56 protein-coding genes and 3 tRNA genes (2 of these 59 cut by a window edge) are annotated in these 57,671 nt (G+C 46.4%); 25 read left to right on the top strand and 34 right to left on the bottom strand.

From position 1 onward, the window contains the following. The 8 genes from KFF03_RS06585 to KFF03_RS06550 form a co-directional block, all read right to left on the bottom strand. Window positions 1-392: the start of a cellulose synthase operon protein YhjQ/BcsQ gene (locus KFF03_RS06585; RefSeq protein ID WP_255859958.1), read on the bottom strand. 769 nt of this gene lie to the left of the window's left edge; the window shows 392 of its 1,161 coding nt (coding positions 1-392); it begins with the start codon at window positions 390-392; its stop codon lies beyond the left edge, outside the window. 14 nt (window positions 393-406) lie between these two features. Further along, on the bottom strand, window positions 407-1,099 hold the full coding sequence (locus tag KFF03_RS06580) for a CpaD family pilus assembly lipoprotein (RefSeq protein ID WP_255859956.1): 693 nt from the start codon (window positions 1,097-1,099) through the stop codon (window positions 407-409). A 33-nt stretch (window positions 1,100-1,132) separates the two neighbouring features. Further along, window positions 1,133-2,488, bottom strand: a complete 1,356-nt coding sequence (locus KFF03_RS06575) for a type II and III secretion system protein family protein (RefSeq protein ID WP_255859955.1) — start codon at window positions 2,486-2,488, stop codon at window positions 1,133-1,135. Between the two features lie 17 nt (window positions 2,489-2,505). Further along, the gene (gene cpaB, locus KFF03_RS06570) at window positions 2,506-3,429 is read right to left on the bottom strand and encodes a Flp pilus assembly protein CpaB (protein ID WP_255859954.1); all 924 of its coding nucleotides are present in this window, start codon (window positions 3,427-3,429) and stop codon (window positions 2,506-2,508) included. Further along, window positions 3,426-3,860: a prepilin peptidase gene (locus KFF03_RS06565; protein WP_370647474.1), complete on the bottom strand. Its 435-nt coding sequence runs from the start codon at window positions 3,858-3,860 to the stop codon at window positions 3,426-3,428. The genes cpaB and KFF03_RS06565 overlap by 4 nt, the downstream gene beginning before the upstream one ends. A 20-nt stretch (window positions 3,861-3,880) precedes the next feature. Continuing rightward, on the bottom strand, window positions 3,881-4,087 hold the full coding sequence (locus KFF03_RS06560; RefSeq protein ID WP_255859947.1) for a Flp family type IVb pilin: 207 nt from the start codon (window positions 4,085-4,087) through the stop codon (window positions 3,881-3,883). 170 nt (window positions 4,088-4,257) lie between these two features. Beyond that, window positions 4,258-9,120 carry a thrombospondin type 3 repeat-containing protein gene (locus KFF03_RS06555; RefSeq protein ID WP_255859942.1) on the bottom strand — a complete coding sequence of 1,621 codons (4,863 nt, stop codon included), beginning with the start codon at window positions 9,118-9,120 and terminating at the stop codon, window positions 4,258-4,260. 79 nt (window positions 9,121-9,199) lie between these two features. After that, on the bottom strand, window positions 9,200-11,233 hold the full coding sequence (locus KFF03_RS06550) for a hypothetical protein (protein ID WP_255859923.1): 2,034 nt from the start codon (window positions 11,231-11,233) through the stop codon (window positions 9,200-9,202). Between the two features lie 80 nt (window positions 11,234-11,313). On the opposite strand from KFF03_RS06550, the gene KFF03_RS17675 reads away from it, so the two are divergent. After that, window positions 11,314-12,756 carry a hypothetical protein gene (locus tag KFF03_RS17675; protein WP_304941524.1) on the top strand — a complete coding sequence of 481 codons (1,443 nt, stop codon included), beginning with the start codon at window positions 11,314-11,316 and terminating at the stop codon, window positions 12,754-12,756. A 94-nt stretch (window positions 12,757-12,850) separates the two neighbouring features. Here KFF03_RS17675 and KFF03_RS06540 read toward each other — a convergent pair whose 3' ends face one another. The 3 genes from KFF03_RS06540 to KFF03_RS06530 form a co-directional block, all read right to left on the bottom strand. Then, the gene (locus tag KFF03_RS06540) at window positions 12,851-14,023 is read right to left on the bottom strand and encodes a DUF3570 domain-containing protein (protein WP_255859922.1); all 1,173 of its coding nucleotides are present in this window, start codon (window positions 14,021-14,023) and stop codon (window positions 12,851-12,853) included. A 10-nt stretch (window positions 14,024-14,033) separates the two neighbouring features. Continuing rightward, entirely contained in the window at window positions 14,034-14,369 is a 336-nt protein-coding gene (locus tag KFF03_RS06535; protein ID WP_255859920.1) for a DUF4266 domain-containing protein, read from the bottom strand. Between the two features lie 140 nt (window positions 14,370-14,509). Further along, window positions 14,510-14,998, bottom strand: coding sequence for a TlpA disulfide reductase family protein (locus KFF03_RS06530; RefSeq protein WP_255859918.1), 489 nt, complete (start codon window positions 14,996-14,998; stop codon window positions 14,510-14,512). A 143-nt stretch (window positions 14,999-15,141) separates the two neighbouring features. Here KFF03_RS06530 and KFF03_RS06525 point away from each other — a divergent pair, with 143 nt between their 5' ends. The 4 genes from KFF03_RS06525 to KFF03_RS06510 all read left to right on the top strand — a co-directional run bounded on the left by KFF03_RS06525 (window position 15,142) and on the right by KFF03_RS06510 (window position 19,771). Further along, window positions 15,142-15,807, top strand: a complete 666-nt coding sequence (locus KFF03_RS06525; protein WP_255859917.1) for a glutathione S-transferase — start codon at window positions 15,142-15,144, stop codon at window positions 15,805-15,807. 27 nt (window positions 15,808-15,834) lie between these two features. Next, window positions 15,835-16,875, top strand: coding sequence for a ketopantoate reductase family protein (locus KFF03_RS06520; RefSeq protein WP_255859914.1), 1,041 nt, complete (start codon window positions 15,835-15,837; stop codon window positions 16,873-16,875). Window positions 16,876-16,962: 87 nt separating this feature from the next. Beyond that, window positions 16,963-19,347, top strand: a complete 2,385-nt coding sequence (locus tag KFF03_RS06515) for a fatty acid cis/trans isomerase (RefSeq protein ID WP_255859913.1) — start codon at window positions 16,963-16,965, stop codon at window positions 19,345-19,347. A gap of 43 nt (window positions 19,348-19,390) precedes the next feature. Beyond that, window positions 19,391-19,771: a hypothetical protein gene (locus KFF03_RS06510; protein ID WP_255859912.1), complete on the top strand. Its 381-nt coding sequence runs from the start codon at window positions 19,391-19,393 to the stop codon at window positions 19,769-19,771. Between the two features lie 566 nt (window positions 19,772-20,337). On the opposite strand, the gene KFF03_RS06505 is transcribed toward KFF03_RS06510, so the two are convergent. The 10 genes from KFF03_RS06505 to thrS form a co-directional block, all read right to left on the bottom strand. Beyond that, window positions 20,338-20,414: transfer RNA gene (locus KFF03_RS06505), tRNA-Arg, on the bottom strand. Between the two features lie 3 nt (window positions 20,415-20,417). Then, window positions 20,418-20,494 (bottom strand) — tRNA-Pro (locus tag KFF03_RS06500). 86 nt (window positions 20,495-20,580) lie between these two features. Beyond that, window positions 20,581-20,940: a MerR family transcriptional regulator gene (locus KFF03_RS06495; RefSeq protein WP_255859911.1), complete on the bottom strand. Its 360-nt coding sequence runs from the start codon at window positions 20,938-20,940 to the stop codon at window positions 20,581-20,583. Beyond that, window positions 20,918-21,223, bottom strand: a complete 306-nt coding sequence (gene ihfA, locus KFF03_RS06490) for an integration host factor subunit alpha (RefSeq protein ID WP_255859909.1) — start codon at window positions 21,221-21,223, stop codon at window positions 20,918-20,920. Before ihfA ends, KFF03_RS06495 begins: the two co-directional genes overlap by 23 nt. 1 nt (window position 21,224) lies before the next feature. Further along, window positions 21,225-23,651 (bottom strand): phenylalanine--tRNA ligase subunit beta, encoded by a 2,427-nt coding sequence (gene pheT, locus KFF03_RS06485; RefSeq protein ID WP_255859908.1) that lies wholly within the window; start codon window positions 23,649-23,651, stop codon window positions 21,225-21,227. Between the two features lie 24 nt (window positions 23,652-23,675). Next, window positions 23,676-24,680, bottom strand: coding sequence for a phenylalanine--tRNA ligase subunit alpha (gene pheS, locus KFF03_RS06480; protein ID WP_255859904.1), 1,005 nt, complete (start codon window positions 24,678-24,680; stop codon window positions 23,676-23,678). A 139-nt stretch (window positions 24,681-24,819) separates the two neighbouring features. Next, the gene (rplT, locus tag KFF03_RS06475; RefSeq protein ID WP_068435564.1) at window positions 24,820-25,173 is read right to left on the bottom strand and encodes a 50S ribosomal protein L20; all 354 of its coding nucleotides are present in this window, start codon (window positions 25,171-25,173) and stop codon (window positions 24,820-24,822) included. Between the two features lie 24 nt (window positions 25,174-25,197). Further along, a complete protein-coding gene (rpmI, locus tag KFF03_RS06470) occupies window positions 25,198-25,392 on the bottom strand; it encodes a 50S ribosomal protein L35 (protein WP_255859901.1) in 195 nt (64 codons plus the stop codon). Between the two features lie 192 nt (window positions 25,393-25,584). After that, window positions 25,585-26,124, bottom strand: coding sequence for a translation initiation factor IF-3 (infC, locus tag KFF03_RS06465; protein WP_304941531.1), 540 nt, complete (start codon window positions 26,122-26,124; stop codon window positions 25,585-25,587). Window positions 26,125-26,127: 3 nt separating this feature from the next. Further along, window positions 26,128-28,059: a threonine--tRNA ligase gene (thrS, locus tag KFF03_RS06460; RefSeq protein WP_255859900.1), complete on the bottom strand. Its 1,932-nt coding sequence runs from the start codon at window positions 28,057-28,059 to the stop codon at window positions 26,128-26,130. 521 nt (window positions 28,060-28,580) lie between these two features. Here thrS and KFF03_RS06455 point away from each other — a divergent pair. Continuing rightward, the gene (locus tag KFF03_RS06455) at window positions 28,581-29,705 is read left to right on the top strand and encodes a porin (protein ID WP_255859899.1); all 1,125 of its coding nucleotides are present in this window, start codon (window positions 28,581-28,583) and stop codon (window positions 29,703-29,705) included. Window positions 29,706-29,815: 110 nt separating this feature from the next. Here the strand turns inward: KFF03_RS06455 and tusA are convergent, their stop codons facing one another. From tusA to upp, 5 genes are all read right to left on the bottom strand, one after another. Further along, window positions 29,816-30,064 carry a sulfurtransferase TusA gene (gene tusA / locus KFF03_RS06450; protein WP_255859897.1) on the bottom strand — a complete coding sequence of 83 codons (249 nt, stop codon included), beginning with the start codon at window positions 30,062-30,064 and terminating at the stop codon, window positions 29,816-29,818. 40 nt (window positions 30,065-30,104) lie between these two features. Beyond that, a complete protein-coding gene (locus KFF03_RS06445; protein ID WP_255859896.1) occupies window positions 30,105-31,304 on the bottom strand; it encodes an MFS transporter in 1,200 nt (399 codons plus the stop codon). Between the two features lie 30 nt (window positions 31,305-31,334). After that, window positions 31,335-31,577 (bottom strand): GNAT family N-acetyltransferase, encoded by a 243-nt coding sequence (locus KFF03_RS06440; protein WP_255859895.1) that lies wholly within the window; start codon window positions 31,575-31,577, stop codon window positions 31,335-31,337. A gap of 289 nt (window positions 31,578-31,866) precedes the next feature. Then, a complete protein-coding gene (locus KFF03_RS06435; RefSeq protein ID WP_255859894.1) occupies window positions 31,867-33,141 on the bottom strand; it encodes a uracil-xanthine permease family protein in 1,275 nt (424 codons plus the stop codon). A gap of 177 nt (window positions 33,142-33,318) precedes the next feature. Next, window positions 33,319-33,945 (bottom strand): uracil phosphoribosyltransferase, encoded by a 627-nt coding sequence (upp, locus tag KFF03_RS06430; protein ID WP_255859893.1) that lies wholly within the window; start codon window positions 33,943-33,945, stop codon window positions 33,319-33,321. A gap of 281 nt (window positions 33,946-34,226) precedes the next feature. Between upp and KFF03_RS06425 the strand changes: the two genes are divergently transcribed. From KFF03_RS06425 to KFF03_RS06390, 8 genes are all read left to right on the top strand, one after another. Continuing rightward, window positions 34,227-35,132: a hypothetical protein gene (locus KFF03_RS06425; protein ID WP_255859891.1), complete on the top strand. Its 906-nt coding sequence runs from the start codon at window positions 34,227-34,229 to the stop codon at window positions 35,130-35,132. Window positions 35,133-35,157: 25 nt separating this feature from the next. After that, entirely contained in the window at window positions 35,158-35,436 is a 279-nt protein-coding gene (locus KFF03_RS06420; RefSeq protein WP_255859889.1) for a peptidylprolyl isomerase, read from the top strand. A 103-nt stretch (window positions 35,437-35,539) separates the two neighbouring features. Continuing rightward, on the top strand, window positions 35,540-36,559 hold the full coding sequence (locus tag KFF03_RS06415) for a S1 RNA-binding domain-containing protein (RefSeq protein WP_255859887.1): 1,020 nt from the start codon (window positions 35,540-35,542) through the stop codon (window positions 36,557-36,559). A 39-nt stretch (window positions 36,560-36,598) separates the two neighbouring features. Then, window positions 36,599-37,171: an elongation factor P-like protein YeiP gene (yeiP, locus tag KFF03_RS06410; RefSeq protein ID WP_255859885.1), complete on the top strand. Its 573-nt coding sequence runs from the start codon at window positions 36,599-36,601 to the stop codon at window positions 37,169-37,171. Window positions 37,172-37,255: 84 nt separating this feature from the next. After that, window positions 37,256-37,867: a rod shape-determining protein gene (locus tag KFF03_RS06405; RefSeq protein WP_255859882.1), complete on the top strand. Its 612-nt coding sequence runs from the start codon at window positions 37,256-37,258 to the stop codon at window positions 37,865-37,867. A 122-nt stretch (window positions 37,868-37,989) separates the two neighbouring features. After that, window positions 37,990-38,256, top strand: coding sequence for a type II toxin-antitoxin system ParD family antitoxin (locus tag KFF03_RS06400; protein ID WP_255859881.1), 267 nt, complete (start codon window positions 37,990-37,992; stop codon window positions 38,254-38,256). Beyond that, window positions 38,216-38,557: a type II toxin-antitoxin system RelE/ParE family toxin gene (locus tag KFF03_RS06395; RefSeq protein ID WP_255859880.1), complete on the top strand. Its 342-nt coding sequence runs from the start codon at window positions 38,216-38,218 to the stop codon at window positions 38,555-38,557. The genes KFF03_RS06400 and KFF03_RS06395 overlap by 41 nt, the downstream gene beginning before the upstream one ends. A gap of 108 nt (window positions 38,558-38,665) precedes the next feature. Continuing rightward, window positions 38,666-40,273 (top strand): ABC-F family ATPase, encoded by a 1,608-nt coding sequence (locus tag KFF03_RS06390; protein ID WP_255859879.1) that lies wholly within the window; start codon window positions 38,666-38,668, stop codon window positions 40,271-40,273. Between the two features lie 90 nt (window positions 40,274-40,363). On the opposite strand, the gene KFF03_RS06385 is transcribed toward KFF03_RS06390, so the two are convergent. Then, window positions 40,364-40,714 (bottom strand): DUF4870 domain-containing protein, encoded by a 351-nt coding sequence (locus KFF03_RS06385; RefSeq protein WP_255859878.1) that lies wholly within the window; start codon window positions 40,712-40,714, stop codon window positions 40,364-40,366. A 143-nt stretch (window positions 40,715-40,857) separates the two neighbouring features. On the opposite strand from KFF03_RS06385, the gene KFF03_RS06380 reads away from it, so the two are divergent. Next, window positions 40,858-41,187, top strand: coding sequence for a glutaredoxin domain-containing protein (locus KFF03_RS06380; RefSeq protein WP_255859877.1), 330 nt, complete (start codon window positions 40,858-40,860; stop codon window positions 41,185-41,187). 108 nt (window positions 41,188-41,295) lie between these two features. Here KFF03_RS06380 and KFF03_RS06375 read toward each other — a convergent pair. Then, a tRNA-Val gene (locus KFF03_RS06375) sits at window positions 41,296-41,372 on the bottom strand. Between the two features lie 117 nt (window positions 41,373-41,489). Then, complete coding sequence (uvrB, locus tag KFF03_RS06370) at window positions 41,490-43,520, bottom strand: excinuclease ABC subunit UvrB (protein ID WP_255859876.1); 2,031 nt, start codon at window positions 43,518-43,520, stop codon at window positions 41,490-41,492. A 125-nt stretch (window positions 43,521-43,645) separates the two neighbouring features. Here uvrB and KFF03_RS06365 point away from each other — a divergent pair, with 125 nt between their 5' ends. After that, complete coding sequence (locus KFF03_RS06365; RefSeq protein WP_304941523.1) at window positions 43,646-44,827, top strand: pyridoxal phosphate-dependent aminotransferase; 1,182 nt, start codon at window positions 43,646-43,648, stop codon at window positions 44,825-44,827. An 84-nt stretch (window positions 44,828-44,911) separates the two neighbouring features. Here the strand turns inward: KFF03_RS06365 and hda are convergent, their stop codons facing one another. Beyond that, the gene (hda, locus tag KFF03_RS06360; RefSeq protein WP_255859875.1) at window positions 44,912-45,646 is read right to left on the bottom strand and encodes a DnaA regulatory inactivator Hda; all 735 of its coding nucleotides are present in this window, start codon (window positions 45,644-45,646) and stop codon (window positions 44,912-44,914) included. 21 nt (window positions 45,647-45,667) lie between these two features. Next, complete coding sequence (locus tag KFF03_RS06355) at window positions 45,668-46,636, bottom strand: DUF2066 domain-containing protein (protein ID WP_255859874.1); 969 nt, start codon at window positions 46,634-46,636, stop codon at window positions 45,668-45,670. 235 nt (window positions 46,637-46,871) lie between these two features. Here KFF03_RS06355 and purM point away from each other — a divergent pair, with 235 nt between their 5' ends. The 5 genes from purM to KFF03_RS06330 all read left to right on the top strand — a co-directional run bounded on the left by purM (window position 46,872) and on the right by KFF03_RS06330 (window position 52,084). Further along, on the top strand, window positions 46,872-47,942 hold the full coding sequence (gene purM / locus KFF03_RS06350; protein WP_255859873.1) for a phosphoribosylformylglycinamidine cyclo-ligase: 1,071 nt from the start codon (window positions 46,872-46,874) through the stop codon (window positions 47,940-47,942). Beyond that, window positions 47,939-48,631, top strand: coding sequence for a phosphoribosylglycinamide formyltransferase (gene purN / locus KFF03_RS06345; RefSeq protein WP_255859872.1), 693 nt, complete (start codon window positions 47,939-47,941; stop codon window positions 48,629-48,631). The genes purM and purN overlap by 4 nt, the downstream gene beginning before the upstream one ends. Window positions 48,632-48,719: 88 nt before the next feature. Next, on the top strand, window positions 48,720-49,469 hold the full coding sequence (locus KFF03_RS06340) for a DUF3108 domain-containing protein (protein WP_255859861.1): 750 nt from the start codon (window positions 48,720-48,722) through the stop codon (window positions 49,467-49,469). 90 nt (window positions 49,470-49,559) lie between these two features. Then, window positions 49,560-50,141 carry a dCTP deaminase gene (gene dcd / locus KFF03_RS06335; RefSeq protein ID WP_255859859.1) on the top strand — a complete coding sequence of 194 codons (582 nt, stop codon included), beginning with the start codon at window positions 49,560-49,562 and terminating at the stop codon, window positions 50,139-50,141. Between the two features lie 50 nt (window positions 50,142-50,191). Next, on the top strand, window positions 50,192-52,084 hold the full coding sequence (locus KFF03_RS06330; protein WP_255859857.1) for a nucleoside-diphosphate sugar epimerase/dehydratase: 1,893 nt from the start codon (window positions 50,192-50,194) through the stop codon (window positions 52,082-52,084). 1 nt (window position 52,085) lies between these two features. Here KFF03_RS06330 and KFF03_RS06325 read toward each other — a convergent pair whose 3' ends face one another. Then, a complete protein-coding gene (locus KFF03_RS06325) occupies window positions 52,086-52,643 on the bottom strand; it encodes a sugar transferase (protein ID WP_255859855.1) in 558 nt (185 codons plus the stop codon). Window positions 52,644-52,658: 15 nt separating this feature from the next. Beyond that, window positions 52,659-53,585: an SDR family oxidoreductase gene (locus KFF03_RS06320; protein WP_255859853.1), complete on the bottom strand. Its 927-nt coding sequence runs from the start codon at window positions 53,583-53,585 to the stop codon at window positions 52,659-52,661. Window positions 53,586-53,721: 136 nt separating this feature from the next. On the opposite strand from KFF03_RS06320, the gene KFF03_RS06315 reads away from it, so the two are divergent. Genes KFF03_RS06315 through KFF03_RS06300 form a run of 4 tightly spaced genes read left to right on the top strand, consistent with a single transcriptional unit; the run spans window position 53,722 to window position 57,318 of the window. Further along, entirely contained in the window at window positions 53,722-54,111 is a 390-nt protein-coding gene (locus KFF03_RS06315; protein WP_255859844.1) for an SxtJ family membrane protein, read from the top strand. 10 nt (window positions 54,112-54,121) lie between these two features. Continuing rightward, entirely contained in the window at window positions 54,122-54,271 is a 150-nt protein-coding gene (locus KFF03_RS06310) for a DUF5989 family protein (RefSeq protein ID WP_255859842.1), read from the top strand. Window positions 54,272-54,278: 7 nt separating this feature from the next. Next, window positions 54,279-56,153 carry a carbamoyltransferase gene (locus tag KFF03_RS06305; protein ID WP_255859840.1) on the top strand — a complete coding sequence of 625 codons (1,875 nt, stop codon included), beginning with the start codon at window positions 54,279-54,281 and terminating at the stop codon, window positions 56,151-56,153. After that, window positions 56,146-57,318 (top strand): hypothetical protein, encoded by a 1,173-nt coding sequence (locus KFF03_RS06300; protein WP_255859831.1) that lies wholly within the window; start codon window positions 56,146-56,148, stop codon window positions 57,316-57,318. Before KFF03_RS06305 ends, KFF03_RS06300 begins: the two co-directional genes overlap by 8 nt. 55 nt (window positions 57,319-57,373) lie before the next feature. Here the strand turns inward: KFF03_RS06300 and KFF03_RS06295 are convergent, their stop codons facing one another. Then, window positions 57,374-57,671: the 3' portion of a serine acetyltransferase gene (locus KFF03_RS06295; RefSeq protein WP_255859829.1), read on the bottom strand. 200 nt of this gene lie beyond the right edge of the window; the window shows 298 of its 498 coding nt (coding positions 201-498); its start codon lies off the right edge, out of view — the gene reads right to left on this strand; its stop codon occupies window positions 57,374-57,376.

Here is a 57,671-nt window from a genome sequence, read left to right as displayed (position 1 = left end):
CCGCTGGCAACCGGACGCTCCACCATGCCCAGCGTATGTGCGCAGGTATGACGCAAGGCCTGCATATCCAGTGGTGTATCAAAATACTCAAGAATACCCAGCGCCATCAGATCACGATATTCACTGACGGATAACTCAGCCCCCAATAACACCACCTGACAATCCGGCTCAACCACATCCGCCAGATGCGATAACGACTCGGCTCGCCCGGCAATATCGGTTATTTCCAGAATTAACAAATCCGGCGATGGTTGAGCCGCAAGGTAGTCGACGGCCCGATGCTCGTCACTCTGAATTAATACGTCGGCGGGCAACTTTAAATCCGTTAACAATAACGCCAGCTGTTGACGAATTTCCGCGCTGGTAACAAACGCTAAAATGGATGATTTCATGTTAATTACCCTGACTAATTACCCTGGCTACCAAGGTTGCTGGTGACACCCGTACTTGGTGGATTTTGTTGGTCGCCAGTCTCATTAACCGTGTCGTCGGCGGCGCGACCATAATAATTTTCCAGCGCTAACACCAGCTTTTCGGCACTCGCCGGGGCCAGAGCTTTGCCGCGAATAAAATCCCGGCTATCTGCGACGGACACCATCAGGTTACGTTGATTGGCACAGCCAAAGCTGGATGATTGATTACCCAACCCATCTGATGCATTGGCGACTGAATAATCCGGGCATTGTCCGGGTGAGCGCTGCACATAAACGCCAGCAATACGGTTAATACTATTTTCAGAATTAATACGATCTTCAGAACCAGCACCGCCTTCAGAAACTGGCTGCTCGGTGGAAAAATTAATACCATCGAGCTGCCAGGTACGGAAGCCATAATCCAGTAAAAACTGTTTCAGTTGCGCTTTCTGCTGCCCTGAAGTTTGTAAAAACACATCCCGGGTTGGGAATTGATTGAGCCAGGTCACTAACTCAGCCAGGTCTTTGCTGGTCAGCACGTTATTATCACTCTGCCAGGATAAAGGCTTGAGACGCACTTCCATCTGCGGCTTGCTGACCTGCTGCTGGCAAGCGGCCAATAGCAATAATAAAACAACACTGGCCAGGCGCATGCTAACGGCCATCCATTGAGAGAATCTATTCATAATCTTTTTACCATCGCTCTAAAAAACCAGCCCTTAAAAAACCAGGCCATAGTCGCCATAAACCTGTGGTTTACCATTTTCCAGAATGGTGTCTGGGGCAGCCGGTCTGGACTGAAGAATTTTACCGGTTAAGAAACGACGCCAGTGTGGGTTCATCACCGCACCGTCCTGCGGGATCGAAAGATTCGATTCGCGGGTTGGTTCAACAATGTAAGCAGTGGCAATAATCACTAATTCCGTTTCCTGTCGTTGATATCGCTCGGAACGGAATAACGCACCCAAGACCGGTATATCACCCAGTAATGGAATTTTGCTGGTTTTGGTGTTGTCTTTTTCATACAACAAACCACCCAGAATAAAACTCTGACCACTGGCTAACTCGACCGTGGTATTAGCCGAACGTTCAGATAACACCACCGGGTTAACAATACCGGGCTGAATATTCGGCGATTCATTGATTTCGCTGACAATCGGGTTCACTTTTAAACTGATGCGTTGTGGCGATAACACCGTTGGCGTCACGTTGAGTTCAACACCAAAATTTTTGTATTCAACATTGGCCTGACCGTTCTCAAGAATGGATACAATCGGAAACTGGCCTCCCGCCAGGAAGCTGGCATTCTCACCGGATAACGAAGTCAGATTGGGTTCAGCAAGAATGCTGATTAAACCCTCTTCTTCCAGTGCTTCCAGAGTGCCGGTAATCTGACCGGCAGTAATATCCAGCGCTTTTAATGGCAAGCCCAACTGTCCCAGGTCTAAGTCAAAACTCAGTCCGGTTTGGGCGCTGCTTACTAATCCATCAAAGCCAAAACGACGTGCGGTATTGCGCTCCATTTCAGCAACACGCACCCTGATATTGACCTGGTTCGGCATATCAATCACCAGTTGATTCACCAGCTCTTTATCCGCTTCCGTTTCATCGCTGGCCGCCAGAAACCCCTGAACCAACTGAATAATCTGGTCGGCTTTTTCTGGCGTATCCACCTGACCAGACACAATTAACCGGCTGGTTGTTGATACCACATCAACATTGGCTTTCGGAAACTGCTGCTCTAACAATCGATTAATACTGGCAACGTCATGCTGTACACGAATATTTTTATGAAAAATAACCCGCTCATTTTTTCCCAGCACATACATACTGGTAACACCAGGACGACGACCAAAAATAAATAACGAGCGCGAGCTCGGTGCCTGATAGCTGGCAATGTTCGGGTCGGCAATAAAGATCGCCCGGGCATCTTCCTTCAGAGTTATCAGCTCACCCTGATTAATCAGCAGCGTTGTTTCTGATGGAGCCGCATCAGCTACCCGTAAAAAGCCGGCGACGAATACACTCAGCAATAGCGTTAGGCAACGCTTTTTAAACCATACTGTTTTAATCATGTTCGACCTTAAACTGCTCAGCCTTTGTCATCATCATTGCTATCGTTATCGTTGGTGTTGTCATCTTCCTGAGAAAACCCCACCACCTGAGTTTGCTGGCCACGCATGAGTACCAGACCGGGCTTGGGCTTCAGTTGGTCAGAAGCTGTATGAATATCGCCCACCCACAATTCCATCTGCTCATTATCTGAGCCGGGCTGACGTTGTGAACGAAGCGTCATCGACAAACTGCCCATGTGAGCCGCCAACGCTAATTGCTGCGCACCCTCAGCCGACACTTCAACCGTGGCCGTTGTTAATTTACGTCCCAACTCCTGTTCCGGATCCGCTAATGAACGACGGTTGATCGCAATCACCCGAACACCGGTTACCAGAGTTTTATTGGTCAGCATGTTGATATCGCCCCCCTGAGCCATGCTCCAGGCGCCCCGGTCGCTGTTGGCATAAAACGTCAGCAATACATCGACATAATCCCCAGGGCCAATTAATCCGGCACCCACCGTCACGTCATTAACCGGAATACTGGCAGCACGCATTCCCGGTGCTAACACTGCGGCTAAAAAACCATGTTGTTCAGGCCGAACCAGCGCATCATAAGGAACCACTGTATTTGCCATTATGCTGTCGATAGCGACACTTCCGGCAAATTGCGACAGCGAATAATCACTCGACGAGATCCAGTTATAACCGCTAACGTCCATCTCACCCCAGGCCAGATCACTTTTATCAATAAACTGGCCTGCGTGAATAACTTTACGGGCAACCAACACCTTTCTTTTTTCAACAACTGGTATTGGTGGTGATGTTTCTGGCGTTGTTTCTGATGCTACGGAAGGTACCGGTTTGACCACCGCGGGTGTTGTTGCCAGGCGCATAAATAAAGCAGCCAGCACCACCAGAACAGCGACCAATAACAAACCAAGAACACGCTGCATTGTCATATTATTACCTTCAGTTTAATCAATGCAGATACACACAACTGTGCAACCAACATGATGGGTAGCAAAGCAAGGCCTCTATCCGATTGCGTCCATTTTCTATGACGCAACACAATAAAAACCACGGCCAGCAATGAATAAACACCCCAGCCAATGCAAAAAATAAAAAGCCATACCGGCCAGCTTTTCAGAGGCAGCCAGGCAAGACATAAAGGAAGCCAACGTCCATCAGAGCCTCCCCATATACCGACACGCCAGAATAAAAAACCCATGACTGCCGCTAACAGCACAGCAGTCAGGTGTTCAATCCCATGAACTGCCATAACCATCGACAATAAAGTCGACATCAGGGCAATGATCCATACGTTATTTTTAACGCGACGAAAAAGAAGATCCTGCATGGTAGCCAGCAATAAGGTGCCAGCGAATACCAACAGAAAAAATTGCAAAAGAATTACTGAGAAGATGACTTCAACTGCTCGGTAATTTTATTAAACGTTTCTTCCAGTGCTGGCATAAAACCACCATCACCAGAAAATAACGCACCAATACCAATAGCAATACTGGCCGCGAGAACACCATATTCAATGGCGGTTACTGCTCGTTCATCCTGCCAGTAATTAACCAACAGAGTTTCGGATTTTTTAATCAGGTTTTTCATAGGATTGTCTCGATACACACTCGCGCCCAAATCGATGCTCACTCAATGGCTGAGAAGCGCCGCGATTATACACGAATGATATAGATTCGCATTATCTTGTAATAAAAAATCAATGAAAGATTGATACAGAACACGCTTCGGATGAGTATCCGAAGCGTGTTTTTAGTTGGTTATTTCACACAGATAAATGGGTAATTATAAAATGGGCGGCCATCACCGTTGTCGGCACGCCAGCTTCCACTGCGATACTGAAGGCGATACACATAGTTAGTGCTGCTTCCCCAAAATTCCTTAAGGCCATAATCCTGAGAAGTATCGAGGAACAGAGCGGTCCCGATATCAGATAAGTCTGGGTTATTCCTGCTTACCATATCAGCACCTAAGGATTCACAATGCGCTAGCGCATCGTTGCGTTTTTTACCGCTGTCAAAACGAAGATAACATCGGCCTTTAACCTCAGCGGCATAATTTCCACCACTGCAAACCGGCCCTACCTGCGCAGTAAAATCAGCATCAGAAGATAATATCGCCCCAGCCTTATTGACACTGCCATTGGCTTTAACGCGCACCTGAACATCACCAGTACTGATATCTTTAATTGAAATACGTTGCGGGTTAGCCGTAGCTGCCTGCCAGGTGCTACCGCCATCCATACTGTACTCATATTTATCCGCTCCGCTAAATCCGGCTACATCATCCCAACCAAAGGTATCCGTGGCATCATCAACCTGAGGGTTGGTTGGCGCTACAACATCGGTTTCTGTAAAGCTTCCTGCCAGCAAAGCCGCGCCAGGAGCGTTGCTATTTTCCGTGGCTTTAACACGTACCTGAACATCACCAGCACTGCGCGCCGCGTAGCCCACTGGCTGCGGATTAGCAGTCACAGCCAGCCAGGTTAAACCTGCATCCAGGCTGTATTCGTATTGATCATTGCCGGCAAACCCACTGACTTCATCCCAGCCAAAGGTATCCGCATCATCATCGACTACCGGATTCGTCGGTGCCGCCGGAACTGTTAGTTCATTACCCGGCGTTGGCTCAAGACATACAAATGGGAAGTTATCAGTCCGATTACGAGAAGAGCTGTCACGCTGCCATTTGCCATTCTCATACTCAAGAGCGTAAGCCCAGCTGCTGCTGCCCTCCTCACGAGTCCAATAGCGATTGCCACTGATTAAGCCCAAAGCAATACCCAATCGTAGGTTATGGTTATCGCCGTTAGCACCGATTAAACTGCCACCGTTTGCTACACAGTAAGCCAATGCATCATTCCAGCTTTTATTATCATCGACACGGCGATAACACTTACCCTGATAATGCACACGCTCACTGCCACAAGTTTCGTCCGTGCGGCTATACGTCAATTGGCTGTGCAATAACATCAGGTTCGCTTTGTTATCCGCATTAGCTCGAACATCATTTTTTATTTCACGAGCATCTGAGTCCGCTGGATTATCGCCAGAATTAGCAAAACGTAATACGTCGACATAATAACTACTGGTTGATTTATCCTCAGCCCAATAATAAGTATGCGCAGCTAAAGACGCTTCGTGTGTCGCAAATACACTGCGATCCAGAGTTTTGTAATCGGTACTGCCGTCGTTAAAGTCTTCCGTTTTAATTAAATCCAGCTGACTGTAATTTGGTATTGCCCAACCATCCTTATCGCTGGCATCCACCGAAATATTAACAGCGCTGTCAGCTGCGGCATCAATACCACACAAGACTGCAGCATTCAGATCAGCACGGCGAGCATGTGCGTCACTGTAGTTTAAATTACGATCTTCAGTAACGGGCAACGTCCAAGTATAAGTCTGAGTAAAATCATCAACAGTAGTCTGCTGCTGCACACAACGCCAGTCATCACCTACAACGGCTAATGTGCCTGCAACCGAACCGTCTTTGGCAATTTTTTGATAGCCATGATTCAGCTTAACCACCACACCTAAGTCGGTAAACTCAGTCGTACGAGTCGTGTTAATTGTTGCAACCTGTGCAGCAATCACGTCGTAATCTGAGCCTAGCGCTGCATACAGCTGGGTTAATACCGAACCACTCTGAATGCCTTTAAACAACAATTGAGCCTTGTCTTCATCGCTGATTGGTGACAACCCGTCTAAAACAACGTACAGCTCATCCAACCAGGTTTTTAATGCCTCGGCATCGGCTTTTAGAGCGGCCTTCAATACAGGCACATCAGCTTCCAGTGCTAAAACATCAGCCAGGCGATCAGCTGTTTGCTGGCCAACATACAGTGCATTAAACTGAGTGCGAGCAGCAATAACCAGAGGCTCAAATTCAGTAACTGCTTTTTGACGATTAGTAATTAACTTCGCCAGGTTATCGAATTTTGCAAACTCATTAGCCAATGTAGCTACATCGGTCGCCAATGTGTCATCGACTTCATTGCTATCAAAGTCAGATTTCAACTGAGCAATATCGGCACTTTTTGTCTCCGCCTCAGTAACCTTGGCATCCAGCGCCAAACCACTGGCAATATCATCACGAACCAACATCAGATGGGTTTTATTCGGCGAGCTATATCCACTGCCAACATAGTCACTCTGACGACGCAATGCCATCGAACGCTTATCCTTCAACCATACATAGTCAAAGTAATAACGATTAAAGTTTGTATATTCGCCCAGCTGACCGATTTTAAAATGAGCATCGCTGTGAACAGGTTTTAAAGTAATAACCTCTTTAGCGGTAGGCAGTCGCCAGTCACTGAAGCCACAAGTATTTGCAGTATTAATAGCGTTCAAACGGGTATCAACGTCGGCAGAAGACACATCAAACGCATTGCCCTGAGTATTCAACCAGTGGCGACGACCACCCGCGTCATCATCACGAACACACACCCAATCACTGGCATCAACCGCCAGCTCAGTAGCATCCGCAGCTAACTTAGTGAAGCGATTCTGGCGCACAGCACGCAGAGCGAAATAAGGCCCGCCTCCCGGTGTGTCAGTAAAAATATGTTCATCTGCCGCTGCGGTTGCATGCAGGTATTTTTTGTAGTCACCCAAATTGGTGGATGGATCGCCGTAACGATCTAACGTTCGATCACTGGTCCAGAAATAAGGGTTAACCAAATAAGGGTAATAATTGGCATTAATCGGATCACCCCACTGGTCAGTACGATTAGTCACCTGAGTTTCCAATGCCGCAAAGTTTTTAAACACTGTGCGATCCAGGGACTTCACATCAGAATCAGCTGCAACTTTTTTACTATTTAATAGCTGCATTTGTGCAACGCTTGGTACAGTCCAATCGTTATGGCCGCAATAATTCATGGTATTAAGAAGCTCAACATAAGCCTCAACCTGATTACTACTGATATTACGAGTGCTTAAGCCATTGGCTTCTTTAAACTCCTGACTGTAGCTGTACCCCGGGAAGCTCCAGCTGTAGTCCCAGAATAAGTCGGTATCATTTTTCCCTGCGGGCACATAGCTGCCTAAATCTTTCCATGTTGCATTGGCAGGAATTAATAACATCCAGGTATTACGATCATTGATATCAACCGCTTTGCCATCAATCATATTCTGCGTAACACAAGCGTATTCTGTGGCATCCCCCGCCAACACAGCGCCAGTAACACTCAGCTTAGTAAATTCAGTGACTTCCTGATCATCACAAGCACTGCCGTAGCCGTCGCCATCCAGGTCTTCCTGACCCGGGTTTGGTTTCAACAAGCAATTATCAATGGAGTCATCAACATTATCGCCATCAGCATCGGCATCGCATACATCTCCCATACCGTCACTATCAAAATCTTTTTGATCTGCATTGGCATTAACCGGACAGTTATCAAGATCATTTAAGACACCGTCATTATCTTTATCGGTATCACAAACATCCCCCATACCATCATTATCAAGATCTTCCTGACCTGGGTTAGCCATAATCGGGCAGTTATCAACATCATTTAATTTGCTGTCATTGTCTTTATCACTGTCACAAGCGTCACCACTGCCGTCACCATCGGTATCCAGCTGATCGCTATTGGCGATTAAAGGACAATTATCAAGATCATCAGATTTTGAGTCGTTATCATCATCGGCATCACAAACATCGCCCTGACCATCCGAATCGGTATCCGTTTGATCCTGACTGGCAACAGCTGGGCAGTTATCAATCACATTGGCAATACCGTCGCCGTCAGCATCAAGGTTATTAAATTCTCCATCTTTTTTGACCTGCTCAATACGGGCGGCAGACAGAGCAACATTGCTGTCTTTTTGCCAGGCAGCAATCAACTCCGTCGTGGTCATATCAGGATTGCCAACAAGAATATTTGCACCACTGGCCAGTGCTTCTAACGAGAGCTGGTGCCAGGAGATAAACTCAATAACGCCCTGATCATCTTGCGGACTGACTTCATCCAACGCCAATGCTTGTTGATTGATTTTTTGAATCATCGCAACCGTCATCACCGCTAAGCGCTGCATGGTTTTATTATCTGCGGCAATATAGTCCATCGTCAGATCGGTATCGGCAGGCAACTTCAGCTTGTCACGCAAATCCGCATCCACCGCTTCAGGCTTCGCGCCAGCTTCCTGTAAAGCCAACATCAAGGTAGAAAACGGGGTAATATGCTTACCTTGCTCTGCGACACCACGAAGAACATAACCAACAGAAACCAACTCACCATTATCTTTTGTTTCATTGGCGCGAATTTCTGCCAGAACAACTTTGCCAGTAAATTTTTCCAGCTTAAAATCACCCTGAGCATTAGTTCGCTCAGTCGGTTCATTTGAATCACAACGGTAGTTGTTGTTCTCATCCAGACAAACGAGTGCATTTTCCAGATAACCGTCAATGACTTTTGCCGTTGCTTCCGGCACTGTTGGCTTCGGCTCATCCGGGTCAGCCGGCGAAGGGTTTGTCGGCTCAGATCCTGGATTTTCCGGGTTGGTTGGCTTATTGCCATCATCCGCTGTTTTGGAACCGGAACTACCTCCCGAACCGCCACAGGCGACCAGAGCACCGATTAAAAAAATCAGCGCTCCATTCTTCCAAATGTTCATATTACTTCTCCGAATTTATATTGTGTTTGTCCGGTATTCTCCGGGCATTTCCCAAGCTTTTTTAATTATTATGAAATCGTTATTGGCTCGCTTTAATCTGGACATCAAATGCCTTTTTCCAGCGAACTGCGTCACCGCGATACGTGGTATTAATCGTTGCGGTAATGGTTCCGGTCTCAGCTACAGGATTCGGATCAACGGAACCTGGGCTGGTACTGTATTTAATTTGCTGTAATGTGCCCGACCAACTGACTGTCAGACTGGTGCCAGGAACATTGACGGGAAGATTCAGGTTTTCAGACACCTGAGATAAATTGCCATTACCTGCAGCAATTCGGGCAGCGGTCAGATAAATTTCAGCGCGCTGTAATGGACTAATGACAGAACGATGGAGCTGATAGCGAGAGAAGCCTGCACTGTTTTTTACAACCAGGTCACTGGCTTCCCAAACTACTTTTTCGACGTCTTTTATTTGACCAACTACTTTATGATCAGACCATTGATGAATGGTTAACAGCGTGCCATTTTGGCGAGCATAATATTGCTGATTATCGCTGACGGAGACCAACGAGCCATTGGCGACAGTGGAGCTTAAATCGCCGGATTCAAGCAAGGTTGGAGAAGATGACACCCGAACATCCCAGCGCTGCCACTGATGATCTGACACCAGCAGAACTTCCTTACCTTCGTTTAGCCATAAGGCGTCCTTTAATTCAGCTCCGGAAAAACCAAAACCAGACAACACCAGCATATCCTGCAAACGAACCAGATAAATATCGGAACCCGATTGCTCAGCCACAATCGCCAACTCGTCATCAGGATCCGGCAAAGAGAAAAGCAGCTTCGAAGAGAGCGTCAGATAATGATTATTGGCCTCACGCAAGGTATCGGAAGACACCCAATAAAGACGTTTAGCCTGTTCATCCACTGCGAGAATATTGCCTCCATCAACAGCCACATTAACGGCTGATAAAGCCGGATGATTACAACCACTGACAGCCTGAGCACCCGCATCGCTGTAGATATTGATTTTAAAAATACCGTAATCTGTTTCAGACAGGTTACAGGCTCGCAAATTAGCCCCATCACTATTTTCTTTTTGCGTAACAACATACACATTGGCAAAGTTATCGCTAAATCCTACGTCAGATATGCGGCCTTTTGGGTCGAGTTCGCGATCAACCGGAGCCGGAGTAACTGGCGGGGTTGTTGGAGGTGGAGTTGTTGGAGGCGTGACAGGCGGAGTTGGCTTGGGTGGCGTAGGCGGAGTGACATTGGTTGCCGAGGCAAAGACATCAACACGGCCGTCAACTTGCAATTGAGAAACCATAGCCGGTTGCTTTTGCGCCGAACCTGACACAGATTCTTTACCCGCTACCAGTTTTTTATTCTCAGTTAAATTAAAACCATTACGGCTGTTGTAAATACGTAAATAATTGTCTTCAGTTGCAACTAATAATTGCTGACGGCGAGCAGAATATTTCCAACTACTAACAGGCTCTGTGATGTTAACCTGGGCCAATAATTCCAGTGCAGCAGGACTTTCAACAACCCGATCGGAGTCCAGCTCAGCATTAAGATCACGCTTGGCCAGAATACTTTCAAGCTGCGCAGCAATCGCAAGTTTAGGATCTTCAACTTTTTGCATTGCAGCCATCAGCTGCTTTCTCACCGCAGCTTCCTGATCAACATAACTCTGTGAGCTACTATCCCAGTTAATGGCTAATTTATCAGACAGATAATTTTTTGCCTGCTCACTGTCCTCAACAAATGGGTTACCCGACACCTCACCCCATGCCAGAGAGGTCATGGCATCGACATAAGCGCTATCCTGCGGAGCCAGCAGAACAGATAATTGTTTTCCCGATGCCGCATCAACCTGCTCAAGAATTTTTGCTGCACTGGCGGAGGTGTTCACTGTTTGCGTTAGCTGGCCAGCAGCTTTAGTCACAACACTGCTATTTTCTCCGCGATCGCAGCTGAGATTATCATTCCAATCGATGCATTCACGCTCAACCAGGTGCTCCCCCAGGCTTTCAGATTTATTGTCGCCACCACAAGCGGTCAGTAACAATGGCAATAATGCCAGAGCAGAAAAATTGTACTTCAACACTACGAGTCAACCTATCAATTGCAAATAACATTCTTTATCATTAACATTTAAACAGTAATGAATAGAAGTGTAAATAACAAATGAGAAGTATTATCAACCCCATATCTTTGGCCATCCTCCTAGCTGCCTGCGGCGGAGGTGGTAGTGGCAGCTCCACTAATTCAAATGACAACGAACGCCCAACAAGCGGACAGATAGACACTTCTCAGCCAGGTTCACCAGCTACACCGGGGCAGCCTCAGCAACCTACGCTGCCACCTCAACCCACAGCCGACAACGCCACCATCAATGCAATGGACGTTAAAAACTGGCCCCAAATTTCGCTACCGGCCGGAGCAACAGCTTCATTGGTTGACGTTGATATGCTTGGGCAAACCATCCTGGCCACGTTTTCATGCAATCAAGCGTTGTTAGGTTCATGCGCCAATGCCGCTGTGTTAATCAATGGCCTGGATGATTCAGCACAAGTCGGCACTGCTACCATGGCTGGCAATTCGGTCTCCCCTCATAACGTCGTGGCGCTTGATGACGACGAAGACGACGAAGACGACGAAGACGAAGAAGACGAAGAAGACGACGAAGACGAAGAAGACGAAGAAGACGAAGAAGACGAAGAAGACGAAGAAGACGAAGAAGACGAAGAAGACGAAGAAGACGAAGAAGACGAAGAAGACGAAGAAGACGAAGAAGACGAAGAAGACGAAGAAGACGATGATGACGACGACTACGGCAGCGGCGATACTCCAGCCCCTCTGACCCAGGGCTTCTTAGACACCAACAACAACACCGTCTGGTTTGTGTCACCGTATTACACCGATTCCACCAGCACCAAACACGGTGTTTTAATGGCAAACCACAGCCTTATCCAAAGTAATACCAACATCTACACCAGCCTGACAAACGCTCCGGACAACAGCACCGGATATATTCAATCAGTCATCCAGAGCCAGGACGGCCAACAACTGGTAGGGTTTCAGATTTATCAAAACACGGTTTCCCTGACCCGTATTGACGGTAATACCGCCACCATTTCAGCCCTGGTTGATACCACCCTGAGTGCTACCGATGCATTACTGGATTGGACTTTCACCAATAACGGCATGCATATCGCCATGGTGATGAACAGTGGCCAGATTCATCTTTTCGATAGCTCAAACCTGACGCTACTATCAAGCTACAAACAGGATGGAGCAAGCAGCCTGACCTTCTTTGATCAGGACAAAAAATTAGCCGTCGCACACGGAAATCAGGTTTCAGTATTCGCTAACAGCGATTGGAGTCAGGCAATATCCAACCCAACTTCCAGCATTCAGTACAGCGATACCGTCACTCATATTGAAAGCCATCCGCAGCGAGGCTTATTGAGCATTCTGCATGGCAACGAACTGACCATCCTGCACAATACGGATACCAGTAAGGTGGCTGACAACTTTACAACCTCAACCACATTTAATGGCATGGCAACCACTAAAGATGCCTTAATTATGTATAACGGTAGCCAATATCAGGTTGTTAATTATTAAGACCCTTTAAATATCAGCTTAGAAAACCGACATAAAAAAACCTTTCCGGCTTTAACCGGAAAGGTTTTTTTATGCATTATTTTAGAATATCAATTCAGCGCTTAAAGGTAATTCCGGCGGCAACCCAGCTGGCTGAGAAGTCAGTGGAGTGGTCATACTCGCCTACTTGTGCATTTAAGGTAATTCCTTTAACCACCTCATAGGCTGCACCCAATTCAAATGTCTGAGCACTGAATTCACCCATACGATGATCCGAACTACCATAGCCCTGAATCGAAAACTCAGGTCTTGCACTTTCAGGGTCTTTATAAAAATCGGCTTCGCTCTGGTTGTAATAACGCCAGACCAGACTTAACGTCAGATCATCTATCGGAGTTAAATACTGCTTAAAATCAAGCGTATGAGATTGTATGCCCCAATCGTCCTGAAATAAGCGGTAGCCGCTGTGCGTCGCATAATAGCTGCGCCATTGCATCATCCATTTTAATGAAGCGCCTGCTGCACGTCGTAAATCAGGACGGTGCTCAGCCGACAATAACGTTTCAAAAACGCCATCACCATCAATATCGCCCTGGCGCAGAATCGTCTGATAATGATTGGTTAAATAGCCACTATCCCGCAATAAGAAGACGTTACCACTTAATACACTTCGGGTCGAAACAACCTGCCCCAACCCCACTTCAAGGTTAAATGCCTTTAAATCTTCCCAGTGCGTATCGAAATAGGCATCAAACACCTTCGACTGGTTTGCCTGCAAGGAAGCACCAATCGTCACACTGGTATTTTTACTGGAATCAGTAAACCATAAATAAGAAGCGGATAACGCACGACTCAAATAATCAGGCTCTGAAGAATAATCAGCACCCACATAAAGTTCATTTCGTTGTTTATCTCGCGTTAACCAACCCGCCCCTGCAGACACACGGCGTTCATCTGGCACCGCCACATTACGAACTTCATAACCCGCGGGGTCGTAACCATATATCGGAGAGCCGGAAATCTGATTAATATCTTCAAAATTATCCGGGCGCTCTAACGTTACTTTTGGCTGCCAGGCAGGGGAAGCGCCGGAAATGGTATCCAATCCGGCATTAACCGTTATCTGATTATCAACATCCGGATTCAGCTCGGCAGACAACACCCAATCATCAACTTTTATTCGTTGATCACTTTCTTCGTACTGAAGATTTTGCAGCGATACCTTATCTTCAGCAACCGCCATAGACGCCGCCGCTGCCAGCAAGGATAAAGAAGTTATTTTTTTCATTACCAAGGCCTCAGTTACAACCACAACCGCCACCGGCCACACCGGTACCGCCACGACTGCCTTCTTTTGAGGTATAAACTTTCAGACTGAATTTTTCAGATCCCGGAATCGGGCCTGCCGCTTTCATCGTATCCCGAGCCAGGATTGATTTTTGCCACGGACGAACCTTTTCAATCGTGAAGAAGTCTTTAATCTGACTCCATACATCACTGTGATCCGCGTCTTTTTTAGCACTTGATGGCGCTTTCACAGCCACGATATCAACTGGCTTACCCGAGCGGACACTTGCGGGTGAATTTACTGGTTTTTCTTCAGAACCAGCCGACAGTGGCTCGTCAATTGACACCTTCACTGCCATTGAAGACTGAAAGGCATCATTCGGTTTTTCATACGTTGTAGATGAACACCCTGACATAAAAAGCCCTGTACACAAAAGGCCTATACCCATAAGGCCAGAGATGGGCTGTAAGCTAAGTGCTTCTTTCATTAGCGATAACCCAGCTTATTCAGATCGTCACGAATAACAGCAGAGATGTTGGCAACAGCACCCAGATGCATCGCTTTTACCTTGCCTTGATGCAAATAATACAAAGCAGGCATCCCTAAAGGCCCAAAAGCTTCGATCAGGCTTTGCTCGGTATCCATCACAACCCGGAAATTCAACCCACCGGTGGCATCAAATGACTGAATATATTCAAGCCCTTCCTGTACTTCTTCGTCGACATTAATACCAATTACATCAACCTGTGCGGAATCTAACTGTGGCGTCAGCGCAGAAACTTCGGGTAATTCAACACGACAGGAAACACACCAGGACGCAAAAAAATCGATAATGGTAATTTTATTTTCATCCAGTTCCAGAACACTGGCGACTTCAGGCGGAACATCATCGTTGATTTCCAGAGCATTAATCGTGAATGAGCTGAACAAAATACATAATACAAACAGGCGGGATAACATCGAGGACTCCATCATATTCTCTCGCTCGCGATAATAATGATTATGAGAAACATTATCAATAAGTAACAGTGCTTCTGACAACGCGGGATGGCACATTACACCCTCTGAATTCTTGCGCAGATCTTTAAACTCGCTATTAACTAATTCGAGGGCATACAATGATTACTCTGCACCACCTTAATAACTCACGCTCACAACGCATTATCTGGCTATTAGAAGAACTGGGACTGGATTATCAGATCAAGACCTACCAACGCGACGCCAAGACTTCATTGGCTCCCAAAGAACTTGAGCAAATACACCCGCTGGGCAAATCACCGGTGATCACCCACAATGATGAAGTCATCGCCGAATCCGGGCTGATTATCGAGTACCTGGCCAGCCTGACCGACAATCACTTCGAGCCGGATAAAACGGACGCCGATTATTGGCAAAATAAATACTGGCTGCATTACAGTGAAGGCTCATTAATGCCACTGATGGTAATGGCTTTATTGTTTGAAAAAATGCGTACCGCACCCATGCCTTTTTTCATCAAGCCTATTGCCCGCACTTTAGCCAACAAAGTAGAAGCTGCCTATTCTGGCCCCAATCTGATTAAACACCTGAACTACATTGAAAAACACCTGGCCAGTCATACCTGGTTTTGTGGCGATGCAATCCGCTCGGCCGATTTTCAGATGATCTTCCCGTTAGAAGCGGCCTTAGCCCGTACAACGATGAATGACTACCCGAATATTCGTCGCTATGTAAAACAAATACACGCTTTAAAAACGTATCAAACGGCGCTACAAAAAGGCGGCCCTTACGATTACGCATCGTAAAAGACCGATCCGGGGGACAAAGTGAGTATGAATATTCTGATCGTCGGTGCTGGCGCAGTAGGCCAGGTGTATGGCTATCATTTTCAGCAAGCCGGCAATCATGTCAGCTACCTGATTAAGGAAAAATACCGCACACAAATCGCGCAAGGTATGACGCTATTGCCGTTAAATAGCCATAAGTCGTTAAATAACCGCAGCGCATCATCGCCAGAAGTACATTTTTTTGCGGACGATATTATTACTCAGTGGCCTACAGAGAAATCCGGATTTGACCTGATTATCCTGACCATTCCTTCTGATGCACTGCGTTCATTGCCTTATGACGACGTTCGACAAGCCTGTATAAATACTCCGGTATTGATGCTACAGCCCAGCCGGGAAGATCGTCAGCGATTACAACAGGAATTACCCCACACTCCTATTGCAGAAGGGTTAATCAGCCTGATTGCCTATCAGGCGCCTCTTCCAGACCACCCCTTGCAAATCCAACACTTGCCAGCTGATACAGAACAAGAAAACAGCGGCATCGCGTATTATTTACCGCCGCTAAAAATGTCGATTTCATCAATATCACAGCCGCTAGCCAAACAGATTTCTGCGTTATTTAACCAGGGAGGCATCCGCGCCAAAGTGTCAGCATCTGCGATTGAGGATTCAGCCATACCCTCCGCCTTCCTGATGACTTTTTTATGCGTCTTGCAAGCATCCGACTGGCGCTTTCAGCAATTGCGTGACAACACCCAACATCTCAAAACGCTCTCCAGGGCTCAACGCTTTTTGATTCCCATGCAGAAACCCGTCGGCTTCGGCCGGACCTTGCTACACATCGGCAGCTCGCTGATGCTGCGACCGTGGCTCTATCGCCTGTTACTCAACCTCTCTCCCAAGGTATTACCACTACCGCTGGAGGCCTATCTCGCCTTCCATTTTCAAAAGGTGCACCAACAGACCCGGTTATATATGGAAGATTATTACCGCCACCATCCAGATCACTCCATTGGTAAACTGCTGGATTTGTGTCAGCCACTCCCGATCAATCAAGACCCAAAAATAAAAAACAGAGCGTAAAATAAATACGATTTTACGTTTTGCCTGATCGATTGATTACGATCAATGGTAAAATTCGGGCGACTGTTTTGCTGGAGGAGGAGCAACGTGTTTCGTTTATTGGTTGTTTTGGTTTTGTTAGCCGGTTGCAGCAGCGTTGCCTTGCTGTCTGAAGATCTGGATGCCTTATTTGGTGAGAGAGTGATCACCGACAGGCGCTCAGCCCCGGGAACTGCCAGTGCAGATCATTATGACCAGCAGATCAAGCCCATTTTTGAACAGCGCTGCATCGTTTGTCATGGCTGTTACGATGCTCCCTGCCAACTAAAACTCAACTCGCCGGAAGGCATTATGCGTGGCGCGAATCCGGAGCTGGTTTATAACGGCACACGCATTTTGGCCTCCACACCACAGCGCCTGGGCATTGATGCACACACCACCGAACAATGGCGCGAACGTGGCTTTCACAGCATCCTCAACGAACGCAGCCAGACCGCCGCCATTAACACCCAGAATTCGGTGCTGTATAAAATGCTGGAATTAAAACAGCAACACCCAAACTTCCAGGCTGAAGACTCGCCGTTAATTCATGACGATGTGACCCTTGGCCTGGATCGCGAACAGCAGTGCACCACTCGTGAAGATTTTAATCAGTTTGCAGTCGACCACCCGCTCTGGGGAATGCCTTATGCATTGCCAGCCCTGGCAGAGGAGGAACATGAAAGACTGTCAGACTGGATTCGGGCCGGTGCTGCCATGTCTTTGCCCCCGCAACTTCCGGAGAACATCGAGAAGCAACGACAACAGTGGGAACACTTTTTAAATGGAGACTCTCTGAAACAGCAACTAACCAGTCGTTATATTTATGAACACTGGTATCTGGCTAATTTGTATTTTTCCGAGCTCCCCATATTTACTCAGCAAGAGCCAGAACAGCGTCCGGGCTACTTCTTTAAACTGGTACGTTCCGCAACACCACCAGGGCTACCTATTCGGCCGATCGCTACACGCCGTCCGTATGATGATCCAGGCGTTAAGCGAGTGTATTACCGCTTACAGTTAAACCATGCCAGTATTGTCGCCAAAACACACATGCCCTATCGCTTAAATCAACAACGCATGGATTGGCTCACCGACTTATTTATAACGCCGGAGTATGCCGTAAACACGCTGCCGGGGTATGACAATGAAGTAGCAGCCAATCCCTTTATTGCCTTTAAAGATCTGCCAGTTAGTGCTCGTTACCAATTAATGCTGCAAGAAGCTGAATTTACCATCATGGGCTTTATTAAGGGGCCAGTATGCCGTGGTCAGGTCGCATTGAATGTTATCAATGATCATTTTTGGGTATTTTTCACCTCTCCGGATAAGGTTAAAGATCAGGAGATGGCGGATTTTCTGAATCAGCAAAGTGAAAACTTACGCTTGCCCGGAGAAGATGAAAGCAATTCGGGCATCGTCACCAACTGGTTTAAATACAGCCATTTACAAGGGGAGTTTTTAAAGGCTAAACGTCAGGCGAATAAACAATTGTCTGATAATATCAAACGTTTTGACACCAGCCTGATCTGGAACGGTGAAGGGAAAAACCCGAACGCGGCATTAACCGTTTTTCGTCACTTTGACAGTTCCAGTGTGGTTAAAGGGCTGGTAGGACAAAACCCTAAAACCGCCTGGGTAATTACTTACCCTCTGTTGGAGCGAATTCATTATTTATTAGTGGCTGAATTTGATGTGTACGGCAATATTGGCCATCAGCTGTTAACACGGCTTTATATGGACTTCTTAAGAATGGAAGGCGAGTTTAATTTTCTGGCTTTCTTACCTCAAAAAAGTCGACAGGAACTGGCTCAATATTGGTATCGTGATACCAGCGATGAAGTCAAAGAGTTTCTGCTGACTCAGGGCGAACACTTAATTCGGAATCCGGATATTCACTACAATACGACCAATCCAAAAGCGGAATTGTTTGGCTTGTTAAAGTCACATCTGGACACAACACTCAGCCATAAATACACACTGCAGCAGCACACAACGCCGGAATTATTAGCTGAGTTATTACCGATCAACCGAATCACAGGAAGAGCTGCCAACCTGATGCCGGAAATGTCGGTATTAATGGTTGATAATTATTTGGGAAAACCGACGTTATTTACCCTGATCCGCAACAGCGGACACAGTAATATTAACGGCCTGCTAACTGAAGACAGCAATCGCTTACCAGAAGAAGATTACCTGACGCTGGTTCCGGGGGTTTTAGGAACCTATCCGGGTGCCATGTACCGGGTTTCTGCTTTCCGTTTACCAAAACTGGTTGAAGCCATCACATCACTTGCCGATGAAGACGACTACCAACGGTTTGTTGATCAGTTTGGCGTGCGTCGCACCAATCCACGATTCTGGCTGCATAGCGATGAAGTCCATCGTCAATTCGCTGAACAAGATCCGCTCTATTACGGCATTCTTGACTTTAATCGTTTAGAAAATCGCTGATTCAGGTTAACTTGAATAGCTTATTGGTGGCTGGGTGCTTGTTATGTTTGAAGCACATTGTGATTACAGTATTAAAGTTGATGGCAACATGATGCTCTGCACCATGCAGGGCGCTTGGAATGTTGAAGGAACTGTTGAGTACTTCGAGTCTGTAAAGCAACACGCTCAAACCTTAATACAATCCCCTTGGGGTCGTATTGTTGATACCACTCATTTTGATGCAGGCCCCATTGAAATCATGCAAATACTGATTGATATTCAGAAGTGGAGCCTTGAGCATAATTGTCAGCTACTGGTTATCGTCGGATCCAAAACCCTTAACCGGGATATCATCGAGAAGAACAAGCATCAATACCCGAAGATGGCACTGGCAAGTACTATGGAAGAAGCCATCAAACAGATTAAGCAATGCCTGGAAGAGTAAAGAGAGAATGGCCCGCCCGAGAGGATTACTTACGGCCTGCGGCCAATCGTCGTGCCTCCGGTGTTCTCTCCGTTCGCAAGCTCACTGCGAGTCGAACCTATCAGAGATTCTCATCCACATCGGGCTTGAGATGAATGTCGAAAAGACAATCCAGTGCAGAAAATAAGCAGAGTATTTTGAGGATATTTATGAAATGGCCCGCCCGAGAGGATTACTTACGGCCTACGGCCCATCGTCGTACCTCCGATGTTCTCTTCGTTCGCAAGCTCACTGCGAGTCGAACCTATCAGAGATTCTCATCCACATCGGGCTTGAGATGAATGTCGAAAAGACAATTCAGTGCAGAAAATAATCAGAGTATTTTGAGGATATTGATGAAATGGCCCGCCCGAGAGGATTACTTACGGCCTACGGCCCATCGTCGTACCTCCGATGTTCTCTTCGTTCGCAAGCTCACTGCGAGTCGAACCTATCAGAGATTCTCATCCACATCGGGCTTGAGATGAATGTCGAAAAGACAATTCAGTGCAGAAAATAATCAGAGTATTTTGAGGATATTGATGAAATGGCCCGCCCGAGAGGATTCGAACCTCTGGCCTTCGCCTCCGGAGGGCGACGCTCTATCCAGCTGAGCTACGGGCGGAATTGGTCGGGATGAGAGGATTTGAACCTCCGACCACCTGCACCCCATACAGGTGCGCTACCAGGCTGCGCTACATCCCGAACGCATGCTGAGGAATATCTCAGCGGTTTGGAGTATAACTTAAGTGTCTGAAATGTGAAGGTTTTTATCGATTGGTAATAAATACCTAGTCTGCTCTCAGTAGCTCTTCAAGCTCTTTCAGCTCGCTGATCATGCTTTTAATCAACGCTTTATCCATCGCGACTGCACCATCATCACCTTCATCACTCAGACGCTGACGAGCACCACCAATGGTATAGCCATTTTCATAAAGCAAGGTGCGGATTTCACGGACGAGGATAACGTCCTGACGCTGATAATAGCGGCGATTGCCGCGGCGTTTCACCGGGCTTAACTGAGGAAACTCCTGCTCCCAGTAACGCAGTACGTGTGGCTTCACATCGCACAGCTCACTCACCTCACCAATGGTGAAGTAGCGTTTTGCAGGAATTGGGGGAAGTTCGTTATTGTGGCTCGGTTCCAGCATAGGCTTCTACCCGGATTTTGAGCTTTTGTCCTGGCTTAAACGTCACAACGCGACGTGCAGAGATCGGAATCTCTTCACCGGTTTTTGGATTACGGCCTGGTCGTTGGCTTTTGTCACGCAAGTCGAAGTTGCCAAATCCTGACAACTTCACTTGTTCGTTTCGGCTCAGGCTACCGCGAATCTCATCAAAGAAGAGATCCACCATATCCTTTGCTTCACGTTTGTTCAGACCAAGATCGTCAAACAGTTTTTCTGCTAATTCTGCTTTGGTCAGAGCGGTCATGCTAACCCCTTAGCGTTGCTCCCAAACTTTGTTCAAGATGAGCAAGTACGGCGTTCACCGAATCGTTCACCTCGTCATCAGTCAGAGTGCGTGAAGGATGCTGCCAGGTCAAGCCCAAAGCCAGACTTTTTCTATCTGGATCAATACCTTTGCCGACATAAACGTCAAACAGGTTGAGGTTTGTCAGATATTCTCCAGCCTGTTCGCGAATGGCGGCAAACACGGCTTCCACTTGCTGCTCCTGCTTCACAACCAGTGCCAGGTCACGACGCATTTCCGGGAATTTAGACAGTTCACCAAACGCAGGAACCGCTTTCTGTTGAATCGCTTCCTGATCCAGCTCCACCAGATAAACGGTTTGCTTCACACCTACCTGCTTTTGCAGACTTGGGTGAATGGCGCCAATCCAACCAACTGGCTTGCCGTTTTTCTCGATACGAGCAGTCTGGCCCGGATGCAGTGCCGGATGTTGCGCCGCAACAAACTTATACGCCTCTGCTTCACCGGTACGAGCCAATAAGGTTTCAACGTCACCTTTCACATCGAAGAAATCGACTGCTTCATCCTGAGCACTCCAGGACTGCGGCAAACGCGAACCACAGACCGCTAACGCCAAAGTAGGTGTTTGGATCAGTTCGTTCTTACCATCTACATCTGTTGGTACAAAGCGAAGACCGGTTTCGAATAAACGAACACGCGGCTGCTGGCGTTTCAGATTATGGGAAACGGCACCAACAAGGCCAGCCCACAAGTTAGTGCGCATCACCGACATTTCGGTAGAAATCGGATTCAGCAGCGCCAAGCCTTCAACTTCAGGGTCCATGGCTTTCTGCATCTTAGGATCAACAAAGCTATAAGTGATCGCTTCCTGATAACCACGAGCAACGAGCTGACGACGCAGATCTTTGATCGTCATTTTTGCTTCTGGCATGGTAGCCAATGGCGTGTGTGCTTTCGGCGTACGCACCGGCAAACGGTTGTAACCGTAAATGCGCGCCAGCTCTTCAATCAGATCAGCCTCAATCGCCATATCGAAACGATAGCTTGGTGCTTTTGCACTCCAGCTAACATCATCGTCAGAACCGTTAACACTGACATCCATACCCAAACGGGTCAGAATTTCAGTAATGTCGTCCTGCGCCATTTCCAGACCCAGAACCTGCTTCACACGACGGTTACGCAGGGTGATATCGGCTGCAACCGGCAGATCTTTTTCGCTTAACGCCTCAACGATTGGGCCTGGTTGACCACCACAAATCTCAATCACCAGCGCAGTCGCACGCTCCATGGCGTTACGTGCCAGTTCATAATCAACACCACGCTCGAAGCGGTGGGAAGAATCGGTGTGCAAACCATAAGAACGTGCACGGCCAGCAATGGTAATTGGGTTAAAGAACGCCGCTTCTAACAACAGATCCTGAGTTTCGCCGTTCACACCTGAGTGTTCACCACCCATGATGCCCGCAATCGCCAGAGCCTTGTTATGGTCAGCAATCACCAGGGTATTGTCTTTTAATTCGACTTCCTGACCGTCTAACAAGGTCAGTTTTTCGCCCTGCTCAGCCATACGTACACGAATGCCGCCATCAACCTTAGCCAGATCGAATGCGTGCATCGGTTGGCCTTGTTCCAGCAGAATGTAGTTGGTGATATCTACGACCGGATCAATCGAGCGAATACCACTACGGCGCAGCTTCTCCACCATCCATAATGGTGTTTCTGCTTTAACATTCACACCTTTAACAATACGGCCTAAATAACGGGGACAGCCTTCGGTAGCCGTTACTTCAATTAAGGCTTTATCGTCAATCGCCGGAGCAACCGCTTCAATCACCGGGCCCTGAACATCCGACTTGCTTAACACGCCCACTTCACGCGCCAGACCTGCAATGCTCAGGCAATCGGCGCGGTTAGGGGTTAAATCAACTTCGATGATTTTGTCATCCAGATCCATGTATTCACGGAAATCCTGACCCACCGGAGCAGACTCTGGCAATTCCATCAAGCCGTCAGAGCTTTCAGCCATACCCAACTCTTGTTCGGCACACAACATACCGAAAGATTCAACGCCACGCAGCTTGGCTTTTTTGATCTTAAAGCCTTTGCCATCTTCGGTCGGCAGCACAGCACCGATCTTAGCAAAAGGAATTTTTAAACCTTCGCGCACATTGGCAGCGCCACATACAATCTGGAAGGTTTCAGTGCCATCACTTACCTGACACAGGCTTAATTTGTCGGCATCTGGGTGTTGTTCACGGCTAACCACCTGGCCAACCACAACGCCGCTAAAGTCACTGGCAACGTCTTCGACGCCATCAACTTCTAAGCCCGCCAGCGTGACCTGATCACACAGCTGCTGAGTATCCCAGGCGCCTTTTTCATCATTCGGCTGCACCCACTCGCGCAACCACTGTTCACTGAATTTCATAAGAGTGTCCTCTGGTTGCGGGTGTTAGTTAAACTGCTGCAGGAAACGCAGGTCATTTTCGAAGAATAAACGCAGGTCGTTTACGCCGTAACGCAACATCGCCATACGCTCAACCCCCATACCAAAGGCAAAACCACTGTATTGCTCAGGGTCGATACCCACGGCTTCAAAGACTTTGGGATGAACCATGCCGCAACCGCCGATTTCCAGCCAGCCACGTTTGGTGCCTTCTGGAGTTTCAACAATCCACTCGATATCAATCTCAGCAGATGGCTCAGTAAACGGGAAATACGACGGACGTAAACGCACTTTGACGTCACGCTCAAAGAAGGCCGCCATAAACTGTTCCAGCGTGCCTTTTAAATCGGCAAAGCTGATGTCTTTATCAACCAGCAGACCTTCCACCTGATGGAACATCGGTGAGTGAGTCTGGTCGTAATCGCAACGATACACACGACCCGGGCAAATGATACGAATCGGTGGCTGTTGCGCTTCCATGGTGCGCACCTGAACCGGAGAGGTATGGGTACGCAGCAGCGTGTGAGCATCAAAATAAAAGGTATCGTGCATGGCACGCGCCGGGTGATGCGATGGAATGTTTAATGCCTCGAAGTTGTGGAAGTCATCTTCCACTTCCGGCCCTTCTGCCACCTGGTAACCAGCACCGGCAAAAAAGCTTTCAATACGTTCCAGAGTGCGGGTAACCGGGTGTAAACCACCGGTTTGAGCAGCACGGCCAGGCAGAGTGATATCAATGGTTTCACTCGCCAGCTTGGCATTCAGCGCTTCGGTTTCCAGCGCTTCTTTGCGTGCATTAATGGCATTCTGTACCTGGGTTTTGGCTTCGTTGATAACCGCACCAATTTTCGGACGATCTTCCGGTGCGACATTACCCAGGTTTTTCATCAGGGAGGTGATTTCCCCTTTTTTACCCAGAAACTGAACCCGGACCTGATCCAGCGCAGCAACATCTTGCGCTTCTTCAACGGCACTCAGGGCTTGTTTTGTCAGGGCTTCGAGGTTTTCCATGTTGGTTTCCACGTTGCTTATTGGTAATAGCTTCAAAATGACAAAAAAATAGGGGAATGAACGAATCCACTCCCCTATTTCACAGGCCTCAGAAGTCTGAAGCCTGCCTGGCAAACCGATTCACGGCTTACCGCCGAAATTACAGGCTGGACTTGGCTTTTTCTACCAGAGCCGCGAACGCTGCTTTTTCGTTAACTGCTAAATCAGCCAGCACCTTACGGTCAATTTCAACAGTTGCCTTTTTCAGGCCATTGATGAACTTGCTGTAAGACAGACCGTTCTGACGAGCACCCGCATTAATACGAGCAATCCACAGTTGACGGAACTGACGCTTACGCTGACGACGGTCACGGTAAGCGTACTGACCCGCTTTAATAACCGCTTGTTTAGCGACGCGGAATACACGGCTACGAGCACCGTAGTAACCTTTAGCCTGCTTCAGAATTTTTTTGTGACGACGACGAGCGACAACACCACGTTTTACACGAGCCATAATTTATCTCCTGAACAGTACCGATTAAAGGTTAGGTAACATACGCATAACCAACTTTTTGTCGGCAGCGTGCAATTGCAGCATTGGACGTAAGTGACGCTTACGCTTAGTGCTCTTCTTGGTCAGGATGTGGCTACGGTGAGCCTGACGGTGCTTGAAACCGTTCGCAGTCTTTTTGAAGCGCTTAGCTGCGCCACTCTTAGTTTTGATCTTAGGCATTTTTTCAACTCCAACGTTATGGTGCGTACAGAAACTAAGACCCTGTACAACACCTGCCATACAAGCAGGGCGTATAAGCACCTGCCATGAGAACAGCAAACTTTTATAAGCTTACTGAGTGTCTGGCAGAACGAATAAAACCCAGCCAATACAACATAATTTGGCTGGGCTTAAGGTTCTTTGAAAACCAGACTACTTCTTTTTAACCGGGCCTAGGACCATCACCATCTGACGGCCTTCCAGCTTAGGACGCTGTTCAACCGTACCCAGATCTTCCAGGTCACCTTCAACACGATTCATTAATTCCATACCGATTTGCTGGTGCGCCATCTCACGACCACGGAAACGAATGGAAATTTTCGCTTTATTGCCCGCTTCTAAGAATTCACGCAGCTTACGCAGCTTAATCTGGTAATCGCCTTCTTCAGTGCCCGGACGGAATTTGATTTCCTTAATCTGGACCTGATGCTGGCGCTTTTTAGCTTCGGCCTTCTGCTTTTTCTCTTCATACAGCTTCTTACCAAAGTCCATAATTTTACAGACAATCGGATCGCCGTCAGAGATCTGTACCAGATCCAGCTCTGCTTCCGCAGCCGCTTCCAAAGCTTCTTTAATACTTACAACGCCGACCTGATCGCCGTCAGCACCGATTAAACGTACCTCAGTGGCACGGATATTATCATTAATAGCCGCGCGTGGTTCTTGACGGCCTCTTCTATTATCGCGTCTGATAACTCAGCTCTCCATTCCAAACCGACCGCGCTGTGCAATAGCGCCTTCCAACAGCTCGATAAAGGCATCGATACTCATTACGCCCAGGTCTTCACCTTTACGCGTACGGACAGCTACGGTGTTTGCTTCTACTTCTTTATCCCCTACCACCAACAGGTAAGGTACCTTGTGCAAAGTGTGCTCGCGGATTTTAAAGCCGATCTTCTCGTTTCTCAAGTCCGCTTGGGCACGGAATCCGCGTGATTTCAGGCTTTCTGCCAGTTTTTCACAATATTCGCTCTGATTATCGGTGATATTGAGTACCGAAACCTGCTGCGGAGCCAACCAAGGTGGCATCGCTCCGGCGTAATGCTCAATCAGAATCCCAACAAATCGCTCGAACGAACCCAGAATAGCACGGTGTAACATCACCGGCGTTTTGCGCTCGCCATCTTCGTCAACAAATTGTGCACCTAAACGGCCCGGCAACATAAAGTCGAGCTGCAAGGTACCGCACTGCCAGACACGATTCAGACAATCGCGCAGGGAGAACTCAATCTTAGGGCCATAGAAAGCGCCTTCACCCGGCTGCAATTCCCACTCCAGACCAGCATCATTCAATGCGTCTTCCAGTGCGGCTTCTGCCAGATCCCACTGTTCATCTGCACCAATACGGCCTTCTGGGCGAGTCGACAACTTCATTTCAACCGCGTCAAAACCGAAGTCTTTGTATACATCCAGCGTCAGCTTAATAAAGTCAGAGGCTTCCTGACGGATCTGATTTTCAGAAACAAAAATATGCGCATCGTCCTGAGTAAAGCCACGCACCCGCATAATGCCGTGCAGAGCACCGGATGGTTCATTACGGTGACAGCAGCCAAATTCGGCTAAGCGTAATGGCAGGTCACGGTAGCTCTTCAGGCCCTGATTAAATACCTGAATATGACCCGGACAGTTCATCGGCTTCACCGCATAGGTGCGCTTTTCCGATTCGGTGGTAAACATCGCATCAGAGTAATGTTCCCAGTGACCGGATTTTTCCCACAACGCGCGATCAACCACCTGAGGGGTTTTAATTTCTTTATAACCGGCGTCGTTCTGAACTTTACGCATGTACTGCTCAAGAACCTGATACATGGTCCAGCCATTTGGATGCCAGAACACCATACCCGGCGCTTCTTCTTGCAGATGGAACAAGTCTAATTGTTTGGCCAGTTTACGGTGGTCACGCTTCTCAGCTTCCTCCAAACGAGTCAGGTAAGCCTTTTGCTCTTTTTTGTCGTTCCATGCGGTACCATAAATACGCTGTAACTGCTGATTATTCGCATCGCCACGCCAATAAGCACCGGAGACCCGCATCAGTTTAAAGACACGCATCACACGAGTGTTCGGTACGTGAGGGCCGCGACACATATCCACGTATTCTTCGTGATGATACAGGCCAACTTCGGTTTCACCCTTCTCGATCAGGTTATCAATCAGCTCAACCTTGTAATCTTCCTGACGATCAACAAATACCCGGCGCGCCTCACGAATCGGCGTCATTTTCTTTTCTACGGTGTAGTCTTTTTTGATCAGCTCTTTAATACGCTTTTCAATATCAGCCACATCTTCCGGCGTAAATGGACGCTCAAAGTCGATGTCGTAATAGAAGCCGTCGTCAATCACCGGGCCAATCGCCATTTTGGCGTGTGGATACAACTGCTTAACGGCATGGCCAACCAGGTGAGCAAAGGAGTGACGAATCACTTCCAGACCGTCCTGATCACGGCCCGTGATCAGGGTCACATCAGCATCATGCGTAATCAGTTCACAAGCATCGACCAGCTCACCATTAATACGACCACACACGGTCGCCTTGGCTAAACCCGGGCCGATATCTTCGGCAACTTGCATCAAGGTAACAGGCTGGTCGAATTCGCGCTTCGAACCATCAGGAAGGGTAATAACAGGCATTATTGAGTCCTTTACCAGTGGTGGCCCCCACGACAGGCCACGTGAAAATTGATCGCGTACTTTACAGAGTCAGCGCAAAAGTGTAAACCACGGAATCATGGTAACCCGAGTGACTGCAAAACCCCCTTAAAATCCTGACCAAAATATCAACGTAACAAAAAATTACATTTTTTTAGGGCAACTCGCCTGATCACCAACATTGTTTCACAGGTCAAACAATATCATTGAATGACCATTCAATTTCACCATTTAAAACACCAATAAAGAAAATTTAACTGCTTATATTTCAAATACTTATGTGAAATAAAATTACCATAACAGAAAAAGTACGTATTAATACCAATAGCCAACCGAAGATATACCTAACCGCCAAGCCAACAACATAACACGCAGTCAACATGCCCTATTAATTGCACTGGCCATTCAGTCAAATTTCTGTAATGTGGCGGCGTTTTCGTGATAAGACAGAAGAATGACTCCCTGATTTATCGCGACCAGAAATAAAAAGAAGGTATGAACGTATGTCTTATAAAACCCCTCTGGCTATCGCTGTAGCGGCTGCCGCCTTAACGTCAACAGCTGCTGCTGCACCGAGTGTTAACTTTTACGGTTTCGTCGATATTGGCCTGGAAACCTATTCCAACAGCGCTACTAATGGGACTGATGTTTACCCAGGTAGCGGTTCCGACGACCCAAGAAATCGCGCTAACCGCAACACCGATGATCGCCAATTCGCACTGACCAACAGCGTTCAGTCTCGCCTGGGTGTCATGGGTGAAGAAGAGCTGGAAGATGGCTGGGTGGGTAGCTACCGCGTTGAGGCCCGTATCAACGTATTAGATGATGGCGGCGCTTTTGCTCGTACTCGCCTGGGTTGGTTCGGCCTGTCTAAAGGCGAACACAGCTTCAAAGTGGGTGCTCAATGGTCTCCTTATTTTGAATACAGTGCCTGGAACACTCACCGCAGCGAAGTTCAGGGCGTAGGTTCTTACTTCTACATCACAGAAACCATGCCAGGTTCTGTAGCTTACGGTTACCGTAATGACAGCACCATTAACTACACCTACGGTGGCGGTGGCTTCAGCGATAGTCCATTCACAGCAACGGTTGCTCTGCATATCGCCGAAGATGATCGCGAAATTACCGTCGGTGACGACCAGGAATTAGTTAACGACAGCGGCATCACCGCGGTAACTGTGGGTACTGCTGCAACTTTTGGTGGTTTAACGTTAAATGCCTCGGCTATTCAATCGATTGTGGTTGAAAGCGATGCAGCCAAAGATGCCGGTGAAGACATTGCAGAGCCAATGATCTACAGCGTTGGTGGTAAATACGTTGTTAACGACCAGCTGGACTTTGGTTTTGCGTACCGTGGCGCCGATCGCGACACTGGTGATGATGACAAGCGTCAGTCCACCACTCTTGCCGTTAGCTACAAGCCAGTGAAAAAACTGGTTCTGAACCTGGGCTATGCACAAGGTGAAGACGACGACAAAACTCAGCGCCAGTTAGACAGCAATATCTACGGCAGCGCTTATTACCAGCTGAGCGGCTCTCGCCTGGCCGGTTTTGAGTTTGAAGAAGCTGACTATGGTAGCGATGGCAAAACTCAGGCCTTCCTGTTCAGCTTACGTCAGAGCTTCTGATTACCGCTAGATCGATGTAATCAAACACAAAAAGAGCAGCCATTGAGCTGCTCTTTTTTATGCTTGTTTTTGGGCTAGTTTTTTTGTGATTAAGGTTTTCTGAAAAATAATTATTCGTCGTCAGACTGCTTTTTAATTAAAAACCGATACACACCATCCTGCTCTTCCATCAAAATCATTTCCTGATTCAGAAAGTTACAGAATTTGAGAAAATCCCGCTGGGTTGAAGGGTCCGTCGCCAGAATTTCAACCACATCGTTTAATGCCATATCCCGAATTATATTATGCAGCATCATCACTGGCTCCGGGCAAAACAACCCTTTTGCATTAAGGTGATGAGTTGCAGTTATATCACTCATTATTTAACAACCTGAAAATAAATATAAAATTAGCCAGAGTTTAAATCGCTCGGCGCGCAGTAATTAAGCCATGACGAATGGCCTGCCACACCACCAACAGAGCAATCATACATAACCCGGCTGCAACGATAAAATGTCCGTCATACCCGAGCGCCTGGGCACTGAATCCAGACAACATACCGGCAATCATACCTGAGACCACCACCACACAACTCTGCAAAGCATAGTCAGCTGCGGCACAGTGCTCACGACAACGATCCATCATCACAGTAAATAACGCAGCTGTCGCCATACCACCGGCAATATGCTCAAGCGTTACAGCAACATAAATGCGAAACATACCCTGCCCATCCAGGCCGAGGTAGCTCAACAACGCCAGCGCCTCAATCAATAGAAAACCAAGTAGCGCAGTTTGCCGGCCAATACGACTCACCATCCAACCGCCCACTAAAGCGCCCAATAAACCGGCGGCAAAACCAACCGAGCCCAGAATAACGCCCATTTGCTCTAACGTAATCCCTTGGTCCACCAGCATCGGCCGGATCATTTGTGTGCCAAATGCATCACCAAACTTAAACAGGAAAATCATCAGCAGCCATAAGCCGGCTCCCGGTGCGCGGAAAAAATCCAGCCATAACGGCCATAACGGTTGATCATCCACCACATGTGGCTTGGGCGGAAATCGCCATAACGGCAGTGTTCCAGCAACCATTGCCAGCGCCAGTAATAACACAGCTCCCTGCCAGCCAAACCAACCAAATAAAGCCACCAATACGCCACCGGCCAGCACCATACCAATGCGATAACCCGCTACCTGTACACCGTTACCGATGCCCCGTTCATGGCTCGCAAGATTCTCAACCGCTAACGCATCGGTCGCAATATCCTGGGTGGAAATCACCAGATTCAGGCAAAACAATAGTGCGGCAAACAGCAGCATATTTTGCTGCACCCAGAATTCCACTGGCTGCAAGGCAATCACCAATAGAATGGCCGCCGCACTGTAGTTCATGGCAAAGATCCAGCTACGACGATATTCATGTTTGTACAGGCTGAATTTATCCAGCCACGGCGCCCAGATAAACTTAAGCGCCCAGGGCAACGCCAGAAGCGATAAAAAACCGATCATGGTCAGATCCAGTCCTTGCTCGCGCATCAACACCGGCATCGCCTGACCAAAAAAACCGTGCGGTAAACCCTGCACCAGATACAAACAAATTAAAGCGATCCACTTTTTCATTTTGCGTTCGGGATAATGTACTTGTTGTATTTATAAAAATTTCTGCACATACCAGCAGCTGGCCTGCAAAACATAACCTTCTTTTTTAGCCCAGGCTAAGCCGTGTTCCACCAACACTTCAGCCAGGCCTTGCCCACGCAAGCGAAAAGGAACATAGGTATGCGTAAAATCAAGCTGATCATTATTGACAACATAATCCAGTACACATTCATGCTCACCTTTAATAAGCAAAAATCGCGACTGCTCTGGCTGATGTTGTATTTCGTATTCCATAGCGTTTCTCTGCGTTGTACAACAAACAGACTTTACCGCACTCCGATCAAAGCAACAAAACCATAAAAAACCCCGAAGCGGCAATCCACTTCGGGGTTTGATTGAGCATTGCAAGGTTTAGGGCTATTAACAGGCCCAGGCAGGCTGTTGAAAAATGTTTCTGAGGCAGTCAGAACAAGACAAAAATCAGCGAAAACGCGCAGTTTATAAGTCATAAATGAGCATTTTGAGCTGATTTTTAACGAAGTTATGGCAACGTAAGTAGTTTTTCAACAGCCTGCTAGGGAAGTTATTTCACCATATCTTCCACAATCTCTTCTTCCTCATGCAAGTCTTCGGTTTCATCGGCTTTCGGTAATACCAGATTCAGCACGATGGCAACCAAGCCACACAGGCTTAAACCTTCAAGACTACCCAACGTCATACCACCAATGCCAAATACCAGCGTGGTCGACACAATCACCAGATTACGCTGCTGACCCATATCAACCCGTGCTTTAACCAGAATATTCAGGCCAACAGAAGCAATCGAACCAAACAACAAAATCAGAATACCGCCCATCACCGGTGCCGGAATGGTTTGCAGGAATGCACCAAACTTGGCAATAAATGCCAGAGAGATCGCAAAGCCTGCAGCAAAGGTCATGATTACTGGATTAAAGGCCTTTGTTAACATCACCGCCCCTGTCACTTCGGAGTACGTGGTGTTGGGTGGACCACCAAATAACGCAGCGGCAGAGGTCGCAACACCATCACCTAACAGCGTGCGATGCAGGCCTGGTTTTTCGACGTAGTTATCACCCGTCACACTGGAGATCGCCAACACATCACCGACGTGTTCAATCGCAGCCACCAGTGCTACCGGCATCATCAGTAAAATGGCCGCCATTTCAAATTTTGGCGTCACAAAATCCGGTACTGCAACCCAGGCACTGTTATTCACGGCGGAGAAATCCACCATACCCATAAAGGCAGCAATGCTATAACCAACAACAATACCCGCCAGAATCGGCACTAAACGGAAAATGCCTTTCGCCAATGTCGCCACCAGCAAGGTAACCAATAACGCCGGCATTGATACCCAGATCGCATCGGCATACGGGAACAGCTGAGCCGACGCATCACCGGTTTTGCCCATCGCCATATTCACGGCAATCGGCGCCAGACCCAAGCCAATAATCATAATGATCGGACCAGTTACTACCGGCGGCATAATACGATGCAGAAAACCCGGACCACGGACTGCCACCAGAATCGCCAGCACCATATAGGTAAAACCAGAGCAGAATAATGCACCCATCGCAACGGCCACACCGTCATCACCGTACTGCTGGATAATGCCGATAATCGGTGCAATAAACACAAACGACGATGCCAGAAATACCGGCACAGAGCGCTTGGTAATCAACTGAAATAATAAAGTACCGATACCTGCGGTGAATAACGCCACACTGGGGTTTAAGCCGGTAATTAACGGCATCAATACCAAAGCACCAAAGGCCACAAATAACATTTGCAAACCGGCCAGTACGGTACGCCAACCGGCGTAAGCATCCTGAGACATACGACTTCCTCTATATTTAATTTATTGAAATTTTATCTGAATACAGTGCGTCTTATTTGAGCGTTTACGAAGCAGGCAGAACAAGGCAAAATTTTTGAGAGAGCGGAGTTTAGTCGCCTAAATGAGCAGCTCGATAAAAATTTTAACGCCGTTCTGCCAATGCAGTTAGCTCAAAACTTATTCGGTACCAAAAATCTTATCACCCGCATCACCTAAGCCTGGAATGATGTAACCATTTTCATTCAAATGGTCATCCACGGATGCCGTGTAAATTTCAACGTCCGGATGCGCTTGTTGTACTGCCTTAATGCCTTCTGGCGCTGCTACCAGAACCAAAGCGCGGATCGAGGTGCAACCGGCTTTTTTCAGCAAATCAATGGTGGCATTCATGGAACCACCGGTTGCCAGCATTGGGTCAACAACCAGCGACATACGCTGATCAATATCACCGGCTAATTTATCGAAGTAACTCACTGGTTCTAAGGTTTCTTCATCACGATACAAACCGACCACACTGATTTTGGCACTTGGGATCATTTCCAGTACGCCATCCAGCATCCCCAGACCCGCACGCAGAATCGGCACAACGGTAATCTTCTTGCCTTTAATGCGTTCAGCACTGATTTCGCCACACCAGCCTTCAATTTTATAATCTTCCAGCTCCAGATCCTTGGTTGCTTCATACGTCAGCAGATTGCCGACCTCACCCGCCAATTGGCGAAAGCTACGGGTGCTGATTTTTTGTTGACGCATCAGGCCAAGTTTATGTCGAACCAGAGGGTGACGAATTTCATGAACGCTCATGAGTTACCTCAATATCAATTACTGTCATATCGGAAATAGGGTGCCGCCAGGGCCAGATAGCAGAATACACAGCTTCGGGCATCGGGGTACAATTGGCGCGCGATTTTCTCACAAGCGCCCACTCAGCGCGACGCAAAAATGTAACTATCTGGTCAATTTGCTACATTTAATACCTATATTCATCGGACGTTCACCAAACCGCTACCACAATCAACGATCACTACAATCAACCACCAGCATAATGTTTGGGCTCTTCTGAATAAGATTGATCAGGATTTGAAATGAAATACATAACGCCTTTACTGGCCGGGCTGGCTTTTTTGATGGCTGCAACCGCACTGATTAACACCCGACAAGCGGATTCAGTGGTTGTCGACAACCTCGGAACTGCGAACATCGGTACAGGAGCCATACGGATAGTGCCGGAGTCGTTGCGCTCCTCCCCTGAGCAACCTTCAACCGCCGAACAACCTCTCTCTTCAGAAGAGCTCCACACGACCCTGCTGAAAGTAGAACAGCAACTACAGCAGCAAAACTCAGAGCTGCAAGCATTACGATCGGAATTGAAGGAACTGAAATCCAGCATGCCGCCAACCACAGATGCAGATCGTGAATACGCAGATTTAATGAGAGATTTACCACCTGACTTTGAAAGTCGCATCAAAACGGATCCCGACTATGCCGAAAACATGCAAACAGAACTTTTGACCAAAGTAATTGATCATTCATTGGGTGAAGAAGAGCGCTTACGCGCAGTACAGCAACTTATGATGGTATCGGGGTCGATTGGAACATTTTCACAAATCCAGCAAAACCCTGACCTGGATAAAGCAATGACTCAGCTTTTCGACCATGCCAGTCAAGAATCCACACGAATTAAGGCCCTTGAGTATTTAAGCTTTATGGGAACCAACAACATCGCCAATCAGGAGCGCTTCCTTAACCTGGTTGTTAATGACAGTAACCGCTATGTCAGAAACCTGGCGACTGATGCGCTGTCATCCATGTTGTATTCAGCCGAAATAAATGAAGGACAGCGCTCAGAATTGATTCAGAAAATCAGCAACCTGATGGATAATAGTGATGAAACAACACAATCTTTGCTGAAAGAACGTTTTGGCTCGACGGAACAACTGCAACAATTCGAACAAGATGTTCGCGATGAAACGTTGAATCTGCCGCAATAATGACCCATTGATTCAGGAAACCACCATGCCACGCGCCTGTGCCCGCCATATTCTGGTTAAAACTAAAGAAGAAGCCGACAAGCTGAAACAACAGCTCGCCAAAGGTGCTGACTTTGCCAAATTGGCTCAGAAGCACTCGACCTGCCCGTCAAAAAAGAACGGTGGCAGCCTGGGCGAGTTTAATAAAGGTGAGATGGTCAAAGCCTTCGACGACGTTGTGTTTAAGGGGCCATTACTCAAAGTCCAGGGGCCGGTTAAAACCAAATTCGGCTACCATCTGATTGAAACCATTTACCGTACCTGATTATTAAGGCATATCTGAATAATTCAGAGGTGCCTTAATTCCAACCCTGATAGAATCGCGCGCTGTTTAAGATTCACCGATTGACCCCCCAGAGACTTTTACCATGGCAGAACTTGGCCGTTACAACACATTAAAAGTTCAGGAAATGGCACCACATGGTGCCTACCTGGACGATGAAGACGGCGGCCAGATTCTGCTTCCGACCCGTCAGGTGCCAGAAGGTACTGAAATTGGCGACGAGATTAAGGTATTTGTTTACCTTGATTCTGAAGACCGTTGGATCGCTACCTGCCAACGCCCGCGTGTACAGCTGCATCAGGTTGCCAGCCTGGAAGTGGTGGATGTTAACCGCACCGGCGCCTTCCTGGATTGGGGATTAGCCAAAGACTTATTCGTACCCTTTGCCGAACAAAAGCAGCGTATGGAGCAAGGCAACAGCTATCTGGTGTATGTGTTACAAGACAACACAGGGCGTTTAATTGGTAGTGCCCGCCTGAATCGTTATATCAGCGACGAAGCCAAATCCAACTGGCCTGGTTCACCAGACCCTTACAGTGTGGGCGACAAGGTTCGTATGATTGTTAGCCACCGCACCGAACTGGGCTACAAAGCCGTAGTCGATGATGAGTTCTGGGGCGTTATCCATCATGATGATATCCGCAAAGCGATCCGCCCGGGCAACAAGCTCGAAGGTTACGTCAAACGCATACGCGACGATCATCGCCTGGATATCTCACTCGAACCCATTGGTCACGCCAAAATTGCACCACTGGCAACACGCATCCTGAAAAAACTACAGGAAGGTGATGGCACCCTCGGCTTAAGCGATAAAAGCCCGGCGGACCTGATTGAGCTGCACTTTGGTGTATCCAAGCGCGTCTTTAAAATGGCCATCGGCCAACTGTTCAAGGAGCGCAAAATTGTCATTGAAAGTGATCATATTCGCCTGACCAATGAGAATGATGCGAAAAAGCCACGGCCAGCGAAGAAACATCATAAACCGCAAACAACAACCAAAGCTTCTGCCACAGCCAAACCTGCGGAAAAGCCAAAGTCAGAAAAACCGCGTAAGCGCTTTGTAAATAATAAAAAATCCGGTAAAACACTTTCTATTAAAAAATAGATGGCTGACGCCAGCTAACAGAATCAAGAGGACCTGATAATGCCTAAGGCAAGTGATATTAAAAAGAACGCCGCCATTGAATTTAACGGCAGCGCTTATTTTGTAAAAGACATCGAACGTTCAGTGCCACAAGGACGCGCCGGTGGCAGCCTGTACCGTATGCGTATGTACAATGTGGCAACCGGTCAGAAGGTTGATGAAACCTTTAAAGATTCCGACATGCTGAACCTGGCTGACGTGATGCGCCGTCAGGTGATGTTCTCCTACAGCGATGGCGACGAATACGTCTTTATGGATAACGAAGACTACTCTCAGTTCAGCCTGAATAAAGACAATATCGAAGACGAAATTCTGTTCTTCAACGAGTCTACTCAAGGCTTGCAGGTTGTATTACTGGACGACGCACCCGTTGCACTGGAACTGCCTGCACACGTTGAGCTGGAAATCACCGAAACCGATCCATCCATCAAAGGTGGTTCCGCTACAGCGCGTACCAAACCAGCGACTATGACAACCGGCCTGGTAATTCAGGTGCCAGAGCATATCTCGACTGGCGACGTGGTGAAAATCAACGTGGAAGAGAAGAAGTTTATGGGGCGTGGTGAGAAGTAAGCTTTTTCACCAACTCATAGCCAGCGGCTGTTTGCTGCTGGCAACACCAGCCATTTCCCAAAGGTGCTGCTAAAAGGAATTTTGATGCTTAAGGAAATCGTTAAAAGCTTCGGGTCCGTTTTGTATATTCAGATTTGGAAGAATCACATTAAGGCTACCAATCTAAAAACAGGAAAAATTTATAACGAGCCATCACTACTGACCATAGAAAGAAACCCTGAAGGACAAAGTATTGTTTCCGCTATAGGAAATAACGTCCAAAAAATAACGAACTCACCCAACACAATTGTTATAAACCCTTTCGCCCACCCCCGTGTACTTATCAATGAATTTTTAGTTGCTGAAAAAATGCTGCAACATATTGTATACGTACTGCTGGGCAAACACAGAATTGGACCACGCCCCAAAATCATTATTCATCCAATGGAAGAATATGAAGGTGGAATTACCCTATTAGAGCATAGAGCCTTTATTGAAATAGCATTGGCAGCAGGCGCCAAAGAAGTAACTGTTTATACAGGAGCTGAAATACCCATCTCACGTTTAGATTTTGACAAAATCAAAGAGGAAAGTGCAAAAAATTTACCATCTTATGTCAGTTTCAAAGCTAAAAGAGAAAGCCACTTACCATTAAGTAGCAGCCTAGCAATTGTAGCAATTGTTATCACCGGCCTTCTATGGTTTACAAGCTTCTAATAATGAAAAAACTCAATTAATACTGCCATCACCCCGGTAAAATAAGTCGTCACTATCGCACTTGAACAATTCAAATATCCCCCTTATATTCATATTTATTCAATCTGAATACCGAGGCAGTCATGGCTAATACCAGTTTAAGCTTGGGTGAGCACTGGGAAACCTTTATCAAGAACGAAGTTGCCAGTGGCCGCTACGGCTCTGCCAGCGAGGTGGTTCGTGATGCATTGCGTAACCTGGAAGAACGTAAAAGCAAGCTCGATGCATTAAAATCACACCTGGCAGAAGGTGCTCAACAAGCACAACGAGACGAGTTTGTGGAAGGTTACTCCACTGAAATGCTGATCAATGAGCTGGATGCTCCGTACTTCAGTGATGATGCCTCCTGAATATAAGTCGCCCTATCGTGTCACGCCTCGTGCCTATCAGGATCTGTTAAACATCGGTCGCTACAGTGAGCGGAATTGGGGACGAAAGCAGCGGAATCGCTACTTACAAGCACTTGAGACACGTTTTCAGTGGTTGGCAAACAATCCCCTCCTTGGCAAGAAACGCAACGATATTGACCCCGATTACTACAGCTTTCTGCAAGGTCAACACGTGGTGTTTTATCTAATTTCTCAGCATGGTATCGACATCATTGGCATTCCTCATCAGGAAATGGACATCCATAGTTACTTTGACTCCTAAGTAAGGCCCGTTACTTTCCTTGTGGCATTCTCTTTTCCGGATGTCAGGGCGACTCTTTTCCGGTATTATCGCGCCCTTTCAAAACACTGATTCATCCGGGATAAAGCTGTGATCTCAACCGCGAATATCACCATGCAGTTTGGCGCTAAGCCACTGTTCGAGAACATTTCTGTCAAATTCGGCGACGGCAACCGTTATGGCCTGATTGGCGCCAACGGCTGTGGTAAGTCGACCTTTATGAAGATCCTCGATGGCTCACTGGAGCCAAGTGCGGGTAACGTATCGGTCACGCCAAACGAACGTTTGGGTAAACTGCACCAGGATCAGTTCGCGTTTGAAGAGTTCACCGTACTCGACACCGTGATGATGGGTAATAAAGAGCTGTGGGCCATCAAAGAAGAGCGTGATGCCATTTACGCGAATCTGGAAGCAACCGAAGACGATTACATGCGTGCCGCTGAGTTGGAAGGTGAGTTCGCCGAAATGGACGGCTACACCGCCGAATCCCGTGCCGGAGAACTGCTGTTAGGTGCCGGTATTGAAACCGAGCTACATCAGGGCCCAATGACCGAAGTCGCCCCAGGCTGGAAGCTACGGGTATTACTGGCTCAGGCACTGTTCTCCAACCCGGACATCCTGCTGCTCGACGAACCGACCAACAACCTGGACATCAACACCATTCGTTGGCTGGAAGGCATCATTAACGACATGAAGTGTACGATGATCATCATCTCGCACGACCGTCACTTCCTGAACTCTGTCTGTACTCACATGGCCGATATCGACTACGGCGATATCAAGATCTATCCGGGTAACTACGATGACTTTATGATTGCTTCGACCGCCGCTCGCGAGCGTCAGCAATCGGAAAACGCTAAGAAGAAAGCACAAATTGCCGAACTGCAGCAGTTTGTTAGCCGCTTCTCGGCCAACGCTTCCAAAGCCAAGCAAGCAACTTCTCGTGCTAAACAGATCGATAAGATCAAGCTGGACGATATCAAGCCGTCGACCCGTCAGAACCCATATATCCGCTTTAACCAAGAGAAAAAGCTGCACCGTCAAGCGGTGGAGATTGAAGGCCTGTCTCATGGTTATGAAGGTGAGACCCTGTTCGCCAATACTGATCTGATGATTGAAGCCGGTGAAAAAATTGCGGTTATTGGTGCTAACGGTGCGGGTAAAACTACGTTCCTGAAATGTCTGGTGAATGGTTTTGACCAAGACGGCGTTGAAGCCAATTCTGGCACCATCAAGTGGTCTGAAAATGCCAACATCGGTTATTACGCTCAGGATCACGAATACGAGTTCCCACAAGCAACAAATCTGTTTGACTGGATGGAGCAGTGGAAAACCGAAAAACACGATGACCAGGCCGTTCGAGGAACGTTAGGTCGTTTGCTGTTTAACCAAGACGATATTAAAAAGTCAGTTAAGGTGTGTTCTGGTGGTGAAAAAGGCCGCCTGTTATTCGGCAAGTTGATGATGCACGATCACAACATTTTGCTGATGGACGAACCGACCAACCACATGGATATGGAATCGATTGAATCCTTAAACATGGCGTTGGAAATGTTTGAAGGTACATTGGTATTTGTATCCCACGACCGTGAGTTTGTATCCTCACTGGCAAACCGTATTATCGAAATTAAAGACAATAAAATTGTCGACTTCCACGGCACGTATGATGAATACCTGCGCTCTCAGGGTGTTGAATAACATCCTGGTTTTAGTAGCTATAAAAAAGCCCTGTTACTCTGACGAGTAACAGGGCTTTTTCTTTAACTTTAATGATTAAATCTCTAATAATTATTTAATCAGGCGAATGGCAAAAGGTACCTTATAGCTATTGCCTTTCGAAGCATTAACAGCCGCCAGGATACAAAAAACAAGATGGCACAGACCAATGATTGGGTACAAAAATGCTCCAATAACCACAACGGTCAAAATAGAAGCAATGGCATAAGCGATAATTGCGGTAATACACCAGTTGAGTGCTTCTTTGGAATGCGCTAAAACAAATGCATCATCTTTTTTCACCAGGTATAAAACCAGACCAGGAATAAAACCAAAAAATATGGTACCGATCCATAATAACAGCGACAGGTTTTTGGACTCTTGCCCTGTAGATTGTGGTTTACCTTCGATCAGATCACTCATAGTACTCTCCATTGATATTAAGCGTATTTACACAGATATAACTGTCATTTAACCTGAAGGCATACTGCGCAATCGCGGCTTAATTATCTTTAAAAAGATTGTAAAACTGGTTGATACCGAACCTCTGAAGACAAGGATGATTTATGAAGAGACTGATATTCCTGGTGATCGCCTTAGCGGTTTATCAAAAATGGCATTACATCGATGCTTATATCAATCCGCCACCACAATTTGTTCAGGATCACTTCGGAAAAGTTGTTCTATATGCAACAACTTGGTGCGGCTATTGCCAGAAAACCCGCGATTTACTGAATAGCAAAGGCATTGACTACCTTGAGTACGATATTGAAAAATCAAACATCGGAAAACGAGAATACGATCAACTTAATGGATCAGGTGTTCCTTTACTACTGATTAACGGCGAAGTGGTGCGTGGATTTAATAAACAGAAGACCCTGCAACTGGCTCTTTGATTGCCCAATCCTGATATATTTTTCCATGCAAGAAAGGGAGCTGCTCTAATGTTAGAGCATAAACGCCAGGCATAAAAAAGCCGACAATAAAGTCGGCTTTTACAATCTTGGTAGGACTACCCAGATTCGAACTGGGGACCTCTACCATGTCAAGGTAGCGCTCTAACCAACTGAGCTATAGTCCTGAAGTGCTGCGTATACTAGCGGCGAGTGATTCACAGTGCAACCCCAATCCGCGAATTTACCTCAGAAACTGCTTTGAAATCAGTCGACTAGAATAAGTTAGCGCCTGTCAGCATGAGTTAACTGTTCTCGATAACTTTCTGCTTCATCTCATGCAACAGGTCACGTAGTCGCGCGGCTTCTTCAAAGTCGAGGTCTTTGGCGGCTTTAAACATCTGATCTTCGACCTCAGCCACACGCTCCACCAGCTTCGCAGCGGGCAATGCCTTCCAGTCATCAACCGCATAGCCAGCTGCGGGCTCTGCGACTTTGCGGCTGCGACCTTTACCCTTGCCACGCGCTCCCGGAGCCGGTGCGGCTTCGAGAATATCCTCTACCGATTTGGTCACGCCTTTCGGCACAATGCCGTGCTCTTTGTTAAAGGCAATTTGCCTCTCACGACGGCGATCGGTTTCGTCCATGGCGCGTTGCATCGAGTCAGTAATTCGGTCGGCATACAAAATCGCTTTACCATTGAGGTTACGGGCAGCACGGCCAATGGTCTGAATCAGTGAACGTTCAGAACGCAAGAATCCTTCTTTATCGGCATCAAAGATGGCCACCAGCGAGACTTCGGGGATGTCGAGACCTTCCCGCAATAAGTTAATGCCCACTAACACATCAAACTCACCCAATCGTAAGTCGCGGATAATCTCCACCCGCTCAACCGTATCGATATCCGAATGCAGGTAGCGCACACGAATATTCTGCTCCAGTAAAAACTCGGTCAGGTCTTCCGCCATGCGCTTGGTGAGCACGGTAATCAGTACCCGTTCGCCTTTGCTGGTACGCTCCTGCAGCTCGTGCAGCACATCATCCACCTGACCCGTCGCCGGGCGCACTTCAAGTTCCGGATCAATCAACCCGGTTGGTCGTACCACCTGCTCCACCACATGGTCCTGATGGTCTTGCTCATACGGCCCCGGCGTTGCAGAGACAAACACACACTGGGGCACAATGGCTTCCCATTCTTCAAAACGCATCGGGCGATTATCCAGTGCCGATGGCAGACGAAAGCCAAATTGCACCAGCGTTTCTTTTCGAGAGCGGTCACCACGATACATGCCACCAATTTGTGGAATGGTGACGTGGGATTCGTCGACAAACACCAGGGCATCTTTCGGGATGTAATCAAACAGTGTTGGCGGCGGCGCGCCTTCTTCACGGCCAGATAAATAGCGTGAGTAGTTTTCGATACCGGAGCAATAACCCAGCTCACGCATCATCTCAACATCGTAGCGGGTACGCTGTTCCAGACGCTGCGCTTCCACCAGCAAGTTATTATCGCGGTAGTACTCCAGTCGCTCTTTTAACTCCTCTTCGATGCCGTCGATGGCACCGAGAATGGTTTCACGCGGGGTCACATAATGCGTTTTCGGATAAATGGTCACCCGTGCCAGGCGCGAGCGAACTTCGCCGGTAAGTGGATCAAACAGCGAAATCTGTTCAATTTCATCATCAAACAATTCAATGCGAACCGCTTCGTCGTCACTTTCGGCCGGGAAAATATCAATCACATCGCCACGTACCCGATAGGTGCCGCGATGGAAATCCATGTCGTTGCGGGTGTACTGCAACTCGGCTAAACGGCGCAACACGGTACGCTGATCAATCTGATCTCCACGCACCATATGCAGCATCATTTTCAGATAAGAATCCGGATCACCTAAGCCATAAATCGCTGAGACCGTGGCAACAATCACCGCATCACGGCGCTCCATCAAGGCTTTTGTTGCCGACAAGCGCATCTGTTCGATATGCTCATTCACCGACGCATCTTTATCAATAAAGGTATCCGATGCCGGTACATAAGCTTCCGGCTGGTAATAGTCGTAATAAGAAACGAAATATTCGACGGCATTATTCGGGAAAAACTCTTTAAACTCGCCATACAACTGGGCAGCAAGTGTCTTGTTGTGAGCCATAATAATGGTTGGCCGCTGACACTCGGCAATCACATTAGCCATGGTGTAGGTTTTTCCGGAGCCCGTTACCCCCAGTAGGGTTTGCTTCAGCAATCCGGCCTCAATGCCCTGTACCAGGCCTTTGATTGCATTGGGCTGATCACCAGCGGGGGAATATTTAGAGGTGAGTTCGAACGCTTTGCTCATCAGGATTCCAGAAAGTCCTTATTTAAAGAAAGTGCAGTTTACATTACAATTATACGGTTTTTTTGTTGCAGTGGTGGTAATAACCATTTTACTGCTGACACCCACGCGTTATTGAGGATACACACTTGGACCTGCAATTGTCGGATCGCGTTCAACAGATCAAGCCTTCTCCTACTCTGGCGGTGACAAACCGTGCTGCCGAATTACGAGCGGCTGGCAAAGATATTATTGGCCTGGGCGCCGGTGAACCAGATTTTGATACCCCACAGCATATTAAGGATGCCGCCAGCAAAGCAATTGCTGATGGCTTCACCAAATATACCGCTGTTGACGGAACCCCGGCTCTGAAGAAAGCAATTATTGACAAGTTCAAACGTGACAACGGCTTAAGCTATGAGCCAAACCAGATTCTGGTTTCGTGTGGCGGCAAACAAAGCTTCTTTAATCTGGCTCTGGCTCTGTTGAATCCGGGGGACGAAGTTGTGATTCCTGCGCCATATTGGGTTTCTTACCCGGATATGGTGAAAATTGCTGAAGGCGTGCCGGTTGTGGTTGAAACCGACCAAAGCGCTCGTTTCAAAATGACCGCGGAACAACTGGATGCGGCAATCACTGAAAAAACCAAACTGGTCGTGATCAACAGCCCATCCAACCCTTCTGGTGTGGCGTATACCGAAACCGAATTAAAAGCACTGGCTGAAGTTCTGAAGAAATACCCGGATGTATTAATCGCTACCGATGATATGTACGAACATATTTTATGGGCCGAAGGTGGCTTCCATAACATTGTGACGGTTTGCCCGGAACTGTATGACCGTACACTGGTGATGAATGGCGTTTCCAAAGCCTACAGCATGACTGGCTGGCGTATTGGTTACGTTGGCGGCCCACAAAAGCTGGTTGCCGCGATGAAGAAAATTCAGTCACAAAGTACCTCTAATCCAACGTCCATCGCACAAGTTGCCGCTCAAGCCGCATTAGAAGGTGATCAAAGCTGCGTTCAGGACATGTTAAAAGCCTTTAAAGAGCGCCATGACTATGTTGTTGCTGCTCTGAATGAGTTGCCGGGTGTTGAGTGCGTTGAAAGTGACGGTACTTTCTATGCCTTCCCAAGCTTTAAAGGTGCAATGGCAAACGCAGGTATTGAATCGGATGTCGATTTTGCAGAGAAAATGCTGAACGAAGCGGAAGTCGCGCTAGTTCCGGGTTCTGCCTTTGGTACGCCAGGTCATATGCGTCTGTCTTATGCCACCAGCATGGATGTTCTGAAAGAAGCGATCAGCCGACTGGCAAAAGCACTGAGTTAATCGAACCATCATAAAAAAGGCCGTTTTGTTAGAAACAAAACGGCCTTTTTTATATTTCGAAGTTAGGGTACTGAATTAAGCAGGCTACCACTCCAGCTCCGCTTTAATAAATGGAATCGTCAGTTTACGCTGCGCCGATAACGAGGCCTGATCCAGCTGATCCAGCAAATCAAACAACCCCTGCATATCCCGCGGGCCACGCGTCAGAATAAAGCGGGCGACATCATCACCCATATTTAAACCGCGTCGCTTAGCACGCAATAATAAGGCTTGTACTTTGTCCTCGTCTTCCAGTGGTTCAACCTGATAGGTCATACCCCAGGTCAGGCGTGACACCAGATCCGGCAGCTCGATATTGAGTTTTTTCGGGCCATTATTGGCAGCAATTAATAAATGCCCCTGGCGGTCACGGATACGGTTAAACAGATGGAATAACGCTTCTTCCCAGGCTTTATTACCGGCGACCGCCTGAATATTATCCAGCGCCACCAATGGCAGCTGCTCCATCGATTCCAACACGGCCGGGCTGTACTCGACCAACTCATCCAATGGCAAATACACACTCTGGTGGCCTAAGCCTTCGGCATAATGGCAAGCAGCCTGCAGTAGATGACTGCAGCCAACACCCTCACTACCCCATAAAAACAGAAACGGTTCGCCGTGCATTGTCCATTGCTTCTGCAATTCATAAACGACTTGCTCATTAGGACCCGCGTAAAAGTTAGCAAACCGTGCGTCATCACGAATAGCAACGGACAATGTCAACTGCTGCTGAGGCTGATGAGTGACGTGTTCTTGTTTTGATTGCTTTAAGGTCATGCGTATTCCGTACTACCTGATTTACTGCCAGATCAGTTGTTGCGCTTCCAGATCCTGAAGCAGACGCTTGTCCAGCTCCAATAACTGCCATACCTGATCCCAATCGGTTGCCAGGGTTAACGACAATGTCAGCGTTTGCTTCTGAACCTGTATCACCTGAACATCAGTGATGGCCACCTTGGATTTCAAATACTGCAGAACATCGTGATATTGCTGAAAACTCTCAATACCGGAGATGATTAATTGGTGATTTCCCTGCGCTGTATCGCCACTGGTATTGACGGCATAACGACCAGCCAGGTAACTGGCAACTTGATCAATGACTGCTACCATGGATGACTCAGGACTTGAAGATGATATTTCTATCGGCAGCCATTGTTGCTGATGAAAAAAAGCGCCCCGGTATGACCAGGCCTTGTCATTATCTTCAGACGAGATACGAACCAAGCGACCAGCCAATACACCATCTGCCTGGTAGCGTTCAGAAGCCTGGTGAATGTCTGATTTAAAACCTGCTGATAACTTTTCAACCGGCAGAGCGATGTCATCTTCCAAATCCAGTGCTGGCCACAACAGAGGCAGACCCCGCTCAGAGAAGGCCTGTTCGGTCATTTTTGGCCAAACATCCACATTTTGATTAACAATTGAACGACCTGAGTCACTCTCAATCGCTAGCCAGTTTAAAATTAATGGACGGCTTTTTCCCCAAATCGGCTCACCATGATTACGCAATAACTCATCGATCAGATTCGATGCAAACATCACCGTTAACCTGACCGAGTCGTCAATCTCATCGCGATCATAGCGAAAGCTTTTCACAAACCGACCAGAGCGTGAGCCCATTTGCTGTCGTATTTCGGCATTATCAAGCACCGAAGAGAAACCGGATACTTTAATTAAAACCTGCTGCAATGCGGCTTCGATTCCTTGCTTTTGGCTCTCCCGGGTTTGATCCTCAACAGGCACACTGACCTGATATAAATCTGACACAACCACAGCCTGGGAAAAACCTGACCAGGAAAACAACATTATTAGTAAAAATAATCTCACGTATCGTTCTTCATTATTAAGCGGACACTTTTCAGAAGTGCTATTGTGCCACGACGTGTAAATATAACCAGTATTGTGGATAAATTTTGCAATCAGATTGGCATTTGCGGGATGCGCAGCCCGGGACAAATCGTTAGAATACGCGCCTTTCCATTAGCCAAACTGTGACATTTTCATGAGCGAACAAGCACCTGATCAAAACAAACAAACCCTGAGCTATAAAGATGCTGGCGTTGATATCGACGCAGGCAACGCACTGGTTGACCGCATCAAAGGTGTTGCTAAACGTACTCGCCGTCCGGAAGTGATGGCTGGTCTGGGTGGCTTTGGTGCGTTATTTGAACTGCCTCAGGGCTATAAACAACCGGTACTGGTTTCAGGCACGGATGGTGTTGGCACGAAATTACGCCTGGCAATGGACCTGAACAAACATGACAGCATTGGCATCGACCTGGTAGCGATGTGTGTTAATGACCTGGTAGTTGCTGGCGCAGAGCCGCTGTTTTTCCTGGATTATTACGCCACCGGCAAACTGAACGTTGATGTTGCCGCAGCGGTTGTTGAAGGTATTGGTGAAGGCTGCTCTCAGGCCGGTGCCTCTCTGGTTGGCGGTGAAACCGCAGAGATGCCAGGAATGTACGAAGGCGAAGACTACGACCTGGCTGGTTTTTGTGTCGGCATTGCAGAAAAAGACGAGCTGATTGATGGCAGCAAGGTCCAGGCTGGCGATAAGCTGATTGCGCTGGCTTCCAGCGGCCCTCATTCCAACGGCTACTCTCTGATCCGTAAAATCATTGAAGTCTCTGGTGCTGATTTATCAGCAGAGCTGGATGGTCAACCATTGACTGATGCACTGATGGCGCCGACTAAAATCTACGTTAAATCGACGTTAAAGCTGATCAGCACTTCCGAAGTGCATGCTCTATCTCACATCACTGGCGGTGGCTTCCAGGAGAACATTCCACGCGTATTGCCGGAAAACTGTAAGGCTGTTATCGATAGCAACAGCTGGCAGTGGCCTGCTGTGTTTAACTGGTTGCAGGAAAACGGCAATGTTGAGACATCTGAAATGTACCGTACCTTCAACTGTGGCGTGGGCATGATCATCGCGCTGCCCGAAGACAAAGCAGACGCAGCTGTTGCGCTGTTAAATGCTGAAGGCGAGCACGCCTGGATTATTGGCGATATTCAGCCACAGCAAGAGGGCGAAGAACAAGTTCAGTTCACGGGTAAGCACCAGTTATGAGCCCCGCTCAAACCAACAACGCTTTACCCAGCGAGCAACAGGAAAAACCTCGCATTGTTATTCTGATCTCTGGCAGTGGCTCCAATATGGTGGCCATTGCGGATGCCGTTGCAAAAGGTGATATCGATGCGGAGGTTGCTGCAGTGATATCGAATAAGCCTGAAGCTGCCGGGATTCAGAAAGCGAAAGACCGCGACATAGAGACTCAGATCGTCAACCATAAAGACTTTGCCAACCGTGAAGACTTCGATATGGCCCTGATGCAACAAATAGACGAATACCAGCCTGACCTGGTTGTCTTAGCAGGCTTTATGCGCATCCTGACCCCTGCGTTTGTGATTAACTACCATGGGCGCATGTTAAACATCCACCCATCTTTATTGCCGAAGTATCAAGGGCTCGATACGCATCAGCGTGCTTTGGACGCTGGCGATGAACAACATGGCGTTACCGTACATTTTGTTACGGAAGAACTGGATGGTGGCCCTAATGTCATTCAGGCAATTGTGCCAATTTATGACGGCGATGATGCAACCAGCTTACAGCAGCGGGTTCATACTCAAGAACACATCATTTATCCAATTGCAGTGAAATGGTTTGTCAGTGGTCGCTTATCCATGAAAGGCAATAGCGCGTTATTTGATAATACAGAGCTGCCCGCCTCCGGCCTGCCGCTTACCAATCAATAAGTCTGCAATGACTTCTTTACATCCTTTAACCTGCGTCTGCACAAGTTAATCGATATACTCTCAGCAAATGGAATTGCTGGTATCTTTTATGTTCAACATAGCCCTGCTCAAAACAACTATTCTCAAAGTAGCTACGCTCAAAGCAGATACACTCAGAACAGCCCTACTGTTATCAATGATCTTTTTCACCAACCTCAGCCAGGCTGAGCTAAAGCCTTTTACAGCCAACTATACGACACAATGGAAAATGGGTTGGTTCACCATTGATATCGATGCTCAACGCGAATTGAAACAACTCGATGATCTTCGCTGGCAAATGACGTTTGAGGCGGAAACCAACGCCGCCAAATTAGTCGAGAAATCGGTATTTAAACTGACTCAGGAGCAGCGAATACAACCACTCAGCTACCAATATCGTGCCAGCGGTTTATTCAATGAGCCGGATCGCACCCTCAGCTTTTTACCGCAAAGCCATACAATCCAGGATCAGGAAAACAACCTCATATACGAAAATATTTGGCAGGAAGAAATACACGACAACCTCAGCTATATGTTGCAAGCCGGTCTTGATCTGGCAGCTGGACACACTGAATTTACTTACCCAGTCTTTGAGAAAAACAAGAACAAGCCCTTCCGCTTTCAAGTCGTTGGAGAAGAAGAACTTAATACCCCAGAAGGCACCTTACAAACTGTCAAAGTGCAACAAATCAGACGCAAGAAAGACCGGGAAATTTTTGCCTGGTTCGCCAAGGACAAAAACTTTTTACTGGTGAAACTACAGGATAAGAAAAAAGGCAAAACCCGTTACGAGATTAATATTAAAGACATCAAAATGTAACACTGCGACCAAAGCGAGCAGCAATCACCCTACCCCAAATCATCACGATCAGGTAAAATCAGTGCATTTGTATGTAATGGAAAGTCCGCAATGCGCCTAAGTGATGGTGATATCGAACAACGTGTTCAAGAAGGCAGTATCCGTATATCGCCACAACCCGATAAAGATGCGATCGCTGGTATTTCTGTAGACCTTCGCTTGGACCATCGGTTCCGTGTTTTCAGCAATAACTCCGTAACTCACCTGGATCTATCTGGCGATCGCGATCAGCTTGAGCGCGATATTGATCGCATTATGAGCAAGGAAATCGAAATTGCTGAAAATGATGCTCTGTTTATTCATCCTGGTGAATTAATTCTTGGCGCAACACTAGAGTCCGTCTCCATTCCAGATGATCTGGTCGGCTGGCTGGATGGACGCAGCTCCCTTGCACGCCTTGGCCTGATGGTTCATGTCACCGCCGGACGCATTGACCCCGGCTGGGATGGCCAGATTGTATTGGAGCTCTACAACAACGGTAAGCTGCCACTGGCTCTGCGCCCGGGCATGGTGATCTGCGCAATGTCGTTTGAAACCCTCTCCAGCCCTGCTATCAAACCATATAACAAACGTGAAAATGCGAAATATCGTGACCAACAAGGCGCGGTAGGCAGTCGCATTTCGAAAGATTAAATGACGACTATAATTACAACACCGTAAAGCTACACGGATGATGAATTCTTATGTTACAAAAGCTGCTTGAGTCAAAACGCTCAACCAAACGCCTAATCACACTTGGCTACGATGCCCTTGCCATCCCTTTAGCCATTTATATAGCACTGGCTTTGAGGCACGGTGATGTCTCACCGACCTTTAATGATGGGGTTGTTATCAGTGCCATTATTACAACTCTGACAACCTTAGGCATTTTTGTAAAATTAGGCTTTTATCGGGCGGTTATTCGATTCATGACCAGTCAAGCATTTAGCTCCATTGGTATTGGGATCTTAATTTCAGCAACGACATTAGGAACATCAAGCTTCTTAACCCAAGCATCTCTGCCACGATCCAGCGTTATTATTTACATATTCACTGCATTTGCACTACTAGCCTTACCCCGCCTTTTTATACGCAGCCTCGTTCAACAACAAGGGCGCGCTGGGGCTGAACCCGTCATCATCTACGGTGCTGGGCAGCAGGGTCTAGAGCTAAGTCACTCTTTAGCAACCAACAAAGACTGTAAACCAATTGCGTTTATAGATGATTGCAAAAAGAAACAAGGCACACAGATTAATGGCTTAAAAGTTTACAGCTACGATTCTATTGATGAAATATTAGAGGATCGCCCTTGCCAAAAAATCCTTTTGGCACTTGGAGATACAAGTTTTGCTAAGCGCAAACAACTGATTGAAAAACTCTCACATAAAAAAATTGAGGTATTAACTACACCTGCAGTTGCAGATATTATCAGTGGAAAAGCAAAACTTGAAGAGATCCGAGAAGTTGAAATTGAAGATTTATTGGGACGTGACCCTGTCAGCCCAGATAATGGATTAATCAGCCAAAACATTACCAGCAAAGTTGTACTAGTAACTGGCGCAGGAGGCTCTATTGGGTCCGAGTTATGCAGACAAGCCATCAAACAAAAACCTACAACGCTAATATTATTTGAACTGAATGAGTTCAGCCTATATTCAATTGAACAAGAACTCACCCGAACAAATGAAGAAAAAGGGTTAGGTGTAAAACTGATATCTATACTTGGCTCCGTCCAACGCCAAAATCGCTTAGAAACAATTTTTAAAACCTTTAAGGTTCAAACCATCTATCATGCTGCAGCCTACAAGCATGTTCCCTTAGTAGAACACAATGTTGTTGAAGGTGTTCGCAATAATGTCTTTGGTACATGGTATTGCGCAGAGGCAGCAATCGCAGCCGGAGTTGAACGTTTTGTGCTTGTTTCAACTGATAAAGCTGTACGCCCCACTAACGTTATGGGAACTTCAAAACGCCTAGCAGAACTGGTCTTACAAGCACTCAACGAACGACAAAGCGACACTTTATTCTGCATGGTTCGCTTTGGTAATGTATTAGGCTCCTCTGGTTCGGTCGTCCCCCTATTTCGCAAACAAATTAAAGGAGGCGGCCCCATTACAGTAACGCACCCGGATATTATTCGTTACTTCATGACTATTCCGGAAGCCTCTCAATTGGTAATTCAAGCAGGCGCAATGGGTAAAGGCGGCGATGTCTTTGTATTAGATATGGGAGAACCAGTTAAAATCACAAGCCTTGCCAAGAAGATGATTCAGCTATCAGGTTTGACCGAGAAAACGGAAGAAGACCCAAACGGAGATATCGAAATCGAATTCTCAGGACTTCGACCAGGAGAAAAGCTGTATGAGGAATTATTAATCGGAGACAATGTAGAAGGAACAACACACCCCAGAATTATGACTGCTCATGAAATATTTCTAAGTTGGCCGGAGACTCATAACTTTCTCCACCGACTAGATCAGGCCTGCCACGAATTCCGGGTAGATGATGTGATCAAACTATTACTGGAAGCACCGGCAGCTTACAACAAACAAGAAAATTGTCCAGATTGGGTTATGAATGCATCAAATAAAAGATAGCTTATAAACCACCTTCTACCCTATCACCTGAGCCTTTACCCATAACGGTTTGCAAAATAAATTTGAAATAGCTTGCTACTGATATTTCTTCAATCATTTTTGCATCTGTCTGTGCTAAAAGCTCAGGAGTCGACATGTCAATTTCATTAATCTGAGCTAAACCTGTAATACCGGGGCGAACACCGTAAACAGATAACTTTTCACGCTCAGAAATTAGTTCTTCTTGGTTAAATAAATTTGGTCGCGGTCCTACCAAGCTCATTTCACCTTTGAGAACATTCCATAATTGAGGCAGCTCATCCAGCTTAGTTTTTCGAAGAAAACCACCTAGCCTAGTGATAGAGCTTGAAGAGGCTAAGTGACTAGCAACCGATTCGGTATCAACTTTCATCGTACGGAATTTAACCAGAGTAAAAGGTTTTTTATTACGCCCTACTCGCTCTTGTTTAAACAAGGGCGAGCCGGTATCAGCCAGGCCAATACAATAAATAATCAGCAACACAGGAGAACCGAAGATCAACCCAAACAATGAAAAAGTAAAATCAAATACACGCAACATAACTAAGAGCTCCTATCAGCAATAGCCAGCAACAGCGGCTTTTATGCCTTGTTCTACTGTATACGATGGAGTCCACCCCAAAGCTTCTTTTGTTTTACTACAGTCGACACGCAAATTACCGATCAGTCGATCCACAACTTGCTCCTTCCGAGTCAACTTACCAATTAAACGAAAGACCCCCACAGGCACCGGAAGCAAGCATTCAGACTTGCCAAGGGATTTTCTGACAAGCGATATCAGCCTAGATAGTGATAAATCATCATCATCCGATACCAGCCATATGCGATTGGGAGCATTTTCATGTTCGATACATACAATGATCAGATCAACTAAGTTTTGTACGTAGACCATACTTCGCCGATTATAAATAGCTCCGAAAGGTAGAGGCAGGGGCAGCTTAGCAAGTTTGACCAAGTTTTTAAAATTACCTTTTACCCCCTCACCATATACCAGAGGTGGCCTGATAATGACAACCTCAAGACCTGTTTTCTTTGCTAAATCGAGCAAACTTGCTTCAGCTTCAGATTTAGAAACACCGTACGGGTCTTCTGGACAGGGAGTATCATTGGAAGTAAACGCCTGCCCTTCTTTCGTAGATTCTCCATTTACCTTAATTGTACTTATAAAAATGAATCGCTTAACTCCTGCCTGAGCAGCTTGGCGAGCCAGATTCAAAGTACCTTCGGTATTAACCGCCCTATAGCTATCTAAGGGATCGGACTCAGAATCACTCATAATATGAACACGCGCTGCACAATGGACTATTACGGAAACCCCCTGCAAACACTCTGTAAAATCTTCTAAAGGCCCAATAGACCTGGAATAGATAGGAAACCCAGGGGCATAATCAACTCTCCTAGAAAGGCCGACTAGCTCACAATCTAGGTTCGAGGCTACCTTACTTCCTATAAAACCGCTCACTCCAGTGATAAGTACTTTCATACCAAACAGACCTACTTGACTTAACGATTGGCCATTCTAATTACAAGATCATAGAAAGCAAGATTATGATTAACTGACCGATACTTGAGTGGTATAATTCATGATTTGAAACATCTTAAAGTGCTAGGAACTTAAAATGGCGGATAATATTAGCAGTAAGGATATAAGAGTCTTTTCATTTATTTGGTCAATCATATTGCTTATCCTGGCAAGTCTTTTGTTCGACTCACACAGACAATGGAGCATTGCGTTCGGTGCTTTAATTCTTGTGTTAACAGTAACGTCAATATTTTTGCCTAAGACATTATTAAGACCATATACATGGTGGGTAAATATTGGTGAATTAATCGGTTCTATCATGGGGCGGGTTATAATGTTCATTCTATTTTTTGGATTATTTACCCCAATCTCTCTATTCTTTAAAGTCATAGGAAAAGATCCTCTCAGTAAAAAGATTGACATATCTAAGAATAGCTACTGGATAGAAAGAAGCAAACAACCTGAATCAATGAAAAATCAGTTCTAAGAGATCTAAGATGACAATATTAAAAGAATTATGGGCCTTTTTAAGAGCCAGAAAGAAACTTTGGTTAGCTCCGATCATGCTAATTATGTTATTACTCGGCGCGTTAATCGTATTAGCAAAAGGCAGCGCTATCGCACCATTCATTTATACTTTATTTTAGTGGCTATATGTATATTTTAGGAATTTCTGCTTATTATCACGATTCGGGTGTCGCACTGATTAAAAATGGAGAAATCCTAGCAGCGGCACAAGAAGAAAGGTTTACCCGGAAAAAACAGGATGCAAACTTCCCTTCGAATGCAATAAATTATTGCCTGACAGAAGCCGGAATTAATCTTGAAGAAGTTGATAGTATAGCTTTCTATGACAAACCTTTCTTAAAATTCGAACGATTATTAGAAACATACTTATCTGAAGCCCCTAAAGGGTTCAATTCCTTTATCAGGTCAATCCCTATTTGGTTAAAAGACAAACTATACCTTAAGGAAACACTTGCTAGAGAATTTGAATCTTTATACCGACAATCAAATATTTCCTTATCTAATAAAAAAGTTAAAAAATTCAAGAAGGATATATTAGAAAAGCTATTATTTGGCGAGCACCATCAAAGCCATGCGGCCAGTGCTTTCTATCCATCTCCATTCCAAGAATCCGCAATTCTTACTGTCGATGGTGTAGGAGAGTGGGCCACCACATCTATTTCTTACGGCAAGGACAATAAAATTGAGTTTGTGAAAGAAATCAACTTTCCGCATTCATTAGGGCTTTTATATTCTGCCTTCACTTATTACACGGGGTTCAAAGTTAATAGTGGTGAATATAAAGTTATGGGGCTAGCGCCTTATGGACAGCCCAAATACGTTGACTTAATCAAAGATCATTTAATCGATATAAAATCTGACGGCTCATTTAAACTGGATATGAGCTATTTCAACTATACAACTGGTCTAACAATGACATCGAACAAGTTTCACAAGCTGTTCGGCGGCGAACCTAGAGTTAGTGAATCTGAAATCTCTCAAAGAGAAATGGACTTGGCAGCTTCAATTCAGGCAGTAACTGAAGAAGTTATGTTGAAGTTAGCAAAACATGCATTAGATATTACCCAAAGTAAAAATCTTTGTTTAGCTGGCGGAGTAGCATTAAACTGCGTCAGCAATGGCAAACTTCTAAAAAACTTAGATGCCAATATATGGATTCAGCCAGCAGCTGGAGATGCAGGCGGAGCCCTTGGAGGTGCGATGAGCGCCTATTACCAAGAATTTTCTAATGATCGAGTTGCACAAGCAAACGACAGTATGAAAGGAGCTTATTTGGGCCCATCTTTTAATCCAGATGAGATTAAGCAGGCCCTTGATAAAGCCGGTGCAAATTATACTTATTATGAAGAAGAAGTTCTTCTGGATATTGTAAGCAAGGAACTTGCTAATCAGAAAGTAATCGGCTGGCATTCTGGTCGAATGGAATATGGGCCACGATCTTTGGGGGCTCGAAGCATTATTGGCGATCCTAGAATGCCAAGTATGCAATCCAAAATGAATCTTAAAATAAAATTTAGAGAAAGCTTCAGACCATTTGCACCATCAGTCTTAGAAGAACACGTTTCGGATTGGTTTGAGTTAGATACACATAGTCCATATATGCTGCTTGTCGCCCCAGTTAAAGACTCAAAAAGAATCAAAATGAGCGAACAACAAGAAGCTCTTTTTGGGGTCGAGAAGATTAATATTGCAAGAAGTGAAATACCCGCTGTCACGCATGTAGACTATAGCGCTAGAGTACAAACGGTAAATAAAAATCGAAACCCGAGGTATCACCGCTTACTAGAAAAATTCTACGAAATCACCGACTGCCCTGTTCTTGTTAATACATCCTTCAATGTTAGAGGAGAACCAGTAGTCTGTACACCTGAGGATAGCTACAGATGCTTCATGAGAACTGAAATGGATCTTCTAGTCATAGATGGTTTTATTTTAAGAAAAGAAGACCAAGAAGATTTGGTCGAAAATAAAGATTGGATGAAGGAGTTTGAACTTGACTGACAATAGATTTGAAAAAAATCCGCTTATTGCTTATGCGATTATTACAACATTTACGCTATTGGTCATTGAATTTATTTCTTATTTTATAGTTAATATCGATAGCTTTACACAATCACAAAAGCCTCTCATAACTAATGAGATTGCTGAACGACATAACTTAGACTTTCAGAAATTAAAAGATGACAATAAGGCTATATATAATGACACTTTGCAGTTTCACCCGTATCGATGGTACAAATTAAAAGAAAATTTCAAAGGAAGTTATATAACACTCGATCAACATGGTTTTCGGAATAGCCAATCAGAAAAAATAAAGGCTGATAGTCTAATTGGTTTCTTTGGCGGGAGTACGGCCTTTTCTATTTTCACAAACGACGACCATACTATCCCTGTACTCCTTGAACAGCAGCTTAACAAAAGGTTTTCAATTTACAACTATGGCGTGGGGGCATACAATTCAACTTCAGAATTAATGACTTTTATAGAAGTTATTCGCTCTCAAAACCTTAAATATGCTATTTTTTACGATGGTGTAAATGAAGTAGGCCGTCATGTAGAAGCCTACGAAAGAGGTAAGTTGTTTAAAAACAGTCAGTTTAAAAACATAGGTCATTTTCACGAAGATATGACGAGAGTCGGAATAGAGAACTCTTATGGGTATAAAATACTAACGAACCCTTATAAGCCAAATATCCTCAAGGCCATCGACAAATATGTTTTTCCAGCAAAAACTCAATCATCCTCTAGAAAAAGACTTACTAGCTTGAGTGCTAATGTAAATGATGAAACTTTTCATGAGCTTTCAAAAGAGATTATTAACACATACATAAACAACGTAAAGATGATATCGGCCGTAGCAGAAGAATATGGTATAACGCCTATATTTCTATGGCAACCTGAGATTTATACTACAAGAAAAGAGCTTAGTGAGTACGAAAGGAAACACTTTAATAAATACGCTGGCATAAAAAAACTGACTAAATTAGTACTCAATGACATTCAGAAAGATGAAAGACTTAAAAACTATAACTTCCATGATATATCAAACGCCCTAGATCACCTCGGAGTTAAGAGCCATTTTTACGATTACTGCCACGTTGATAGAGATGCCAACAAAGCAATCGCCATTACAATTTCAGAAATATTGAAAAAAAATTATATGTAAAAAATTGAACCTTTTGAGAAGCTAAATTTCGCACCAATTTAGCTTCTCGATATTATCATTTTATTTCGTTTTTCCCGACAACGACACCATTGTCTGGTACTGATTTTGTTACCAAAGTTAAAGCTCCAACCTTTACATTATCACCTAAGGTTATTCCACCTATAACGCAAGCGCCTGTTCCAACTAGAACATTAGCGCCAATTGCAGGTCGTAAAGATAAAGTGAATGCAGGGTCTGGTAGACTTGCTCCAATAGTAACATTGGCCATAATTATGCAGTTCTTTCCTAAAGAACCAGCACCAATAATTATATTTTGAGGATGCGGCAAAATCAGCCCAGCACCAATCTTGCAA

The sequence above is a fragment of the Bacterioplanoides sp. SCSIO 12839 genome (assembly GCF_024397975.1).
GTDB lineage: Bacteria > Pseudomonadota > Gammaproteobacteria > Pseudomonadales > Oceanobacteraceae > Bacterioplanoides.
This window is presented reverse-complemented; position numbering and strand designations above follow the sequence as displayed.

Bases quoted from the DNA above. Each gene is read 5' to 3' on its own strand.
- KFF03_RS06580 (WP_255859956.1), bottom strand. From the start codon at position 1,099: ATGAATAGATTCTCTCAATGGATGGCCGTTAGCATGCGCCTGGCCAGT.
- KFF03_RS06575 (WP_255859955.1), bottom strand. From the start codon at position 2,488: ATGATTAAAACAGTATGGTTTAAAAAGCGTTGCCTAACGCTATTGCTG.
- cpaB (WP_255859954.1), bottom strand. From the start codon at position 3,429: ATGACAATGCAGCGTGTTCTTGGTTTGTTATTGGTCGCTGTTCTGGTG.
- KFF03_RS06560 (WP_255859947.1), bottom strand. From the start codon at position 4,087: ATGAAAAACCTGATTAAAAAATCCGAAACTCTGTTGGTTAATTACTGG.
- KFF03_RS06555 (WP_255859942.1), bottom strand. From the start codon at position 9,120: ATGAACATTTGGAAGAATGGAGCGCTGATTTTTTTAATCGGTGCTCTG.
- KFF03_RS17675 (WP_304941524.1), top strand. From the start codon at position 11,314: ATGAGAAGTATTATCAACCCCATATCTTTGGCCATCCTCCTAGCTGCC.
- KFF03_RS06540 (WP_255859922.1), bottom strand. From the start codon at position 14,023: ATGAAAAAAATAACTTCTTTATCCTTGCTGGCAGCGGCGGCGTCTATG.
- KFF03_RS06530 (WP_255859918.1), bottom strand. From the start codon at position 14,998: ATGATGGAGTCCTCGATGTTATCCCGCCTGTTTGTATTATGTATTTTG.
- KFF03_RS06525 (WP_255859917.1), top strand. From the start codon at position 15,142: ATGATTACTCTGCACCACCTTAATAACTCACGCTCACAACGCATTATC.
- KFF03_RS06520 (WP_255859914.1), top strand. From the start codon at position 15,835: ATGAATATTCTGATCGTCGGTGCTGGCGCAGTAGGCCAGGTGTATGGC.
- KFF03_RS06510 (WP_255859912.1), top strand. From the start codon at position 19,391: ATGTTTGAAGCACATTGTGATTACAGTATTAAAGTTGATGGCAACATG.
- KFF03_RS06495 (WP_255859911.1), bottom strand. From the start codon at position 20,940: ATGCTGGAACCGAGCCACAATAACGAACTTCCCCCAATTCCTGCAAAA.
- ihfA (WP_255859909.1), bottom strand. From the start codon at position 21,223: ATGACCGCTCTGACCAAAGCAGAATTAGCAGAAAAACTGTTTGACGAT.
- pheT (WP_255859908.1), bottom strand. From the start codon at position 23,651: ATGAAATTCAGTGAACAGTGGTTGCGCGAGTGGGTGCAGCCGAATGAT.
- pheS (WP_255859904.1), bottom strand. From the start codon at position 24,680: ATGGAAAACCTCGAAGCCCTGACAAAACAAGCCCTGAGTGCCGTTGAA.
- rplT (WP_068435564.1), bottom strand. From the start codon at position 25,173: ATGGCTCGTGTAAAACGTGGTGTTGTCGCTCGTCGTCGTCACAAAAAA.
- rpmI (WP_255859901.1), bottom strand. From the start codon at position 25,392: ATGCCTAAGATCAAAACTAAGAGTGGCGCAGCTAAGCGCTTCAAAAAG.
- thrS (WP_255859900.1), bottom strand. From the start codon at position 28,059: ATGCCTGTTATTACCCTTCCTGATGGTTCGAAGCGCGAATTCGACCAG.
- KFF03_RS06455 (WP_255859899.1), top strand. From the start codon at position 28,581: ATGTCTTATAAAACCCCTCTGGCTATCGCTGTAGCGGCTGCCGCCTTA.
- tusA (WP_255859897.1), bottom strand. From the start codon at position 30,064: ATGAGTGATATAACTGCAACTCATCACCTTAATGCAAAAGGGTTGTTT.
- KFF03_RS06445 (WP_255859896.1), bottom strand. From the start codon at position 31,304: ATGAAAAAGTGGATCGCTTTAATTTGTTTGTATCTGGTGCAGGGTTTA.
- KFF03_RS06440 (WP_255859895.1), bottom strand. From the start codon at position 31,577: ATGGAATACGAAATACAACATCAGCCAGAGCAGTCGCGATTTTTGCTT.
- KFF03_RS06435 (WP_255859894.1), bottom strand. From the start codon at position 33,141: ATGTCTCAGGATGCTTACGCCGGTTGGCGTACCGTACTGGCCGGTTTG.
- upp (WP_255859893.1), bottom strand. From the start codon at position 33,945: ATGAGCGTTCATGAAATTCGTCACCCTCTGGTTCGACATAAACTTGGC.
- KFF03_RS06425 (WP_255859891.1), top strand. From the start codon at position 34,227: ATGAAATACATAACGCCTTTACTGGCCGGGCTGGCTTTTTTGATGGCT.
- KFF03_RS06420 (WP_255859889.1), top strand. From the start codon at position 35,158: ATGCCACGCGCCTGTGCCCGCCATATTCTGGTTAAAACTAAAGAAGAA.
- KFF03_RS06415 (WP_255859887.1), top strand. From the start codon at position 35,540: ATGGCAGAACTTGGCCGTTACAACACATTAAAAGTTCAGGAAATGGCA.
- yeiP (WP_255859885.1), top strand. From the start codon at position 36,599: ATGCCTAAGGCAAGTGATATTAAAAAGAACGCCGCCATTGAATTTAAC.
- KFF03_RS06405 (WP_255859882.1), top strand. From the start codon at position 37,256: ATGCTTAAGGAAATCGTTAAAAGCTTCGGGTCCGTTTTGTATATTCAG.
- KFF03_RS06400 (WP_255859881.1), top strand. From the start codon at position 37,990: ATGGCTAATACCAGTTTAAGCTTGGGTGAGCACTGGGAAACCTTTATC.
- KFF03_RS06395 (WP_255859880.1), top strand. From the start codon at position 38,216: ATGAGCTGGATGCTCCGTACTTCAGTGATGATGCCTCCTGAATATAAG.
- KFF03_RS06385 (WP_255859878.1), bottom strand. From the start codon at position 40,714: ATGAGTGATCTGATCGAAGGTAAACCACAATCTACAGGGCAAGAGTCC.
- KFF03_RS06380 (WP_255859877.1), top strand. From the start codon at position 40,858: ATGAAGAGACTGATATTCCTGGTGATCGCCTTAGCGGTTTATCAAAAA.
- uvrB (WP_255859876.1), bottom strand. From the start codon at position 43,520: ATGAGCAAAGCGTTCGAACTCACCTCTAAATATTCCCCCGCTGGTGAT.
- hda (WP_255859875.1), bottom strand. From the start codon at position 45,646: ATGACCTTAAAGCAATCAAAACAAGAACACGTCACTCATCAGCCTCAG.
- purM (WP_255859873.1), top strand. From the start codon at position 46,872: ATGAGCGAACAAGCACCTGATCAAAACAAACAAACCCTGAGCTATAAA.
- purN (WP_255859872.1), top strand. From the start codon at position 47,939: ATGAGCCCCGCTCAAACCAACAACGCTTTACCCAGCGAGCAACAGGAA.
- KFF03_RS06340 (WP_255859861.1), top strand. From the start codon at position 48,720: ATGTTCAACATAGCCCTGCTCAAAACAACTATTCTCAAAGTAGCTACG.
- dcd (WP_255859859.1), top strand. From the start codon at position 49,560: ATGCGCCTAAGTGATGGTGATATCGAACAACGTGTTCAAGAAGGCAGT.
- KFF03_RS06330 (WP_255859857.1), top strand. From the start codon at position 50,192: ATGTTACAAAAGCTGCTTGAGTCAAAACGCTCAACCAAACGCCTAATC.
- KFF03_RS06325 (WP_255859855.1), bottom strand. From the start codon at position 52,643: ATGTTGCGTGTATTTGATTTTACTTTTTCATTGTTTGGGTTGATCTTC.
- KFF03_RS06320 (WP_255859853.1), bottom strand. From the start codon at position 53,585: ATGAAAGTACTTATCACTGGAGTGAGCGGTTTTATAGGAAGTAAGGTA.
- KFF03_RS06315 (WP_255859844.1), top strand. From the start codon at position 53,722: ATGGCGGATAATATTAGCAGTAAGGATATAAGAGTCTTTTCATTTATT.
- KFF03_RS06310 (WP_255859842.1), top strand. From the start codon at position 54,122: ATGACAATATTAAAAGAATTATGGGCCTTTTTAAGAGCCAGAAAGAAA.
- KFF03_RS06305 (WP_255859840.1), top strand. From the start codon at position 54,279: ATGTATATTTTAGGAATTTCTGCTTATTATCACGATTCGGGTGTCGCA.